At 69.4% G+C, this 55,752-nt stretch carries 51 protein-coding genes and 8 pseudogenes (1 of these 59 only partly in view); 27 read left to right on the top strand and 32 right to left on the bottom strand.

Annotated elements, in window-relative coordinates:
- On the top strand, nt 1-938 hold the 3' portion of the coding sequence (locus tag ACWGN5_RS26915; RefSeq protein WP_453519695.1) for a geranylgeranyl reductase family protein. 388 nt of this gene lie to the left of the window's left edge; only the last 938 of its 1,326 coding nucleotides appear in the window; its start codon lies beyond the left edge, outside the window; it ends in the stop codon at nt 936-938.
- A gap of 104 nt (nt 939-1,042) precedes the next feature.
- Here ACWGN5_RS26915 and ACWGN5_RS26910 read toward each other — a convergent pair whose 3' ends face one another.
- Nucleotides 1,043-1,663: a LysE/ArgO family amino acid transporter gene (locus tag ACWGN5_RS26910; protein WP_453519656.1), complete on the bottom strand. Its 621-nt coding sequence runs from the start codon at nt 1,661-1,663 to the stop codon at nt 1,043-1,045.
- 68 nt (nt 1,664-1,731) lie between these two features.
- Here ACWGN5_RS26910 and ACWGN5_RS26905 point away from each other — a divergent pair, with 68 nt between their 5' ends.
- Nucleotides 1,732-2,649, top strand: coding sequence for a LysR family transcriptional regulator ArgP (locus ACWGN5_RS26905; RefSeq protein WP_453519653.1), 918 nt, complete (start codon nt 1,732-1,734; stop codon nt 2,647-2,649).
- A 30-nt stretch (nt 2,650-2,679) separates the two neighbouring features.
- Entirely contained in the window at nt 2,680-3,147 is a 468-nt protein-coding gene (locus ACWGN5_RS26900; RefSeq protein WP_453519651.1) for a DUF5990 family protein, read from the top strand.
- 80 nt (nt 3,148-3,227) lie between these two features.
- On the opposite strand, the gene ACWGN5_RS26895 is transcribed toward ACWGN5_RS26900, so the two are convergent.
- Both ACWGN5_RS26895 and ACWGN5_RS26890 read right to left on the bottom strand, forming a co-directional pair.
- The gene (locus ACWGN5_RS26895; RefSeq protein WP_453519693.1) at nt 3,228-4,436 is read right to left on the bottom strand and encodes a sensor histidine kinase; all 1,209 of its coding nucleotides are present in this window, start codon (nt 4,434-4,436) and stop codon (nt 3,228-3,230) included.
- Between the two features lie 83 nt (nt 4,437-4,519).
- Complete coding sequence (locus tag ACWGN5_RS26890) at nt 4,520-5,179, bottom strand: response regulator transcription factor (RefSeq protein ID WP_453519649.1); 660 nt, start codon at nt 5,177-5,179, stop codon at nt 4,520-4,522.
- 89 nt (nt 5,180-5,268) lie between these two features.
- On the opposite strand from ACWGN5_RS26890, the gene ACWGN5_RS26885 reads away from it, so the two are divergent.
- Genes ACWGN5_RS26885 through ACWGN5_RS26870 form a run of 4 tightly spaced genes read left to right on the top strand, consistent with a single transcriptional unit; the run spans nt 5,269 to nt 8,967 of the window.
- Entirely contained in the window at nt 5,269-5,766 is a 498-nt protein-coding gene (locus tag ACWGN5_RS26885) for a hypothetical protein (RefSeq protein ID WP_453519646.1), read from the top strand.
- Entirely contained in the window at nt 5,763-6,902 is a 1,140-nt protein-coding gene (locus ACWGN5_RS26880) for a peptidoglycan-binding protein (protein WP_453519643.1), read from the top strand. The genes ACWGN5_RS26885 and ACWGN5_RS26880 overlap by 4 nt, the downstream gene beginning before the upstream one ends.
- The gene (locus ACWGN5_RS26875) at nt 6,902-7,726 is read left to right on the top strand and encodes an ABC transporter ATP-binding protein (RefSeq protein WP_453519640.1); all 825 of its coding nucleotides are present in this window, start codon (nt 6,902-6,904) and stop codon (nt 7,724-7,726) included. Before ACWGN5_RS26880 ends, ACWGN5_RS26875 begins: the two co-directional genes overlap by 1 nt.
- Nucleotides 7,726-8,967: an ABC transporter permease gene (locus tag ACWGN5_RS26870; RefSeq protein ID WP_453519637.1), complete on the top strand. Its 1,242-nt coding sequence runs from the start codon at nt 7,726-7,728 to the stop codon at nt 8,965-8,967. Before ACWGN5_RS26875 ends, ACWGN5_RS26870 begins: the two co-directional genes overlap by 1 nt.
- Before the next feature lie 237 nt (nt 8,968-9,204).
- On the opposite strand, the gene ACWGN5_RS26865 is transcribed toward ACWGN5_RS26870, so the two are convergent.
- Entirely contained in the window at nt 9,205-10,683 is a 1,479-nt protein-coding gene (locus tag ACWGN5_RS26865; RefSeq protein WP_453519635.1) for a phosphodiester glycosidase family protein, read from the bottom strand.
- A gap of 2 nt (nt 10,684-10,685) precedes the next feature.
- On the bottom strand, nt 10,686-11,453 hold the full coding sequence (locus ACWGN5_RS26860; RefSeq protein ID WP_453519633.1) for a peptidase inhibitor family I36 protein: 768 nt from the start codon (nt 11,451-11,453) through the stop codon (nt 10,686-10,688).
- Nucleotides 11,454-11,688: 235 nt separating this feature from the next.
- Here ACWGN5_RS26860 and ACWGN5_RS26855 point away from each other — a divergent pair, with 235 nt between their 5' ends.
- Nucleotides 11,689-13,263 (top strand): FAD-binding oxidoreductase, encoded by a 1,575-nt coding sequence (locus ACWGN5_RS26855; RefSeq protein ID WP_453519630.1) that lies wholly within the window; start codon nt 11,689-11,691, stop codon nt 13,261-13,263.
- 58 nt (nt 13,264-13,321) lie between these two features.
- Nucleotides 13,322-13,483: a hypothetical protein gene (locus ACWGN5_RS26850; RefSeq protein ID WP_453519627.1), complete on the top strand. Its 162-nt coding sequence runs from the start codon at nt 13,322-13,324 to the stop codon at nt 13,481-13,483.
- 93 nt (nt 13,484-13,576) lie between these two features.
- Here ACWGN5_RS26850 and ACWGN5_RS26845 read toward each other — a convergent pair whose 3' ends face one another.
- The gene (locus tag ACWGN5_RS26845) at nt 13,577-15,376 is read right to left on the bottom strand and encodes a DUF2599 domain-containing protein (protein ID WP_453519625.1); all 1,800 of its coding nucleotides are present in this window, start codon (nt 15,374-15,376) and stop codon (nt 13,577-13,579) included.
- 360 nt (nt 15,377-15,736) lie between these two features.
- Nucleotides 15,737-16,090: a hypothetical protein gene (locus ACWGN5_RS26840; RefSeq protein WP_453519690.1), complete on the bottom strand. Its 354-nt coding sequence runs from the start codon at nt 16,088-16,090 to the stop codon at nt 15,737-15,739.
- A gap of 44 nt (nt 16,091-16,134) precedes the next feature.
- On the opposite strand from ACWGN5_RS26840, the gene ACWGN5_RS26835 reads away from it, so the two are divergent.
- The 3 genes from ACWGN5_RS26835 to ACWGN5_RS26825 all read left to right on the top strand — a co-directional run bounded on the left by ACWGN5_RS26835 (nt 16,135) and on the right by ACWGN5_RS26825 (nt 18,707).
- On the top strand, nt 16,135-16,905 hold the full coding sequence (locus ACWGN5_RS26835) for a hypothetical protein (protein ID WP_453519623.1): 771 nt from the start codon (nt 16,135-16,137) through the stop codon (nt 16,903-16,905).
- 177 nt (nt 16,906-17,082) lie between these two features.
- A complete protein-coding gene (locus ACWGN5_RS26830; RefSeq protein WP_453519620.1) occupies nt 17,083-17,616 on the top strand; it encodes a hypothetical protein in 534 nt (177 codons plus the stop codon).
- Between the two features lie 389 nt (nt 17,617-18,005).
- Complete coding sequence (locus ACWGN5_RS26825) at nt 18,006-18,707, top strand: hypothetical protein (protein WP_453519617.1); 702 nt, start codon at nt 18,006-18,008, stop codon at nt 18,705-18,707.
- 619 nt (nt 18,708-19,326) lie between these two features.
- Here ACWGN5_RS26825 and ACWGN5_RS26820 read toward each other — a convergent pair.
- Together ACWGN5_RS26820 and ACWGN5_RS26815 are read right to left on the bottom strand one after the other, a co-directional pair.
- Nucleotides 19,327-19,548 (bottom strand): hypothetical protein, encoded by a 222-nt coding sequence (locus ACWGN5_RS26820; RefSeq protein WP_453519688.1) that lies wholly within the window; start codon nt 19,546-19,548, stop codon nt 19,327-19,329.
- A gap of 101 nt (nt 19,549-19,649) precedes the next feature.
- Nucleotides 19,650-20,576 carry a helix-turn-helix domain-containing protein gene (locus tag ACWGN5_RS26815; protein ID WP_453519616.1) on the bottom strand — a complete coding sequence of 309 codons (927 nt, stop codon included), beginning with the start codon at nt 20,574-20,576 and terminating at the stop codon, nt 19,650-19,652.
- 183 nt (nt 20,577-20,759) lie between these two features.
- On the opposite strand from ACWGN5_RS26815, the gene ACWGN5_RS26810 reads away from it, so the two are divergent.
- Complete coding sequence (locus tag ACWGN5_RS26810) at nt 20,760-21,665, top strand: alpha/beta hydrolase family protein (protein WP_453519613.1); 906 nt, start codon at nt 20,760-20,762, stop codon at nt 21,663-21,665.
- 229 nt (nt 21,666-21,894) lie between these two features.
- Nucleotides 21,895-22,340: pseudogene (locus tag ACWGN5_RS26805) on the top strand (integrase core domain-containing protein); the annotation flags it as partial.
- On the opposite strand, the gene ACWGN5_RS26800 reads toward ACWGN5_RS26805, so the two are convergent.
- On the bottom strand, nt 22,337-23,557 hold the full coding sequence (locus ACWGN5_RS26800) for a metallophosphoesterase (RefSeq protein WP_453519611.1): 1,221 nt from the start codon (nt 23,555-23,557) through the stop codon (nt 22,337-22,339). The pseudogene ACWGN5_RS26805 and the gene ACWGN5_RS26800 sit on opposite strands and share 4 nt — an antisense overlap.
- A gap of 720 nt (nt 23,558-24,277) precedes the next feature.
- Between ACWGN5_RS26800 and ACWGN5_RS26795 the strand changes: the two genes are divergently transcribed.
- Together ACWGN5_RS26795 and ACWGN5_RS26790 are read left to right on the top strand one after the other, a co-directional pair.
- Nucleotides 24,278-24,994 (top strand): leucine-rich repeat domain-containing protein, encoded by a 717-nt coding sequence (locus ACWGN5_RS26795; RefSeq protein WP_453519609.1) that lies wholly within the window; start codon nt 24,278-24,280, stop codon nt 24,992-24,994.
- 171 nt (nt 24,995-25,165) lie between these two features.
- Nucleotides 25,166-25,516, top strand: coding sequence for a hypothetical protein (locus ACWGN5_RS26790; RefSeq protein WP_453519606.1), 351 nt, complete (start codon nt 25,166-25,168; stop codon nt 25,514-25,516).
- A gap of 9 nt (nt 25,517-25,525) precedes the next feature.
- Here the strand turns inward: ACWGN5_RS26790 and ACWGN5_RS26785 are convergent, their stop codons facing one another.
- On the bottom strand, nt 25,526-25,777 hold the full coding sequence (locus tag ACWGN5_RS26785) for a transposase (protein ID WP_453519604.1): 252 nt from the start codon (nt 25,775-25,777) through the stop codon (nt 25,526-25,528).
- An 895-nt stretch (nt 25,778-26,672) separates the two neighbouring features.
- On the opposite strand from ACWGN5_RS26785, the gene ACWGN5_RS26780 reads away from it, so the two are divergent.
- The gene (locus ACWGN5_RS26780) at nt 26,673-27,152 is read left to right on the top strand and encodes a hypothetical protein (RefSeq protein WP_453519601.1); all 480 of its coding nucleotides are present in this window, start codon (nt 26,673-26,675) and stop codon (nt 27,150-27,152) included.
- Nucleotides 27,153-27,262: 110 nt separating this feature from the next.
- Here the strand turns inward: ACWGN5_RS26780 and ACWGN5_RS26775 are convergent, their stop codons facing one another.
- Nucleotides 27,263-28,009 carry an SMI1/KNR4 family protein gene (locus tag ACWGN5_RS26775; protein ID WP_453519598.1) on the bottom strand — a complete coding sequence of 249 codons (747 nt, stop codon included), beginning with the start codon at nt 28,007-28,009 and terminating at the stop codon, nt 27,263-27,265.
- 11 nt (nt 28,010-28,020) lie between these two features.
- Nucleotides 28,021-28,188 (bottom strand): annotated as a pseudogene (locus tag ACWGN5_RS26770) (IS5/IS1182 family transposase); the annotation flags it as partial.
- On the opposite strand from ACWGN5_RS26770, the gene ACWGN5_RS26765 reads away from it, so the two are divergent.
- Nucleotides 28,136-28,267, top strand: coding sequence for a hypothetical protein (locus ACWGN5_RS26765; protein ID WP_453519597.1), 132 nt, complete (start codon nt 28,136-28,138; stop codon nt 28,265-28,267). The pseudogene ACWGN5_RS26770 and the gene ACWGN5_RS26765 overlap by 53 nt on opposite strands.
- A 191-nt stretch (nt 28,268-28,458) precedes the next feature.
- Here the strand turns inward: ACWGN5_RS26765 and ACWGN5_RS26760 are convergent, their stop codons facing one another.
- A complete protein-coding gene (locus ACWGN5_RS26760; protein ID WP_453519594.1) occupies nt 28,459-29,133 on the bottom strand; it encodes a restriction endonuclease in 675 nt (224 codons plus the stop codon).
- A gap of 508 nt (nt 29,134-29,641) precedes the next feature.
- Between ACWGN5_RS26760 and ACWGN5_RS26755 the strand changes: the two are divergent.
- Nucleotides 29,642-30,316 (top strand): annotated as a pseudogene (locus tag ACWGN5_RS26755) (transposase); the annotation flags it as partial.
- A 139-nt stretch (nt 30,317-30,455) separates the two neighbouring features.
- Here the strand turns inward: ACWGN5_RS26755 and ACWGN5_RS26750 are convergent.
- Nucleotides 30,456-30,614 (bottom strand): hypothetical protein, encoded by a 159-nt coding sequence (locus tag ACWGN5_RS26750; protein ID WP_453519697.1) that lies wholly within the window; start codon nt 30,612-30,614, stop codon nt 30,456-30,458.
- A 976-nt stretch (nt 30,615-31,590) separates the two neighbouring features.
- Here ACWGN5_RS26750 and ACWGN5_RS26745 point away from each other — a divergent pair.
- A complete protein-coding gene (locus tag ACWGN5_RS26745) occupies nt 31,591-32,028 on the top strand; it encodes a hypothetical protein (RefSeq protein WP_453519591.1) in 438 nt (145 codons plus the stop codon).
- A 200-nt stretch (nt 32,029-32,228) separates the two neighbouring features.
- Here the strand turns inward: ACWGN5_RS26745 and ACWGN5_RS26740 are convergent.
- From ACWGN5_RS26740 to ACWGN5_RS26725, 4 genes and pseudogenes are all read right to left on the bottom strand, one after another.
- Nucleotides 32,229-32,327: pseudogene (locus ACWGN5_RS26740) on the bottom strand (cytidine deaminase); the annotation flags it as partial.
- A 114-nt stretch (nt 32,328-32,441) separates the two neighbouring features.
- Nucleotides 32,442-32,609, bottom strand: a complete 168-nt coding sequence (locus ACWGN5_RS26735; protein ID WP_453519588.1) for a hypothetical protein — start codon at nt 32,607-32,609, stop codon at nt 32,442-32,444.
- Nucleotides 32,610-33,076: 467 nt separating this feature from the next.
- Nucleotides 33,077-33,786 (bottom strand): annotated as a pseudogene (locus ACWGN5_RS26730) (IS630 family transposase); the annotation flags it as partial.
- 276 nt (nt 33,787-34,062) lie between these two features.
- Nucleotides 34,063-34,536 carry a hypothetical protein gene (locus ACWGN5_RS26725; RefSeq protein ID WP_453519586.1) on the bottom strand — a complete coding sequence of 158 codons (474 nt, stop codon included), beginning with the start codon at nt 34,534-34,536 and terminating at the stop codon, nt 34,063-34,065.
- Between the two features lie 581 nt (nt 34,537-35,117).
- Between ACWGN5_RS26725 and ACWGN5_RS26720 the strand changes: the two genes are divergently transcribed.
- Nucleotides 35,118-35,950, top strand: a protein-coding gene (locus ACWGN5_RS26720) for an IS5 family transposase (RefSeq protein WP_453519585.1) whose coding sequence is annotated in 2 segments (ribosomal slippage) — nt 35,118-35,507 and nt 35,510-35,950 — 831 coding nt in all. Because the reading frame shifts where the segments join, the coding sequence is not laid out codon by codon here.
- Nucleotides 35,951-35,992: 42 nt separating this feature from the next.
- Here the strand turns inward: ACWGN5_RS26720 and ACWGN5_RS26715 are convergent.
- Nucleotides 35,993-36,643 carry a class I SAM-dependent methyltransferase gene (locus ACWGN5_RS26715; protein WP_453519583.1) on the bottom strand — a complete coding sequence of 217 codons (651 nt, stop codon included), beginning with the start codon at nt 36,641-36,643 and terminating at the stop codon, nt 35,993-35,995.
- An 87-nt stretch (nt 36,644-36,730) separates the two neighbouring features.
- Between ACWGN5_RS26715 and ACWGN5_RS26710 the strand changes: the two genes are divergently transcribed.
- Nucleotides 36,731-37,051, top strand: a complete 321-nt coding sequence (locus ACWGN5_RS26710; protein ID WP_453519581.1) for a hypothetical protein — start codon at nt 36,731-36,733, stop codon at nt 37,049-37,051.
- Between the two features lie 499 nt (nt 37,052-37,550).
- Here the strand turns inward: ACWGN5_RS26710 and ACWGN5_RS26705 are convergent, their stop codons facing one another.
- The gene (locus tag ACWGN5_RS26705; RefSeq protein WP_453519579.1) at nt 37,551-37,964 is read right to left on the bottom strand and encodes a hypothetical protein; all 414 of its coding nucleotides are present in this window, start codon (nt 37,962-37,964) and stop codon (nt 37,551-37,553) included.
- A gap of 1,475 nt (nt 37,965-39,439) precedes the next feature.
- Here ACWGN5_RS26705 and ACWGN5_RS26700 point away from each other — a divergent pair.
- The 4 genes from ACWGN5_RS26700 to ACWGN5_RS26685 all read left to right on the top strand — a co-directional run bounded on the left by ACWGN5_RS26700 (nt 39,440) and on the right by ACWGN5_RS26685 (nt 42,165).
- Nucleotides 39,440-39,622 carry a hypothetical protein gene (locus ACWGN5_RS26700; RefSeq protein WP_453519578.1) on the top strand — a complete coding sequence of 61 codons (183 nt, stop codon included), beginning with the start codon at nt 39,440-39,442 and terminating at the stop codon, nt 39,620-39,622.
- 223 nt (nt 39,623-39,845) lie between these two features.
- Entirely contained in the window at nt 39,846-40,940 is a 1,095-nt protein-coding gene (locus tag ACWGN5_RS26695) for a baeRF3 domain-containing protein (RefSeq protein ID WP_453519576.1), read from the top strand.
- Nucleotides 40,941-40,987: 47 nt separating this feature from the next.
- On the top strand, nt 40,988-41,644 hold the full coding sequence (locus ACWGN5_RS26690) for an FxLYD domain-containing protein (RefSeq protein ID WP_453519574.1): 657 nt from the start codon (nt 40,988-40,990) through the stop codon (nt 41,642-41,644).
- Between the two features lie 14 nt (nt 41,645-41,658).
- Nucleotides 41,659-42,165: a DUF1269 domain-containing protein gene (locus ACWGN5_RS26685; protein WP_453519572.1), complete on the top strand. Its 507-nt coding sequence runs from the start codon at nt 41,659-41,661 to the stop codon at nt 42,163-42,165.
- Nucleotides 42,166-42,276: 111 nt separating this feature from the next.
- Here the strand turns inward: ACWGN5_RS26685 and ACWGN5_RS26680 are convergent, their stop codons facing one another.
- The 4 genes from ACWGN5_RS26680 to ACWGN5_RS26665 form a co-directional block, all read right to left on the bottom strand.
- Complete coding sequence (locus ACWGN5_RS26680) at nt 42,277-43,542, bottom strand: arginine deiminase (protein ID WP_453519570.1); 1,266 nt, start codon at nt 43,540-43,542, stop codon at nt 42,277-42,279.
- 92 nt (nt 43,543-43,634) lie between these two features.
- Nucleotides 43,635-45,095, bottom strand: coding sequence for a basic amino acid/polyamine antiporter (locus ACWGN5_RS26675; protein WP_453519568.1), 1,461 nt, complete (start codon nt 45,093-45,095; stop codon nt 43,635-43,637).
- 886 nt (nt 45,096-45,981) lie between these two features.
- Nucleotides 45,982-46,191 (bottom strand): hypothetical protein, encoded by a 210-nt coding sequence (locus ACWGN5_RS26670; RefSeq protein ID WP_453519566.1) that lies wholly within the window; start codon nt 46,189-46,191, stop codon nt 45,982-45,984.
- Nucleotides 46,192-47,034: 843 nt separating this feature from the next.
- The gene (locus ACWGN5_RS26665; protein ID WP_453519564.1) at nt 47,035-47,328 is read right to left on the bottom strand and encodes a DUF2188 domain-containing protein; all 294 of its coding nucleotides are present in this window, start codon (nt 47,326-47,328) and stop codon (nt 47,035-47,037) included.
- A 130-nt stretch (nt 47,329-47,458) separates the two neighbouring features.
- On the opposite strand from ACWGN5_RS26665, the pseudogene ACWGN5_RS26660 reads away from it, so the two are divergent.
- A pseudogene (locus ACWGN5_RS26660) lies at nt 47,459-47,650 on the top strand (IS110 family transposase); the annotation flags it as partial.
- A gap of 277 nt (nt 47,651-47,927) precedes the next feature.
- On the opposite strand, the gene ACWGN5_RS26655 reads toward ACWGN5_RS26660, so the two are convergent.
- The 7 genes and pseudogenes from ACWGN5_RS26655 to ACWGN5_RS26625 form a co-directional block, all read right to left on the bottom strand.
- On the bottom strand, nt 47,928-48,752 hold the full coding sequence (locus ACWGN5_RS26655; protein WP_453519686.1) for a hypothetical protein: 825 nt from the start codon (nt 48,750-48,752) through the stop codon (nt 47,928-47,930).
- A gap of 563 nt (nt 48,753-49,315) precedes the next feature.
- On the bottom strand, nt 49,316-50,530 hold the full coding sequence (locus ACWGN5_RS26650; protein WP_453519685.1) for a PP2C family protein-serine/threonine phosphatase: 1,215 nt from the start codon (nt 50,528-50,530) through the stop codon (nt 49,316-49,318).
- Between the two features lie 66 nt (nt 50,531-50,596).
- Nucleotides 50,597-50,956: pseudogene (locus tag ACWGN5_RS26645) on the bottom strand (STAS domain-containing protein); the annotation flags it as partial.
- 90 nt (nt 50,957-51,046) lie between these two features.
- Complete coding sequence (locus ACWGN5_RS26640) at nt 51,047-51,409, bottom strand: helix-turn-helix transcriptional regulator (RefSeq protein ID WP_453519562.1); 363 nt, start codon at nt 51,407-51,409, stop codon at nt 51,047-51,049.
- 255 nt (nt 51,410-51,664) lie between these two features.
- A pseudogene (locus tag ACWGN5_RS26635) lies at nt 51,665-52,450 on the bottom strand (IS5 family transposase).
- 43 nt (nt 52,451-52,493) lie between these two features.
- The gene (locus tag ACWGN5_RS26630; RefSeq protein ID WP_453519561.1) at nt 52,494-54,293 is read right to left on the bottom strand and encodes a serine/threonine-protein kinase; all 1,800 of its coding nucleotides are present in this window, start codon (nt 54,291-54,293) and stop codon (nt 52,494-52,496) included.
- 274 nt (nt 54,294-54,567) lie between these two features.
- Nucleotides 54,568-54,945, bottom strand: coding sequence for a hypothetical protein (locus tag ACWGN5_RS26625; protein WP_453519558.1), 378 nt, complete (start codon nt 54,943-54,945; stop codon nt 54,568-54,570).
- Nucleotides 54,946-55,752: the final 807 nt, after the last annotated feature.

The raw sequence follows: 55,752 nt of genomic DNA, 5'->3' as shown, positions 1-55,752 counted from the left end.
CGCACGCGAGCGCCACCGGAGCGCGCCTGCGCACCCACGTCAAAGTGACGGGCCCGCTGACCGACCGGGCGGGGCAGGTCATCGGCGTGTCGGCCTCCCACGGGCCCGGCGTGGAACCGGTCCGGTACCTGGCGCCCCTGGTGGTCGCGGCCGACGGAGCCTCGGCGCGTACGGCTCTCGGCCTCGGGCTCGAACGGGACGCCAAGCGGCCCGTCGCGGCGGCTGCCCGCAGGTACTACCGCAGTACGGCCCGGACCCACGACCCCTACCTGGAGCTCTGGGCCGACCTGCGCTGTCCCCGCACCGGACTCGACCTGCCCGGATACGGATGGGTGTTCCCCCTGGGGGACGGTCGCGTCAACGTGGGTCTCGGCGCGCTGCCCCAACAGCGCCGGCGCCGGCCCGTGGACCTGCGGGCGGCGCTGGAACACTGGCTGCCCCGGCTGCCCGAGGAGTGGGACCTGCACGAAGGGAGCGCCGATTCCCCGCTGCGCAGCGCGCCGCTGCCGATGGGACTGAACCGGCGCCCGCAGTACCACCGAGGCCTGCTTCTCGTGGGCGACAGCGCGGGCATGGTCAGCCCGTGGAGCGGCGAGGGCATCGCCCAGGCGATGGAGACCGCCGAGGTGGCGGCGGAGATCATCGCCCTGGCAATGGCCAGACCGGCCGGACCACGCCGGGAACACGCGCTGCACCAGTACCCGGCCGAGATCCAGCGCCGGTGGGCGCGCTACTACCGGCTGGGAAACCTCGCGGGCGACCTGCTCTTCTCCCGCTTCGGCTACCGCCCCCTCCTGCACCCCCGGGTGATGGCCTCACCGCACCTGCTGAGAGTCCTGGCCCGCCTGCTGACCCATGTGAGCGACGAGCCCGCACAGGACACGATCGACACCGTCCTCCACACCCTCCTACGCCTCGTCCCGGCACCACGCCGGTAGTGCCCGTACCAGGGTCCGCCCGCCCTTCATGCCAGGATCCGCCGGCCCCGTCGTGCCGTCCGCAGGACCGGCCGTCAGTCGTCGGCCGGTCCTGCGGCTGAGGGCTACGCCCCCGCGACCAGCATCGCCCCCATCGCCAGCATGGTCACCGCGACCAGGCCGTCCAGCACTCGCCAGGCCTTCGGGCGGGAGAGGACGCCCGACAGGATGCGGGCGCCGAAGCCCAGGGCGAAGAACCAGCCCAGGCTGGCCAGGGCCGCGCCGATACCGAAGGCCCAGCGCAGGTCGCCCCGGTCGGAGGCGAGCGAGCCCACCAGGAGAACGGTGTCCAGGTACACGTGAGGGTTCAGCCACGTCATGGCCAAGCACGTCAGAACCGCCCGCCGGGCGGAACCCGCGGCAGGGCCACCGGCGGAGAGCGAGGCCGCCGGATCCGGGCGCAGCACCCTCCGGGCGGCCAGGAACCCGTAGCAGAGCAGGAACGCCCCGCCCGCCAGACCGACCGCGGTCAGCATCGCCGGCCAGGCCGTGACCACCGCGCCCACCCCGGCGACTCCGAGCGCGATCAGCACCGCGTCGGAGACGGCACAGATGGCTACGACGGCGAGGACGGCGTGGCGACGGACGCCCTGGCGCAGGACGAAGGCGTTCTGGGCCCCGATGGCCACGATGAGCGAGAGGCCCGTACCGAAACCGGCGAGTACGGCGGCGATGGTGCTGTTCATGCGTCGACCGTACGAATCGGCGAGGAATGAGTACAGCTAAGGATTCTTACGTACCCTTAGTGCTACTTATGGATGAGCTTCCCCTGGATCAGGTCAGAACCCTGCTCGCCGTCGTCGACGAAGGCACCTTCGACGCCGCGGCCGCCGCCCTGCACGTGACCCCCTCCGCCGTCAGCCAACGCGTCAAGGCCCTGGAACAGCGCACCGGGCGGGTCCTGCTGCTGCGCACCAAGCCCGTACGGGCCACCGAGTCAGGCGAAGTCGTGGTCAGGTTCGCCCGCCAGCTGGCGCGGCTGGAGCGGGACGCCCGCTCAGAACTGGGGCTGGCGGCAGAGCAGGGCCCCGCGCGGGTTCCGGTCGCGGTCAACGCCGACTCCCTCGCGACCTGGTTCCTGCCCGCCCTCACCCGTGTGCCGCAGGACCCACCCGTCTGCTTCGAGCTCTACCGGGAGGACGAGTCCCACACCACCGCCCTGCTGCGCGAGGGACAGGTGATGGCGGCCGTCACCTCCTCGCCCGACCCGGTGGCCGGGTGCTCGGTACGTCTGCTGGGACTGGCCCGCTACCTGGCCGTGGCGACTCCGGAATTCGCGGCCCGGCACCTGACCGGAGCCCTGGCCCACGACCTGTGCGAGGCGCCCACCGTGGTGTTCGACCGACGGGACGAACTCCAGGACACCTTCGTACGGGCGCTGACCCGCGGCCGGTCCGGGGCCGGGCAGATCCGGCACATGGTGCCGGCCTCGGACGGGTTCCGGGACGCGGTGGCCGCGGGCCTCGGCTGGGGCCTGGTGCCCGAACCACAGGCCGCGCCCCTCTTGCAGGCCGGGATACTGGTGGAGCTCGCCCCGGGCCGACCCATGGACGTCCCGCTGTACTGGCAGCAGTGGAAGCTGGACTCGCCCGCCCTGTCCGCCGTCGCCGAGGCGGTCGCGGCGGTCGCCGCCGAGGCACTGCTGCCCGGCCGGCCGGCCGGAAGACCATGAGATCGCGGGGAGTTCCGGGATCCTTGTGGAATGCGCATCCGTATCGACGCCGTCGAGCTGCCCGGCCTCACCTGTCCGTCCGGTGATTCCTCCGCCACGGCCTACCGGAACGTCCATGTGGCGGTCCAACGCCGGGACCGCCCGGCCGAACTCCTGGACCCGCAGCCCGGAGGCGCGGCGCGCGCGACCTGGACGCTGGAGTGCACCGCCGACGCCTCGCCGGACGGCGGGACGGACGTGAAAGGCCCCTACATCCAGGGACGTCCCGGCAACCGATTCATCTATCTGTCGTGGGGCGCGGTGGACGAGGAGGGTTCCTTCACCATGTTCCGACGGGCGAAGCTGATGCTCGACGCCGTCCCCGCCCACGCACTGAAGTCCGCCGTCAGCGGCGGGCTTCTCGTCGGACGTCTGGGCCTCACCGACGCCTGCGGCGAACCCCTGTGCGCCCGAGTCGTGCCGCCCCGCGTCACGTGGACGGCCGAACCCCGGGACTGAGACACCACACGACACGACGACACGGGACTAAGCCAACGCGACAGCCCGGCGCCCTCCTGCGCCCCCGTCTCCGGCACCCGTCACGGTGCCGCCGCCCGGAACACCACACGAACCGTCAGGCCGCCTCCCTCCGGGTTGGCCGATGCCGTCGCCTCGGCCCCGTGCGCCCGGGCGACCGCGTCGACGATCGACAGGCCGAGGCCCGCGCCCTCCCCGGGCGCGTGGGTGCGTTCGTTGAGCCGGCGGAAGGGCTCGAAGAGCAGAGGAACGGTGGCGGACGGCACGACCGGCCCGGTGTTGGTCACCTCGATGCCGATGTCCGGCCCGGTGCGCACGTCGACCCGACCGTCGGGGACGTTGTGCCGCACCGCGTTCGCGACCAGATTGTGCAGGAGGCGCTCCAGGAGTACGGGATCCCCGTCGACGGTCAGCGGCGCGGTCCGTACGGTGACGCGCACCCCACGTTCCGCCGCTTCGTCGTCGAGCGCCGCCACCACCTGCCGGGCGAGCTCGTCCACGGGGACCCGGCGACGTTCCTTGAGCCCCTGTTCGGAGGCCGCGAGGAGCAGGAGCCCCTCGATGATCTGCTCGCTGGTGTCCGCGACCTCGATCAGCTTCGACCGCATGCGCGCCACCCGCTCGGGGGAAGGATCTCCGCCGAGTCCGATCTCGGCGGCCGCCCGCTGCACGGCCAACGGCGTGCGCAGCTCGTGCGCGGCGTTCGCGGCGAACCGCTGTTGGGCGGAGACGAGCCGCTCCATGCGGCCGAGCATGCCGTCGAAGGTGTCGGCCAGCCGCTTGAGCTCGCCGGGCGGGGCGTCGAGGGCGATCCTCTCGTGCAGGTTCTCACCGGAGAGGCGGCGGGCGGTCTCGGTGATGACGGCGATCGGCCGGAGCACCCGGCCCGCCGTCCACCACGCGAGCGCGAGCGACAGAACCGCGTAGCAGACGAAGACGGTCACCGACACGGTGAGGAGACGGTCGAGGGCCGCGGACTCGGCCGCGTCACTCAGCGTCCGCGTGATCGCCAGTGCCTCGCCCGGGACGACGGTGCCCGTGCTCGGTGCGGGGCTCGCGGGCGCCGCGCTGGGCATTCCGGAGGGGAAGGAGGACGGCAGGCGTTCCAGCCGCTGCGCCGGCACGGCCGTGGTGACGGCCATGCTGATCGACGAGTACAGGCCCTCCTCCACGAGCACGTACACGACTCCGGTGAGAAGCGCCCCGGCCAGCACGAGCAGTCCGGTGTAGAGGGCCGTGAGCCGGGCCCGTTCGCTGCGGAACAGCAGCATGCGGCCCGGCGGTGCGCCGAGGCCGGTCGTCCGCGGCCCGTGAGGGCCCGGGCGCAGCGACGCGCGGAGCTTCCGTACGCCGTTCACGACGCGATCCGGTAGCCCGCGCCCGGGACCGTCTCCACCACCGGCGGTTCGCCGAGCTTGGCCCGCAGTTTGCTGAGCGTCACGCGGACCGCGTTCGTGCGGTAGCTGGTGTGCTCCTCCCAGACCTGCTCGATCAGGTCCTCGCCGCTGACCACGGCTCCCTCGGCGCGCAGCAGCGCCTCCAGTACGCCGAACTCCTTGGGCGACAGGTGCAGGTGCCGGCCGTCGCGGCTGGCCTGCCGACGTGCCGTGTCCAGGACGATCCCGCGCTGTTCGAGGACGGGCGGCAGCGCGGGCCTGGCGCGCCGGCCCAGGGCCAGTACCCGGGCGAGGAGTTCGTCGTACGCGAAGGGCTTGGTCAGGTAGTCGTCGGCGCCCAGACCGAGGCCCTCGACCCGCTCGCGTACGGTCCCGGCCGCCGTCAGCATGAGGACCCGGGTCATGAGCCGCTGCTCGACCACCCGGCGGCACACGTCGTCGCCGTGGATCCCGGGCAGGTCACGGTCCAGGACGAGCACGTCGTACTCTCCGAGCTGCAGTTTCCGCAGGGCCTCCAGGCCGTCGGCCGCGACATCCACGGCGAGCGCGGCCCGGCGCAGCCCCTCGGCGATCATCTCCGCGAGGAACGCCTCGTCCTCCACCACCAGTACGCGCATGACCCCTGTCTATCCGAAGGGGACCTTTCGCCGATGTAAACGGAACCGTTGAGAGAAGCGAAACATCCCTCCGCGGCAGCCTCGGCGGCATGACGATTCGACGGATCATCCGCACGGCCGCCGCCCCCTCGCTGGCCGCCGCACTCGCCCTGTTCGCCACCGCCTGCTCGGGTACGGCTCCGGCCGGAAAGGATGACGGGAGCGTGAACGAGGAGGGCAAGAAGGCCGACCAGGCCTTCGAACACCGCAAGTGCCTGCGCGAACAGGGACTCGACGTGCCCGAGCCCAAGCCGGGCGAGAGCGGCGTCGGCCTCACCATCGGCGGCGACAACATGTCGAAGGAGAAGATGGAGAAGGCGTTCAAGGCGTGCGCGAGCAAGGCGGGCGGCTCCGGCTTCGGCAAGGAGCCGACGCAGGCCGACAAGGACAAGGCACTCGCCTACGCGAAGTGCATGCGCGAGAACGGCTTCAACATGCCCGACCCGAAGTTCGACGGCGGAGCGCAGCAGGCCATGCCGATACCGCAGGGCGCGCAGAAGGAGAAGTTCGACAAGGCCGCCAAGGCGTGCGAAGGCGCGGCCCGATGAGCGGCGGAGCCACCGACCCCCACGCGGGCGAGCGGCGGCCGCTGGGACGGCGCCGACTCGGACTGGCCCTCCTCACGGTCGTCGCCATCGCGGGCGGCGGCGTCGCCGTCACCGCTCTGGCCTCCCCGGAGAAGCCCTCGCCCGACCGCACCGACCCCAAGGGCCTGCCGCCCGCCACGGCGCCCGTCACCCGGGGCGACCTCGCCGACAGCTCCCAGCAGGACGGCATGCTCGGTCACCTCGGGGAACGCAAGATCAACGCGGGCGGCCCGGGCGGCACCCTCACCTGGCTCGCCCCACCCGGCTCCGTCGTGAAGCGGGACGAGCGGCTGTACGAGGTCGACGGCGAGGCCGTACGGCTGATGTACGGGGACGAGCCCATGTACCGGACCCTGAAGACCGGCGACAAGGGCAAGGACGTACGACAGCTGGAGGAGAACCTCGCCGCCCTCGGGTACACCGGCTTCGACGTCGACGAGGAGTTCACCGCCAAGACCGCGGCGGCGGTCAAGCGCTGGCAGAAGTCCCATGACCTCAAGCAGAGCGGCACCCTCGGCCCGGACCGGATGGCCTTCGCGGGCAGCGCGGTACGGGTCAAGGAAGCAGGCTCCGGTACGGGCTCGGGCGGCGGCGACCGGATCGCCCCCGGCGACCGCGTCACCCCCGGCGCCCCGGTGCTCACGGTCACCGGCTCCGAACGGGTCGTCAGCTTCAAGGTCCCCGCCTCGGAGGCCGGAACGGCGAAGACCGGGACCCGGGTCCAGGTCACCCTGCCGGACGGAACCCGCCTGCCCGGGAGGGTGTCCGCCGTCGGCAAGACCGCGACGGCGGGGGACGACCCGCAGGACAAGACCCCGAAGATCGACATCACGGTCTCCTTCGACGACCCGGCCAAGGCCACGGGAGTCGACCAGTCCCCGGTCACGGTCGAGCTCACCGGCGACACCCGCCGGGACGTCCTCTCCGTACCCGTCAACGCCCTGCTCGCCCTTCCCGACGGCGGGTTCGGCGTCCAGGTCGTCGAGAACGGCGCGGCGAGGGACGTCAGGGTCGAGCTCGGCATGTTCGCACAGGGCAGGGTCGAGATCAGCGGCGAGGGACTGCGCGAAGGCATGAAGGTGGGGGTGCCGGCCTGATGAACGACACCGCGCGCCCCGTAGAAGCCCCAGGCCCGACGCCGGGCCGCACCTGGACACCGGACCCCAACTCAGCCCCGCCCCCGACCCCACCCGCGATCGTCGGCCCGGTCCACGGCGGCCCCGCCCCCACTCGGGTCCCGGTCGTCGAGCTCAGCGGTGTCGTCAAGGAGTACGCCGGAGGCGTCCGCGCGCTCGACGGCGTCGACCTCACCATCGGCGGGGGAGAACTCGTCGGCATCGTCGGCCCCTCAGGCTCGGGCAAGTCGACGCTGCTCCACATCGTCGGCACACTCGACCGGCCGACCGCGGGCACCGTGGCGATCGCGGGTCACCAGGTCGCATCCCTCACGGACCGTCGGCTCTCCGCCCTGCGTGCCCGCCACATCGGCTTCGTCTTCCAGGCCTTTCATCTGGCCCCGGGCGTCACCGCCGTGGACAACGTCGCCGAGGGGCTGCTCTACTCCGGCCTGCCCCGGGCCCGCCGCCGCAAGCTGGCCGCCGAGGCGCTGGCCCGCGTCGGTCTCGCCGACCGTGCGAGGCACCGGCCGCACGAGCTGTCCGGCGGTCAGAAACAGCGCGTCGCCATCGCCCGCGCCGTCGTCGGGCAGCCCGACCTGCTGCTCGCCGACGAACCGACGGGCGCTCTGGACACGGCCTCGGGCGAGGCGGTCATGGAACTGCTGCACGCCCTGAACCAGGAGGGCGCAACGATCGCGGTGATCACCCACGACACGGAGATCGCGCAGCGCCTGCCGAGGACGGTCCGGATCCGCGACGGCAAGGTCGTCGCGGACTCGGCCCGGGGAAAGGTCGTGGTCTGATGCCCGGCAGGCGCAAGCGGACGACATCCCCGGCGACCGAACGGCCAACGGTCCCGCTCACAGCGCGCCGGCTCAGCCCGCGCGACGTCCTGCACGTCGGCTCGGCCGGGCTGCGGAGCCGGCCCGTACGGGTGGTGCTGTCGGCGCTCGGGATCGCCATCGGCATCGCGACGATGATCGCCGTGGTGGGCATCTCGGCCTCCAGCCAGGCGCAGTTGCTCCAGCGGCTCGACGCACTCGGCACGAACATGCTGGTGGCCACACCCGGAGAGGGGATGTTCAGCGGACAGGAGGTGAAGCTGCCGAAGGACGCCGTCGGCATGGTCGGCCGCATCGAGGGCGTGGAGAACGTCGGCGCGAGCGGAGACCTCAAGCACTCGGTGCGCCGCTCGGAGAAGATCCCGGAGGAGGAGACCGGCGGCATCGCGGTGAAGGCGGCGACGGAGGGACTGCTCGACGTGCTGCGCGGCACGACGGCGTCCGGGACCTGGCTGAACGCGGCCAACGGCCGTTACCCCTCCGTGGTGCTCGGGCACGTCGCCGCGGAGCGGCTGGGCATCGATCGGCCGGGCAGGCAGGTCTGGATCGACGACCGGTATTTCACGGTCGTGGGCATCCTCGACCCCCTGCCGCTCGCACCCGAGATCGAGCGCTCGGCGCTGGTCGGCTGGGAGAGCGCCCAGCGGGTCCTCGGCTTCGACGGACATCCGACCGCGGTGTACGAGCGCTCCACGGACGCCACCGTCCGCGAGGTCCAGCGGCTCCTGGCTCCGACGATCGACCCGCAGAACCCGCAGAACGTGGCGGTGAGCGACCCGTCCGAGGTGCTGAAGGCGAAGGCGGCGACAGAGGGTGCCTTCTCCACGCTCCTGCTAGGCCTCGGTGGGATCGCCCTGCTGGTGGGCGGTGTCGGGGTGGCCAACACCATGATCATCTCGGTACTGGAACGGCGCCACGAGATCGGTCTGCGCCGCTCGCTCGGCGCGACGCGAGGCCAGATCAGGATCCAGTTCGTGACGGAGTCCCTGATGCTGTCGGGCCTCGGCGGCATCGCGGGCGTGGCCCTGGGGGCGGCGGCGACGGCCGTGTACGCGTCCACCGGGGGACTGCCCTGGGTGGTCCCGCCCTGGGCGGCCGGGGCGGGCTTCGTCGCGACCCTCGCGATCGGCTCGGTGGCTGGCCTCTACCCGGCGGTCCGCGCCGCCCGCCAATCACCGACCCTGGCCCTGGCGGCGGCGTGACGCCGGGCCCCGCGGCAGCCCGCCGAATCCGAACGGGCCGGCGGGCCGCGGGGCCACTGCGCCGGCCGCGCGGCCTCCGCGCCGGCCTCGACGAGCGGGCCCGTCTCCTCGCTGACCGGACTGCGCGGGACTTGGTGACAAGGTCGGCGCCCCGGCCGACGGCGACAGCCGGCGAAGACCGCGTGGTCGCTCCGGGCGGTGGGCCCGGAGCAACCGCCAGGCGGCAGGCGGCAGGCGTCAGTTGCCGCCGACCGGCAGGCCGTGGCCGCCGCGTCCCGCGTACACGGCGTCGTAGACGGGCCGTTCGATGCCGCCCGTGTCCGAGAGGACGTTCTTCACCTGCCCGTCGACGACGAACGTCGTGGATCCGCCGCCGTCCAGGTTGAGCGCGTCGACGGCGCCGAGGTCCTCCATGATCTTCGCGAGGTCGTAGATCGGAACACCGCGGCGCAGGCCCTCGTCCCGGGCGGTGACGGTGACCAGCAGGGTGCGTCCGTAGCCGTCCGCGCCGATGGCGGTGCGCGGGTCGTTCGCGACATTGTCGGTCGGCTCGGCCACGACCCTGCCGTGCCGCATCAGATCGTGGGTGCCGTTGACGACGTCGATCGACGGGTACGCGGGGTCGAGCGGCAGGTCGACGTCGTCGGCCGGGTCCTCCACGACCCCCAGGTCCGTGGCGCGCTGCGTGTACGTGAGCTTCGCGCCCACCATGGCGTGGTCCCTGAGCCACTGTGCGCCGCCCCCGGCCTGGGCGTCGTCACCGATGCCCTGGAGCACCATGCCCCCCGGAGGGACGTCCATTCCGCCGCGCGGGGACTTCACCGCCGTGACACGGCCCGACGCGTCGACGGCGACCTCGACACCGTCGGCGTCGTCCGCCGCCACGAAGGGAGTGTGCCGCGGCTCCGGCGTCTTCTGCCCGTAGGCAGAGGTGAAGACGACGATCTCGCTGTAGTCCTGGTAGTAGGGGCCGCTCTTGATGACATGGCCGTACTGGTCGAGCCGTTGGACGTCGCCGTTCGCGTCGGTCGTGTACGGGAGGGACCTGTCACCGGCCTCCTGCGGGCAGAACACGATCCAGCCCGGGTACCGGTTGACGGCGTCGACCACGCGCGTGGCGTCGTCGGCGGTGTCGGCGGTGCTCCGGTCGGAGGTGATGCCCAACGTCGTCGTGATCTTGGTGAAGTGCGGCCGACCGTGCTGGAGGACCACGGAGTTCTGCCCCTTCAGGCAGGCGGCGCCCTGCACGACGTCCTCCTGGACCGAGGTCACCATCGGAACCGACCGCTCCTCCAAGATGCCCTTGCCGGTCGCGTCGTCCTCGTCCTTGGCGGGGACGGAGTAGCCGCCGTTCACACCGACGTACGGCGCGTCCTTCGCGCTGGTGCCGACGGTGGCCAGCATCGCGGTGGTGGGCTCCTTCACGCCCGCCCCGGCGCCCACCGTGCTGCCCAGGGATATCGCCCCCAGGTCCGGGTCGATGACGGCCACACGGACGACGATCTCGGAGGAGTCGCTGGAGTACGTGGTCCGCGTGATGCCGTCCGCGACCGTGAGGTGATGGGACGTCAGGGTGTCCAGGGCCGACTGCACGTCGTTGGTGGCGGGGTCGGCGACCGCCGCGCTCTGGGTCAGGGCCAGGGTCGCCAGGGCGACGGGCACGGCCGCGACGCGGCGCATGCGTGAGCGGCCGGTGGAGTTCGTGGCGGGGTTCACGGTCAGCACTTTCCTTCCGCGTCGGCGAGCTTGTGGGAGCTGACGGACGACTGGTAGTCGGTGGGCAGGGTCGTCTCCTCGCCGGGCAGGACGACGAACGCCCGGTACGCGACGCCGCCTGCCTGCCAGGTTCCGGAGTATCCGGGATCCCGGTAGAAGCAGACGGCCTTGTGCGAGCGGTTCGCGACGGACACCAGCTTGTCGTCCCAGGTCACGCCGTAGTCCCTGTTGCCCAGGACCCCGTCGGGAAGGACTTCGGTCTGGCTCGTCACGCCCCCGACGCCGCGCCCGCTGGGGCCCTGGAAGATGCACACCCGGCCGGCATCGCAGCGGTCGAAGCCCGTGCGGCAGAGCGACTTCGACGGGGCGAACTTGTGCGAGGCGACCGTCACCTTCGGCAGCCCGTCGGCGCCCTTGGCCAGGTCGCCTCCGGTGTGCCCGGGCAGCACGGCCTGGATGTCGGTCCCGCCGTACGCGGGGTCGTCGTAGAGGCACGTCCAGGAGGCGGTGTTGTTACGGAACGACAGGAAGGTCCGGCCCTTGAGGCTCTCGACCGTGCCGTAGTCGAGCACGGGCCCGTCCTGCGGCGCGAGCGAGACCATCTCGCCCTCGCCGCCGGCCTGCGTGTAGAGGCAGAACGTCTTCGCCGGACAGTCGGTGTACGCGGCCTCCGCCGGTCCGGCCTGCGACCACACCAGGCTGACGGCCAGGAGAACGGAAGCCAGCCCCGCGAGGGTCAGCCGGCCGAGTGAACTCTTGATTAAGCGCATGGTCGTGAACTCTAGAGAGCGCCACGGACATCACGGCACCCCGGAACAGAAGAGGGCACACACCGCGAGCGCCAACACGCGGGGCAGCCCGGGCGCGTCCGGCACGATCCGGCGTCCGAACAGACCGGGGGAGCGCGGATGGACGCCCGAAGGGCAAATGCCCACCACGCGGAACCATCACCACTCATTCGCCCTCTGCTTAAGCGACAGCAGAGCATCGTGAACGGAGGCCGTCATGAACCGGCGCACACTGCTCGCGGCGGGCACCGGCTTCGCGGCGACCGCCGCCTGGACGATGAGCTGGGGCGCTTCTGCCCCCGCCGCCGGCGGGCAGCGACCCCTCGGCCCCGCATCCGCGGCAACCGGCACGCGCGCGGCCGCGCCCAGCGTCGCCGACTGGTCCGCGCTGGGCAGGGGCCTCCAGGGCGGTCTGATACGTCCGGGCGATGCCGACTACGCCACCGCCCGCCAGCTGTACAACACCCGCTTCGACGGTCTGCGCCCCGCCGCCGTCGCGTACGTGGCCAACACCGCGGACATCGCCGAGTGTCTGGCCTTCGCACGACGCCACGGCACCCCCGTCGCCATCCGCAACGGCGGTCACTCCTACGCCGGTTGGTCCAGTGGCAACGGACGTCTGGTCGTCGACGTCTCTGCGCTGAAGTCCATCAGCACCGGCTCCGGCAGTGCCGTCATCGGGGCCGGCGCCAAGCTCATCGACGTCTACACCCAGCTCGGCGCACGAGGCGTCACCGTCCCCGGCGGCTCATGCCCCACGGTCGGCATCTCCGGCCTGACGCTCGGGGGCGGCCACGGTGTGGTCTCGCGCGCCTACGGGCTCACCTCCGACAACCTCACCGGCGCCCGCATCGTCACCGCCGACGGCAGGACCCTCGACGTCTCCAAGGACCGGGAGACGGACCTGTTCTGGGCACTGCGCGGCGCGGGGAACGGAAACTTCGGCGTCGTCACCGAACTCCGCTTCCGCACCCACCGAGCCGCCGACGGCGTCACCGCGCACATGACCTGGCCCTGGTCCAAGGCCGCCGCCGCACTCCGCTCCTGGCAGGAGTGGGGACCGACCCAGCCGGACGAGATCTGGTCGGCGCTGCATCTGTCCGCCGTCGCAGGCCGGACTCCCACCGTGTCCATCAGCTGCTTCTCACTGGGCACGTACGGCGCGCTGCAGAACGCCGTCGACCGGCTCGCGGACCGACCCGGCGGCCCAGGCTCCGCCTCCCGCATCACCATGCGGCGTCGCGGCTACCTCGACACCATGCGGATGTACGCGGGCTGTGTGACGAAGTCCACCAACCAGTGTCATCTGCCCGGCAGAACCCCCGGTCGGCAGCCCGCCGGTGAACTCCAGCGAGAGACGTACGCGGCGCGCTCGGACTTCTACGACCGCTCGCTGACCACCGCCGGCATCCGAGCCCTGCTCGACCAGGTCGAACGCTACGGGCGCAGCAACAGCGGCGGCGCCGTGTCCGTCGCGCTCACCGCCCTGGGCGGGGCCGTCAACCGTGTCTCTCCGCAGGCAACGGCCTTCGTACACCGGAACTCGCGCTTCCTGGCGCAGTACACCGCCTCCTGGCCCGCCGGACATACCGGAGCCCCGGCGACGACCTGGCTGAACGGCACGCACACCGCGATGCGCCGGTACGCCTCGGGCGCGGCGTACCAGAACTACACGGACGCAAGCCTCAGCAACTGGCGCTCCGCGTACTACGGCTCGGCCGCTCACCGCCTGGCCGAACTGAAGAGGCGCTACGACCCGAACAGACTCTTCGACTTCCCACAGGCTCTGTGAGCCGAGCGACGGAAGGGCGTCGTCCACCGCGCGGGAGATCTCGGTGCGCCATACCGGCGTGGCCGGAAACCCCCTGCAGGAGGCGAGGACCTACGTCATGGCCGTCCGGGACGGAGCCGAGCCGCCGCTGGAGCTGCTGAACCTCACGCGGGAAGAGGAGGTCTGTCCGCCTCTGCCGATCCAAACGCTGGCCGGTCCGGATCGGCAGCAGACCGCCTGAGGGCGACGGTGGTCGTCCAGTCGACCAGACCGCCGGCGAAGCCCCGGCACGCCCGGATCGGGGCCGCTCGCAGGGGCGAGCGGCCCCGGTGCTTCAGGTCAGGTCGAGGCCGAGCCCAGGGAGCAGGTCGGTGAGGAGGCCGGGGACGAGCGGCAGATTCGGCAGTCCTGGCACCCAGCCCGGGTCGATCACCGTGGTTCCGAGGGTGAGGGGCTTCGGGGCGGCGTCGTCCACGTCCCAGCTCGCGCCGGGCGTACTGTCGTACGACGTCTTCTCGGGCGGGACATCGCCGGCCGAGAGCGGCCACACCACGCCGCGGACCTTCCCGTTCCAGACGTAGCCAAGGAAGCCGTGATCAGCGGAGCGACCCTTCACCGCGGCCTTCCCGTCCGGGGTGATCACCAGCCAGTCCAGGCGGGTGGACACCAGCTTGGTCCGCCCCTGACCGGTCGGCACGTCGAGGACGACCGCGCCGACCGGCTTGGTCGAGCCCGCGGTCGGGTACTTCGCGGCGGCCGTCACCTTGGCTCCGTCCCCAAGCCGGCCGGAGGCGATCAGCGCCCCGGCGCGCGGGTCGTACACGACGACCATGGACTGCCCACGGTCGGTGCCGTTGTCGTCGTCGGTGACCGTGACCTCGATCGTGTCCATTCCGGCCTTGTCGAAGGCGTGCCGAGCCGAACAGCCGCCGTCCGTGGCCGGGAAGCGGTCCACCGTGCCGTCGTCCCAGGTGACCCGGCAGCTGTGGGTGTCGTTGCTGCCGGGATCGGTGAACGGGGCAGTCAGCCGTACGGTGTCGCCGACGCGGTGCACCTCCCAGTCCTTCGGACCGGCCAGAGAGAGGCGCGGCGCCACGTTGCGCACCGTGACGGTGGCACTGTCGGCGGCGGGTCGGTTGACCTTGTCGTCGGCGGTGAGGGTGACCCGGTACGTGCCGTCGTCGGTGCAGCGCAGCGTGGTCCGCACGCTGTTCGGGTTCGCAAGGGTGCAGGTGGCGCCCTTGTCGACGCCGCTGACGGGACGGTAGGTCCACTTCGCGGCAGCCTTGCCGCGGTCGTCCCAGATCTCGCCGTCGAGGGTGACGGCGGAGCCCTCGTCGACGGTGACGTCGGGACCGGCGTTCACGACCGGAGCCAGGTCCTCCGGCTCGTCCTCGCCTCCGTCCGCCGGCGGACGGTAGTAGTAGCCGCCGTCGCTGTCGCCCCAGTTGCAGTGGTGGTCGGCGATGCCGCCGACCACCTGACCCCAGGAGATGTTGTCCCGCCACGCCTCCAGATCCCAGGTCGGCCCGCCCTTTCCGGTGCCGGCGAACGCCGCATGGCACCACAACTGCTTGTAGAGCGACTCGCGTTGGCCTTCGGAGATGTCGGCGGGCAGCGGCGTACGCTCCTGCAGCTCCTTCCAGTACGTCTCCGTCTCCGCGGTGCCGGCGGAACGCGTGTCGGCCGTCGGGACCAGGCTCGCCGTGAACGTCTGGTCGGACAGGTCGTCGTCCGCCTTCGGCTCCCGGTACACGCTGGTGTGATGGAAGTGCTCGGGATTCGCCTGGTAGGAGTACGAACCCATCCAGTCGTCCGTGTCCCGCTCGGTCCGGCTCACGACCTTGCCGCTCGCATCCTTCAGGTACGCGTACCACCGCATGGGCGTGGGCACCTTGGGTGCCTCGCCGGTGCTGAAGGACTGGTAGCCGAAGCCGAAGAACGTACACGGGGCCTCCGGCAGGTCCTTCGTACGCCAGAGGAGATCGCCCTCCGAGATCCACGCGACACCGGGGCGAAGCCCGTCCCCGCACTTGTCCAGGACCTGGAAGCCGTTCACACCGGGGCCGGGTGCCCCGTTGCGGTGGTAGTAGTGCAGCCCTGAGTTGAACTGCACGAGCAGCTCGCCGCGCACTCCTGTACGCGACGTCTCCGCGTGCGCCGGTCCGCCGGCACCCAGTAAGGACGCCGCCGCAAGAGCCGCCGTCGCTCCGACGACAGCTGTCCAACGGCGCAGAACCCGTCTCACTGACATGCGCCCTCCCGGGCGCTCGCGTCATGTCCCATGCGTCCAGCCCAGCACAGCCGGGATACCCGCTCCGACAACTCCCATGGAATTCACGGAAGTTACCCGGAAGCCCCTCTTCAGCGGAACATCCCCTCAGCAGCGACGCCGCACCGCCCCCGCCCCCCGCAGCAGGCCACCACGGGTGATCCGTCGATGACTGCCGTGGATAGGGGCCCGGTCGGCCGGATCTGGTGAAGTGCGGGTATCTCAGCGGTGCGGCCGACGGTGAGTTGGGCGAGGGGTCTCTGCCGCCGCGTCGGGCTCGATCACGGCCTCGGACTCGACCCGGCTCTTCAGTGTGGCTACGACCCGCTCGACTTCCGCCCGTGACGTACCCACGGCCAGGGCCGAGGCGTAGTTGTCGACGCTGGCGTGCGCGTGCCGGAGGCGATCCCCGGGCTTCGCGTCGACTTCGAACCCGGTGATGCCCGGGATGCGGCACTCGGTGGGGAGGGCGAGCAGCGTGCCGGGCCGGGGCGGGAAGAGGGGAGGCCGCCGATCCTCCGCGGCCCTTCGGGCAGGTCGGGATGCCCGGTTGACGGCCCCGCCCCTGCTCGGGATCGCTACTCTTTCTCCACGCCAAGCTCACACCCAGGGGGGCCATCGTGCGTCACCGCCTTCTCGCGGCCGTCGCCATACTCGTCACCGCCACCGCGTGCGCCGTCCCATCCGGGAAGAAGGCCGACGCGAAGCCTTCGGCCACGGCCATGCAGGAGCTACCCACCCCCAGCTCCAGCCCGACGCCGACCAGCGCTGCACCCACGCCCGAGGCGACACCTTCCCCGAAGCCGGTGACGCCTGAGCTCACCGCGGTGTCCATCGACGACTGGCGCTACGGGTATGCGTGGCGGGGATTCTCCACGGACGTCAACGGCGACGGCGGGCAGTACGACAAGCCCGGCGAAGTGCACGTCACGCTGACCGTGCAGATGACCGCCACCGATGACCGCCGCCCGGAGATCCCTTCTCCGAACAGTCTGTGGGTGGGGCACAACTACGGCTTCAACTTCTTCGTCAAACCCTCGAAGTTCCCCGACTGCCAGCCCCTTGAAGGCGTCGGTCTGTGCGAGCTGACCTCTGGCCCCTTCTACGCCGGCTGCGAGGAGCTCCAGAATGACAGCGACGGAGGCAACTTCGCTCCGCACGGCTCGCTCATCATGAGCTGCCGCATCGACGGCGCATTCCCCGAGAGTGTGAAGGCGAGCGACTTCAAAGTCGGCGTCCGCTATGACGAGTGCTGCGACACGAACGCGGAACACCGGGTGTGGTTGCCGTTCCAGAGCCTGCCCCTGCCGCCCCGCGCGACCGATGAGCCTCAGGAAGAGACGGCAGAGCCGCAGCCTGGACAAACGCCGCCGCCCATCCGCTACCTGTGACTCCTGAGGTGGCGCGGGCAGCCGATAAGCCCCCTCGCTGACGAGCATCTCTTCGGCAACCTGGTGGAGGCCTGTTGCGATAACGAGCCCTGTGCATCGCGCCCGTTGCTGATCGGCCAGATCAAGGCCCGAACCTGCACGAGTCGGCATCCGAGGCCGGACGCTACGGTAGCGGCCATGGACCCTGAGAAGGCATTCGCGGGCGAAGTGCTCTACCCCGAGGCTCAGCCCTGGGAGGTGGTGTTTGACGCTTTGTGGGTGTCTCACAGCGAGTTCTGGCTGGTCGCTGGCGACGGACCGGGTGCCGACATCGTGACGGCCATCCCCGAAGGGGACGCCGTAAAGGGCAACGGCGAAGCAGTCGGCATCCCCACGCAGGGTTCCGCGGGCCGTATCGCCGTGGCCCTGTCGGCCTGGGAGGAGCCCGCACCGGACGGACGAGGTGTCCTGCTGGGCACGTCCCGGATCTCGGCTCCTGGCAGGGAGCTTGCCTTGGCCAATGTGGAGGGTAGGGAGCCCGGTCCCGTCCTCGTGCTCCCGGATGAGGGCGAGCACGACGTGAAGGTTTGGCGGCTTGCGCCAGGCACCGCCGGTGATCCCGAGCGCTATGACGTCCGAGTGTGGCGGTGCCCCCCCGTGGTTGAGCGGGACACAGCCGGAGCGTCTCGGTTGAGCTACAGCCCGTGCGTCAGCATGGGCGTAACGGCGTGATCAGGACCGGTTCTGGGACGGGTCCAGGTACTCCACCGAGAAGCTCCTCCCCGCTGCCGGGTCCTCCCAGGTTGAGCCGAAGGGGTACTCGCCACAGTCCAGGCCGGTGGGGGCCTGAGGGCCTGATGGGTACGCAGGCGTTGTTCTTGGCCAAGATGTTCTTCTGCCGCTGGGCGGCGGTGGCACCCCAGGCTTCGTAGAGGCGGGTCAGCGGGCGGTCCACTGTGCCGCCAGGGACGTACTTGTCGGCGATGGAGGGGGTGATGGCGCTGGGGTTGGGGGAGACCGGGGCGTCGCGATAGGCCACGTGCTGCATGGAGCCGCCACACAGGACCAGCTCGCGAGGCCATCACTTGTGATCGTGGAGGCTCGCGTAACCAGCGCGCTTCGTGGGAGGTGCGCGAGTCGGCGCTCGCCTGCGGGGCACTTGGCTCGCGGGTAGGCCCTTCGAAACCGCCTACGACGAAGGACTCGACACCGACGGCTTCCGCGAGATCCCCGGTGCAGCCAACGCCATCGAAAGGCTGCGCTCCACCGACCGCCACGGCGTCCTCACGACCGGCTTCTCACCCAGCACCCCCGAACGCGTCCTCCACGCGCTCGGCTGGCACGACCTGATCACCCCGGCCCTCTCACCTGCCGACGCCGGTCGCGGACGCCTCGCCCCCGACATGCTGCTCACCGCCCTCCTGCGCACCGTCACGGAATCGGTCCACCACCTGGCCGCGGCCGGCGACACCACCAGCGATCTGCTCCCCGCCCACCACGCGGGCGCCCGCATCACCGCAGCCGTCCGCACCGGCTCCCACACCGACACAGCCTTCGCCACCATCCCGCACACCCACATCCTGGACTGCGTCACCGACCTACCGGCCCCGCTCAACACCATCGACGCGCCAGCCAGGTTCCCTTCGACGAAGGCTCCCGTCGCGGTGTGGGATGGCGTCGCCGGGCGGAGGCTGGGAGTAGAGGTCGCAGACTGGACGAAGGTCAGAGTCCGTCGCCTTCCTGAGGGGGTGCGGCCGGGTCTATGCCTGATTGGAAAGCCCTGGTTCTCATGGTTCCGTCAGGGGGTTCGTGCAGGGTTGTGAACGCCACCGCCTGTGGTCGGCCGACGGAACAGCGCCCTCCCCAAAGGGGGAACGCAGCGGCAGAACACCAGGGCGAAACGCTGTGGCAGAGCCTCGTCGCCCGCCTGGTGGAGGTGGTGCAGGAGGTGAGGGCCTGGGCCGCTCGCGGGGCGGTCACCACCAAGCTCCACCTGAGCGCAGACGGCCGCTGCCGCCCGCTTTCCCTGATCGTCACCCGGGACAGCGAGCGGACTGCACGCTGTTCCAGCCGGTGCTGGAGAAGATTCGCGTCCCGCGGATCGGACCGGGCAGGCCGCGCAGGAAGCCTGACGGCCACGCGGCGGACGAGGCTTACCGCAACGGCCCGTGCCGCGAGTACGTGCGGCGCCGGGCCATCCGGCACACGATTCCGGAGAGGACCGACAGCCAGACCGCGCCCGACTGTGCAAAGGGTCACGCGGCGGACGGCCACCCGGCTTCGACGAAGAGCGGTACAGGAAGCGCAACACCGTCGAACGGGCGATCGACCGGCTCAAGCATGCCCGAGCAGTGGCCACCCGCTACGACCAGCGCGGCGACGTCTTCCTTGGGACCGCGACTGCCCCGGCCCTCGCTATCTGGCTTCGTTCGTGGGCCAGACTCAGTCCTCATCCTCAGGGAGGTGGAAGTAGACGGTCCCCGACCGCCAGGGGCCGTGCTCGGTCATCTCCGACGTGATGACCACGTCCTGGATCTCGGCTGGGCCCAACGCCTCGATGGAATCGGCCAGCCGCCGCAAGAGCGCCGGAACACTGTCGCAGCCGGGGCCAGCAGGGTTGGCCTGCGAGAAGTGGTGCAGGGTCCAATGCGTCGGCTTATCCATCACGGACCGATGGTAAGACCCGCCATCGGCCGGTCAGCGAACGATGGCAGGGCGAGGCGACTCATCCGGAACAGACGGCACGATGATAGGCCGGACAATTCCTAGTCGTCGGCGCGGGGGGCGTCTCGCCCGACACCCGGCCGCCGGCCCTTGCCCACCCCACCGGGGGAACGCTCGGCTGGCTCGGGGACGTGGTCGGCGGTCCAGCCGGCCAGGATGCGCAGCGCGTTTTCGGAGTCGCTGCCCGGCTCGGCGCTGTAGGCGAACAGGATGAGGCCGTCGGCGGGCAGGTCGAGGGATTCGTAGGCGAGGTGAAGAGTGCCGACCACGGGGTGGTGGATGACTTTGGCGCCCTGGTGGGACTGGCGGACGTCGTGGCCGGCCCAGCGCGTACGGAAATCGTCACTGCGGGTGGACAGCTCACCAATGAGGTCGGTGAGGTCCTTGTCATAGGGGTCGCGGCCGGCCTGGGCGTGCAGGAGAGCGACCAGGTTGTCGGCGGCACTTTCCCAGTCGCCCCAGAACTGGCGGGAGCGGGGGTCCAGGAATACGAACCGGCCATGGTTGGGGGTGGCGCCCCCTGCAGCTTCGATCATGGGGGCATACAGGGCGCGGCCGAGGGCGTTGGCGGCCAGGACATCGCCACAGCCATTCAGGACGAACGCCGGGCAGGCCATGGAGTCCAGGAGACGCTGCACGTTCGGCCGCACCGTGGCGGCGGCCGGGCGGCGTCGGCGTCGACGTCCTGGACCGGCGGCGCGGGCAAGATCCTCCAGATGGGTGCGGTCGTCCTCGCTCAGCCGCAGCGCCCGAGCGAGGGCGTCAAGGACCTGGCCCGACACTCCGGACAGGTCACCGCGCTCCAGCCGCGAGTAGTACTCGACGCTGACCCCGGCGAGCTGCGCGACCTCGGCGCGCCGCAGTCCCGGCACCCGACGGGGGCCATGGGCGGGCAGCCCCACCTGCTGCGGGCTGATCCTGGCGCGGCGGGAGGTCAGAAACTCCCGGGTCTCGGCTGCATTGTCCACGGTTTCCAGACTAGGGCGATATGCCGGAGCCATCCCGGACGGAGGGGTGCCCTGCCAGTACACCTTTCACCAGTGGCTTCTCCCCAGCCCAAAAGTTACGTTCGTATAGCCGAAGGAAATCTCAGCAGATCTCACCACGAAACAGAAACAGAAACAGAAGCAGAAAGAGAAAGCGATACTGTCATGGCGGATATTTCGGAGATGGTCAAGGGTCTGGCGAAGGGCCTCAGCAGCCCGGTCCGTGCGCCGATTCTGCACACGCCGGACGAGTACGGGATGGCGTACGAGGACGTCACGTTCCCGTCCCTGGACGGCACCCCGTTGGAAGCGTGGTGGATCCCCTGCCCAGGCTCGGACAAGCTGATCATCGCCAACCACCCGATGCCCATGAACCGCTACGGCTTCCCCTCGCACCTGCCCCCGTGGCAGTTCGTCCCCGGCAACGACATCGAGGTCAACTACATGCGGGAGTACCAGCACCTGCATGAGGCCGGCTACAACGTGCTGACCTACGACGCACGCAACCACGGCCAGAGCGGCGATGCCAACGGCTTCATCTTCACCTGGGGCCAGTTCGAGTCCCGCGACGTGGCCGGTTCGCTGCGGTACGCCAGATCCCGCCCCGACGCGGCCACCATGAAGGTGGGCCTGCTCAGCCGCTGCATGGGGGCCAACGCCACGTTCATGGCGATGCCCCGGCATCCGGAGCTCTTCGCGGACGTGCACGCTCTGGTCGCCATCCAGCCGATCTCGATGCGCGCGATGGTCGAGCGCAACCTTGAGGCGATGGGGATCGCGGACCAGTTCGAGGCCGTGGACCGGGAGGTCGAACTGAACCTCAGCTTCACCATCGACGAGGTGTCGCCGATCGAGTACGCCAAGAACTGCCAGGTGCCCACCTTCATCACCCAGGTGCATGACGACGGACTGACCAAGCCCTCCGACGTGCAGGCGATCTTCGACGCCGTCCCCGCGTGCGACAAAAAGCTGTTCTGGATCGAGGGCAGCACCCGGCGTTGGGACGGCTACAACTACTTCTCCGAGCACCCCGAGCAGCTGGTCGAGTGGTTCGACAAGCACATGAACTGAACCCGTGGCACCCTCGGGCCGCCTGAACGGCCCGAGGGCGACGCACCACGTCGCACGTCTCCACCGCCGCTACAGCAGCGGCTTGGCCGAGGTCGGCACGGCGCCGACCCCACACATCACCGCAGAGGTCTTCTTGTCCCACCCCGACGCCAGGCGATTTCGGGACTGCCCACCTAGACCGTCCACCGAGTCCTGACCCGGCACAACCTGAACCATCTGCGTTGGCTGCTACAGCTTCGTCCACACGGCCGTCGACGACCGTTCCCGGCGCGCCTCCAGCGAGGTCCCGACCGGCGAACGCCAGGAGACCGCCGCGGCTTTCCGGGGTCGCGCCAACGCCTTCTTCGCCGCGTACGGCATCAACGTCGAGCGAGTCCTCACCGACAACGGCTCCCTGCTACAGGTCCACGCTGTTCGGCAGACCTTGAGCGACGCCGACATCATCCACAAACGCACCCGACCCTACCGCCGCAACCGAACGGCAAGGTGGAACGCCTGAACCGCACCCTGCTCGACGTATGGGCCCACGTACGCCCGTACTTCAGCAAGTCTGAACACGCCGTCGCCTTGGCGGACTTCACCCACACCACCTACAACCATCACCGGCGGCATACCGCTCTCGGCGGTCGGCCGCCGATCAGTCGAGTCAACAACCCTGCGGGTCAATACACCTAGGCAGCGACGGGGTGCTGGGGAGAGCGGAGGACGAGCAGGGTGATCTCGCTGGGGGCGAAGATGCGGAAGGGCGGGCCCCAGAAGCCGGTGCCGCGGCTGGTGTAGAGCTGGGTGCGGGCGCCGTGGTGGGTGAGGCCGGCGACGGTGGGCTGGTCGAGGCGCACCAGGTAGTGGAAGGGCCAGATCTGACCGCCGTGGGTGTGGCCGGAGAGCTGGAGGTCGATGCCGTGGGCCGCGGCCCGGTCGATGAACTTGGGCTGGTGGGCGAGGAGGAGGACGGGCAGGTCGGGATCGGCGCCGTGGAGGGCTCCGGTGAGGTGGGCGCGGTGCCCCGCCAGTCCGGAGGACTCGGCCGTGACGTCGTCCACGCCCGCGACCACGAGAGTGTCACCCCCACGCTCGAGCAGGAGATGGCGGTTGCGCAGCGGCTCCCAGCCCAGCTTGTCCATCAGGTCGACCCAGCCCTGGGCCTCGCTGTAGTACTCGTGGTTGCCGGTGACGTACACGCGGGCCCGGGTCGCCTGCACGGTGCCCAGAGGTGCGGCCTGGGCGAGGCGGCGTTCGGCGGTGCCGTCCGCGATGTCTCCGGTGTGGCAGACCAGATCGGCCTCCAGGCTGTTCACGGTCTCGCAGACGCGTGCCGACCAGCGGGCGCGGTCGAGCGGGCCGTAGTGGGTGTCGGTGATCAGAGCGACCCGGGTGCCGTCCAGCCCGGCTCCCAGGCGCGGGAGCCGTACATCGACTTGGCGTACGCGTGGCACGCGCCGGGCTTCGGCATACCCCCACCCGAGCAGTACGGCGGTCAGGCCGAGGACCGCCCAGGTGACGATGCGCGCGCGGTCCTGGCCGTCACCGACACCGGCCACGGTCAGTGCGAGCCGCAACAGGACGCCGAACAGCACCGACCACGTGAACAGGACCCAGATGCTGCCCAGCAGGGTGTCGCCCACGATCGCGGCCCAGTCCTGCTGACGTCGTCCGTGGCCGCGGACCATGGTGAGCGGCATGGCGACAAGTCCGAGGGCGAACAGCAAGGTGCCGGTCACCGCAATGGGCAGCGGCCAGTGCTGGCCGGTGTGCAGGAGGACCCAGCACGGCACAGACCACAGAAGCACGGGTGCGATCAAGGGGATGTACCGCATCAGGCGCTGCAGCCGGCTCCGTGGCGCCGTCGGTGCCTGCTCGGCGGCAGATCGGGTGTGACTGGGGTCGGTCATAAGTCCCTCCTGAGGTTGTGTCCGGCGGACGGATCGTACGAGCAGCGCACCGGGGCGGCTGCGGCGGCCCGGTCGTCGCACCGGCCATCAGCCCGCGCCCTCGACACGAGGTCCACCCGCGGCGAGGACCGCTGTGGCAGGAGATCGTGCCGCCCGGCCATAAGGGCAGCTGCGAGCGTGTTCGTGCCCATCAGCACGAGAAGTGCTCCTCGCCGCGGCCGTACGCCCCGGCGGCCTTGCCCGTGCCGCCGGCCGCCAGGCCGCCCTCACCCCGGGCGGATTCTCCGCCGCCCCGACAGTCTGACCGAGTGCGAGCAGCTCCACCTCAAGGACCGTCCAGACGCACTGTCCCGAACTCGACGCGCTCATTCGGCGCGCCCTGTCCTTCGCAACCATGCTCCCCGAGCGCAGGGGCGAACGGCTCTCGGCTGGATCGACGCCGTCAGGCAGGACAACCTATCCAACCTCCGTACCCTCTCCGCAGGTTTCGACCGCGATCGAGAGGCCGTCATCGCCGGCCCTGCCCTGCCCTGCCCTGCCCTGCCCTGGAACTCGGCGTCGTCGTAGGCCATGGCAACCGGATCAAGATGTTCAAGCTCCAGATGTTCGACCGCGCGGCCTTCCGGCTCCTCCGGAAGCGGGTTCTTCTCGCCTGACGGCGACCACACCGGCCGTAGGCTGCGGGCAGCAAGTCCGGCCGAGTCTTGGAGGCATGCCGAAGTGACGGCGACACTGAGTCTGTGGAAACAGAACCTTGGCGCCGTGCCGGAGTCGCTATGGCAGCGGACCGAACTGCAGGTGCTGATCCTCGCGGACAATGCGCTGACACGGATCTCACCCCGGATTGCACGACTACGGCAGTTGCACACACTGGACCTGGGCCACAACAAGCTCGCCTCGGTCCCGGACGAGCTGACTGAACTGCCGCTCACCAAGTACCTGTACCTGCACGACAACGAGCTGAAAGAGCTTCCCCGATCGCTCGGCCGGCTCACCGCCCTCCGATACCTCAATGTCGGGGGCAACCACCTCACCAGCCTCCCGGACACCATCGGTGACATGATCGGACTGGTGGAACTCCGAGCCGAGCACAATCGACTCACCGCACTCCCCGAATCGATCGGCCGACTCCATCAGCTCCGCGAGCTATGGCTGCGGGGCAACGCACTCACGCGCCTACCAGAATCCGTCAGCGACCTGTCCGAACTGCGCCACCTTGACCTACGAGAGAACGCCCTGCTGGACGTCCCGGATGCCTTGGCGGGACTCTCACGGCTCCGCCATCTCGACCTGCGGAGCAACAGACTCCGCACTCTGCCGAACTGGCTGTCCGAGCTCCCCTCACTCGAGAAACTGGACCTCCGTTGGAACAACGTCGAGCCTGCGCCACGCCTGCTCGACCTCCTTGCGCAACGGGGATGCATTGTCTGGACGTAGGGAGCGTCTTTGGGGCGGTACGCACTCAGAGCCACCGCTCCCTGTGGAGGCTCACGGATGGTGATGTCAGTGGTGCTCAGCGACGATCTGTCCTGAAGGACTTCAGCTTGCCGCGCAAGGCCGGCACCAAACCGTGCCGCGGCGGTTGATCCTCCACGCAGACTCGGCACCATGAACTCGACGATGTTGGATAGCGGCATAGTGAGACGCAAGAAGGAGAAGAAGAAGCGGCCCGCCTGGGGCATCCCGAAGGGGATCTTCCTGTTTGCGACGCCGGAGGGATGGCGCACCAGCGTCGTCACCGAAAGCGGAAATCTCTGCGGACGGCTGGACGTGCCGCTCAACACCGACCCGCGAGACGCGCGGGTTGCGGCGGCGCTGATGGTGACGGAACTCGCGCGCGACTTTCACGACACGGACGTGAAGGTGAGCTGGGATCCGCCCCAGGAGCCCTGGTCATGGACCGCCCAGGTCACCCTCGCCGCCGAAAACGAACCACTTTCGCCGGATACTGAAGGCTGAACAGCAAGCTCAGGAGTCGAGCAGGACGCGCTTGCGGAGGAGTTCGAAGCCGGCTCGACCGAACATCTGGCGCTTGGGCATCTTGATCCGGTTGACACGGCCTTCGACGACTCCTGAGTTCCACGGCTGCGAGAGTCCGGCAGTGACGGCGTCGAGGTCGCGTTCCATGTGCCGGGCGAATCGCTGCAGGCAGGGCGGGGCGGCGGCGGTTGCCGCTTCGATCCATGCCGGCAGTTGGTGGCCTTGCAGCTGGGTCAGCATGTGGGCGAAGGAGCGCACATGCTCCGCGAGTACGTCCAGTTCGGGGCGCTTGGCCAGGCCAGCACGGCCTTGAGCTGGAGCCGGTCGCCCTCGGCCGGGGCGTCCGGGTGGGTGAGGACCCAGCGGGTGACGGCGCGGGCGGACGGCGGCCGGGGGCCGACCGGCTGGGGCTGGCCGCGTAGGTTTCGGCTGACGTAGGCGCGGACGTTGCCGTAGCCGTCCAGGTACCCCTGTTGTTTGATCTCCTCCCACAGTTTCGAGGCGTTGGTGCAACCTCTCTGCCATCGCTGGTCGAGGTAGGGCTTGCAGGCGTCGAGCTTGGTGGGACGGCAGCAAGCGGAGGTCTCTCGGCCTGCGCTGTCAACGGTCGTGGAATCGACCCGAGAAACGGCCGCGGTCCGGACATGCGGCGCCGCCCGCACGGGCTCTCGCCACCACCTCGCCGTGCCGAACACGGCCGTAACCGACTCGACCTCCACCTCGCAGGTCCCCCCGAACACCAGCGAGTCCCAGAAGGGCGCGTCGATCTGCAGTTGCCTGCCGGAAGACGGCGGCGCTTACGACGATCCCGGGGCTGTAGCGGAAGCGGCGCGGTCGAGGGCCGGCTCAAGGTCGAGGGCTTTGTCGTCGCGCGTGTCGAGGGTGAGTTGGTGGACCGCTGTCTCGGCAGGCTGCGGCCGTTCCGCTCGGAGGGAGAGCGTGCGGAGGCGGGCGCGCTGGAGGCCCAGGCTTGTAGGGAGTTCGCAGCTGGTGGATGCGAGGGCGGGGTTTGGCAACGGAAGCGGCGAAGGCCGACTGGGTACGAACGGATGAGTGGCGTGCCCCGCCCTCCCACGCCGTCAGCACCGCCGTAGCGTTGTCCGCAAACGATCAGGGGGATTCAGTGACGAGGTCCTTGCACTTCAGCTGGGAACTGAGCGGCTCCGGGTGGGCGACGTGCAGGATCTGGGACGGCTCAACGAAGCACCGGGACGCCGTCAGCTACTGCACAAACGCGCTCGCCGACTTGTTGAAAGGCGTGACGGGCCTCTACGGCCTCCATGGTATCCAGCGGTTCTCGTTCGACCTCGAACCGGCAGAGGCACGGTGGATCCTTCGTCGCCGAAACAGCGACGTGCACATCACGATCCGCCGCTTCCCGGACATGTCGACGAGCTTCGACGCACCGGACGGGAAGGGCACCGTCGTGTGGACGTCCACACGTCCTCGCACCTCGCTCGCACATGCGGTCCTGATGGCCGCCGAGAAGGTGCGGCGAACTCACGGCGAGGACGGCGACCTCCAGAAGTGGCACCTGTACGCCTTCCCCACCACCGAACTGGAAACACTTCGTCACCTGCACCTGGCCGCGGATGGCTGCGCTCTCCAGCACTGAACCAACGGCGCCCTCACGGCGCAACTAAGAGTTGTGCCAGAACGCTTCTTACTGGTCATTTCAGAATGGCGAGGTCGCTGAGCGGAGCCGAATGCAGCTCTGTGTATCAGTTACGGAAGGCTGAGTGCTTCGGCCCAGACGTTGCTGCCGTTGGCCCAGGTCCACAACCATTGCCGCAGTGACGCGGTCGCGTGACGCAGGCCGTCATGGGGGTCCTCGCCCCTGCTTGGCACCCAGCCGTCTGCGTCATAGAGCAGCACAGGGTTGCCGACTGCGAGCAAGGACAGATGCCACCGCATCGTGCAACCGCCCGACGCCAGGTACAGCCATGACCCGGGCAGCCCTGCCGCACGGTCGCGTTCGTGCCTGGTGACCGAACAGGGCCAGTCGATCAGGTCTCCCGGCGCACGCCGACCGTCGGTGAGCGATGCCAGACCGCTGTTGGGCCCGAAGCCGCCGTCGCCGACCTCGGTGTAGATCCTCCGAAGGAGTGTCGGCAGCGGACGTCCGATGATGTCCTCGGCGGCTTCGACTTCAGGTGGCGTGGCCGGCGGAAACAACGGTCCGCGCGGAGCGTCAGCGAAGTAGGCCGCCACCTCCTCGGCTTGCGACTTGAGCAAGATCATTCCATTACTGCTGGAGGCGACAGTCTGGTTCCGAATGTGCTCCAGATGCTCCGGGCCGAAGCGTTCCTCGATCCACGTACGTGGGATCGGCGCTGTGTCGAACCGCCGGCCCGGGTCCCACGCGCGGGTACGCAGCACGTCGATCAGCGCGTCGTCCCCCTCGGCGGCACCGGGTTTGGTGTGAAGTCTTTGACGGGACGACTCGGAGTCGCCGTACACAGGGGACGTCATGCGCCGGGATCCTACTGCTGGGGGCAGACAGCCTTTCGAAGGTCTCGCAAACAGATGATCGTGCAGGCGGGCTTGTGCAGGCCGTGCTGAAGGTCGGCGCGTCGCTCGTAGCTGGTGCGGAGTCGTTTGAACTGGTGCAGCCAGGCGAAGGTGCCCTCGACCACCCACCACACCTTGCCCGACCATCCGACGCCTTCTCCTCGCGACCTGCAGCCCTACCTGCGCGGCTGGAGCGCCGACGAGCCCAAGCGCCGCTGACGCGGAGCCACCTCCTCGACGGGGTGGAGCAGCCGGTGCGCGACACGACACACCTCCATCCCGCCTTCGGCCGTGCGTAGACCCGGGCTCTGCATCGTGGCTGTTGGCCGGGGACGAGGGGGAGTCCTTGCTGCCCTGCTGCAGCCGAGAAGCCTCGGAGCCAGCGGGCTTCTTGTACGCAATCCGGTCAGTCAGACGGAGGGGCGACGTGGCGGTGGCACTGCCTGCAGTAGTTCCCATAGGGGGCGTGAGCCGCTTGCCCACTCGCCCAGCAGGGTGCGGTCGACCAGGTGCAGCCGCTGGGAGCGGGCGAAGTCGATCGCCGGCTTGGAGAATCTGCCGTTGGTGACGAGCACGACGACATCGCCCTTGTGTACGGGCCGTCCGGTGCCATTGAGGACCTGCAGGTCCGGGGTGCCCACCGCGGCTCCGGACGGACCGGCCCGCCGGTGCTTGCACTGGATCACCCAGCGCCGCCCGTAAGGGTCGGTGGCCTTCACGTCTGCGCCGTTGTCTCCGGCGCCGCCGACCTGGACAGCGTTCGCGCACCCGTCGCGCCGCATCAGGTCCCGTACCGCGTGCTCGAACTGCCGGTGATGCAGCGCGTCCAGCTGCGTCAGCGCGTACCGCAGGCCTTGGGAACGTACCCGCTCCCACCGCGTGGCCTGCTGCCGAGCGACCATCCAGGCCGCCGCTGCTCCGCCGACGAGCAGCACAAGGACGACCGGGACCCACGGATGGGCGCGCACGAAGTCCACCACCGCCGCGACCACAGCCCCCGCGATGACCAGGCCGCCGAGGACGAGGAGGAGCTGCTCGGTGCTGTCGGCCCTTCGCGACCGCCGCCGGGCCGGACGCCGGCTCACCGCCCCGCTCCGTTCCGGTCCCACTTGATCGGGTACGACACCGTCGGCACCGGTCGCGGCGCGGTCTCTCTCCACCGCGGCCAGCGAATCGGATAGGACACAGCCGGGGCCGGGGCCGGGGCCGGGGCCGGGGCCGGGGCCCGGCGGGGCGTCGACTCTTCCCAACCTGGCCACTTGATCGGGTACGTCACTGCCGACGAGGATCCCGGCGCCGGTAACCGCCCCGTACCCGCTCCGCTGCCCGTCGACGTGCCGGAGCCGCCGAAGATGAACACAGCCGCCACGATCCCGATGGCCAGCGCAGTCTGCTGACTGGTCCCGGCGGGCGCCCTCCAGTGCGCCCGCACCACAGTCCCGTCCTGCTTGGTGTACCCCTTGACGAACGGCAAGGCCGAAGCCCCCTCCCTTGGTCGATCGCGCGCTTCCCGCGCAACCGACCAATGTAGAGGCCACTACTGACAGCAGGTCATCTGTCAGCCACCCATCGTGATCTGCGGCCAGTGTGCGAATGAAGGCAGGGCCTCCTGGTCAGCTCGGGATTGTCGAAGCCCGATGCCCAGGAGGCCCTGTGCTGCTGTCTTGCGCTGTCTTGCGCTGTCTTGCCGGTGGAGTCCAACTCGGTGGGCCGGTCGTGTGGTTGCCTCGCTCACCGGTTCGGGAATGCTGGCGACTGTTCGTGTCGCGAGCCCTTCTACTCCTCCGACTTTACGGACGTGGCGTGGACGGTCGTGCGAGACGCGAGGCCAGTGCCGGCGTGGCTGGAGGGCCTGGCGGGCAGTCGGAGGGCTACTGCCACCGACAGATGCTGGACGCCGTGTGCGCTACTTGGTCACGGTGGATCAGCTGGCGGGCGATGCCGGCGCACTACCCCGCCTGCAACCGCGTCTACGCCTTCGCGAAGCGCTGGCGAGTGAAGGGCTTGCTCGCCGAGCTGCACGACGGGCTGCCCGGTCTGCTCCGCGAGGACGCAGGCCAGGACCCGGAGCCGACCGCCGCCATCGTCGACTCCCAGTCGGTCAAGGCGGACGCGACGGTGTCCTCCTCAAGCCGCGGCTACGACGCGGGCAAGAAGAGCCACGGGCGCAAGCGGTACGTCGTGGTCGACTGCCTCGGCCTGGTGCTGGCCGTGATGGTCACCGCCGCCAACGCGACGGACCGGCAAGCGGTCATTCCGCTGCCGGCACAGCTGCGGGCGCGCTTCCATCGCATCGCTTTGGTAGGGGCGGACGGCGGCTACGCGGGCCGCCGGCCGCCCATGCGAACAGGCGGCTACGCGGGCCGCCTGTTCGCAAATGGGCAACCCATAAGCTGCACCTCACCCTTCAGATCGTCAAACGCTCAGACGACGTCACGGGGTTCGTGGTGCTGCCGAGGCGCTGGATGGTGGAGCGCACGCTTGGCTGGCTGCTGCGTTCGCGCCGCGTCGTGCGTGACGACGAGACCCTGCCCGCCGTCCACGAGTAGATGGTGCTGTGGTCCATGCCCCGACTCATGACCGCAGACTGGCCCGTCGGCGAGCGTGAACCGGCCCGGGGCCGGCTCAACCGTCCAGCCCCGGCCGGTCAACCGCTTCATCCTCGACCGCACACCCTCGACGCTGGCCGGGCACGGCTCCGAGCCGAACACGGCGGCGATCTCCTGGCACGGCACCACCCCGTCTCCACCCAACCGGCGTTCCGCCAGTACGGCCAAGAACCGCTGGCAGTCCACCGCGAGCACGGCCTCCGAAAGCCCGGGCCGCCACACCGGCACGATCGAACCCGCACGCGCGGCGCGCGGCGCGGCCACCGGGGCAGGCGCCTCGGGGCCTGGCTCCGGCTCCGGCCTGGAGGGCTGCTCGATCGTGACCGGATCACCCCGGCCAGCCTCCAGGGGTCGGGGCGCGGCCAGGACCTCGCCCACACGCTGGCGGGCGATCAGTCACTCCTGCCAGTCCGTCTCCGCCTCGGCGAGCTCGGTCAGCACCCGGTCCGCCTCCTCCCGCAGCCCTTCCACGCGCGCTCACGCGCGGCCAACTCCCGTTCCTCCAGCAGACCCGCAACCGACGACACCCGGCACCTCCACCCACTAGACAACCCGACGGCCCGAGCCTGCCGCGATGAGACTCACCCGGCATCGCCCGCGTAACCCCCTCCGGTGACGCTTATGCGCCGGGATACCTCGCACCACCGATCGGCTGATCGAGCCGGACGGCTCATGGCCAGGCTCGCACACCGGGGATCGGCGACGGCGTCCTTGGCCGGCCGGGCCGGTGTCGCCGAGCCCGCGCACGAGTACGGCGACGGCTCCTGCCCCCGCAAGCAGCACTCTTGCCGTCGACGCTGGCCGCCGGTAGCGGCGAGCAGTCATGGAAGGCGGAAGGGCACGCCGGATTAGGCAAGTTGAGGTGTGGTCAGGCATGATCGGATTCGACCTAGAGCATGCAATTTCGGCCAAAATATTTACCCTGGGGGATCCTTGCGTTTCAAGAGCAGTCTCGTCGCCAGCGCGGCTCTGGCCGCCGTCGTCACTCCGCTCCTCGCCAGCCCCGCGGCCGCGGCGTCAGGCACCGAGCAGACGGTCTCGACCAACTCGTACTACGGGCGGATGGTCATCGGCTGGCGGATCAACCCCTACCGTCTCGACCCGATCCAGATCACCGCCCAGGACCGCGCGACCGACGGCTACGTCGTCGGCATCCGCCTCATCACCAACGGCGAAGCCGGCCACAAGGTCTGGAAGATGCGCACCGTGCCGAGCGGCCAGACGAGCGCCTCCTGGAGCACGTACTTGGAGGCCGGCTGGATCGACAACGCCTACTTCGAGGTCTGCAAGATCGGCGCCAGCAGCGGCGCGATCGCGAGCTGCGAGGCCTCAGGCGTGATGAACAACCCGTTCGACGACTCCTCCATGTAGGACGCACGAAGAAGGGGTGTCACCCGCAGGTGGGTGGCACCCCTTTCGTCTGTCTCAGACCATCGGCCCGGGACCGGTCAGTCCGTCTTCAAGGAGACGATCGGGTACTCCTTCCCCGCTTCGTCGCACGGCTGGTGCCGCATCAGGCATCGTTTGCCCTGATGTCGGCTGGCGGTGTCGGCGTCAGCTGAATAGCGCGGTTACCCGACGTCGAGCTGGTGGTCGGCCCAGATGTAGCTTGCGGGCAGCAGGTCGGTGCTGAGGACGGTTCGGATGCGATCGCCTTCGCCGACGATGACTGAGGAGGCAGCCAAGGTCGGCTGATCCCTACCACTACCTACCTCGACGGCCCGCCGCCCACCCGGCGGCGGGCCGTCCTCGCCGAACCCAGTCGTTCCGCCCGGCAGGCTCACTCAATCCACCGTCCGTGAAGCGGCCGCTTCGATGCCTGATGCCCGCAGCTTCCGCGCCAGGAGCTCCATCTCGGGCAGGGTCCCCGAGTATTGCCCGGTCAAGACCTGCTCCAGCACGGCTCGGATGCCGTCCAGGCCGATGCCGAGTTCCGCCCGCAGCACCCGCATGATGGCGGCGTTCCTCGTGGGCGGGGCTACCCGCAACCTTGCCCGTCCATGCTCGGAGAGCAGTCGGCCACGCAGTTCCTCTGGCAGGTCACCGCCACACACAGCCAGGGCGAACCCGCAGGCCGTGCACGTCGACTCAACATCCCACCGCAATGCTTCGCCCACCAGCGCCTGAACACCGCACCACTCCGCCTCGGCACCGCACCCCTGGCACACAGCGGAGTGCCTGATGGACTCAACCAAGATCGACTTTTCCATAATCCCACCCCCCAAGAGGAGAGGTTAGACGGCAGGCGGCGAACGTCTTTCCGGGGCGCCAACATGTCCCCCTGACACCCGAGCCAGCGGTCCAGGCCACGCTGCCCATGCGCTGACGCTATCTCTCGTGAACATTCCGAGGCCCAGTGATCACCAACTGACGCCCAAACCGGCAGACAAACGCTGCTGCTGAACGTGAACAAAGCCAGCGTGGTCAGGTGCGGGGAGAAGTTGTCGAGCACGATCGCCCTACGGACCTCGGGCGGGTAGAGGCTACGCAGGTAGCGGCAGAACTCCAGGAACCTCGTGTGGCTCTTCCTCGGCTTGATCTGGCCGTAGAGCCTGTCCTTGGCCAGGTCCAATGCGGCGAACAGGTGCCGGACTCCGCCGTAGCGGTTGCAGGTCGCCCGCCTTCTGAGGCGTGGTTCACGGTCGGTGTCTTTGTGCTTGCCCCACTGCCGGCCCGGGTGGGGCATCAGATTGAGCGGCCCGAACTCATCTATGCCAAAGATGACTTCGCACTCGCTCTCCTCGGGTATGACCTCGCCGTCGGCGATCGCGCAGAGATGTTCGCCCCCCCGGTCTTCTTGGCTGCGTAGCCGGGGTCGCGGGAGGTCTTCCAGGTGTTCAGGCGTCGAATCGAGACGCCTATCTCGCGGAGCAGGATGCGCAGGCCCTCGTGGCAGATGTCGTCAACGACCCCCACCGTGACCAGAAAGTTATGGATCACATCCCGGACCCGGTCCGCGCTGGTGAACGTCGCTTCGGCGATCTTCGGCACTGGGATGCCCTGGGAGGTCAGCAAGGCCATCTGGGCACGCCGCCAGGTCACCACCGGCCCGGTTCCCCGGCGCGTGATGCGAAGCAGCCGTCTGCCTTCGGCATCGTCGATCCCGCGCACACGTACTCGTTCTGCCACCCGGACAAAGTGACGGCCACGCGCCGCCCGGCACAGCACCGCGACGCAGTTCGGCGAGGGTCCGCCAGCCAGTTCCGAGTAGTCGTGTGGGGGTTTGTGGGCCCGTGTGGCCTCGGTCGGCGTTGGAGCGGCCTCCTGAGTGCAGTCAGCCGCCGAGCCTTGTCTCGGGCAGGACGGCGCCCCGGATCTACCGCGCACGGGTCGATCCACTCAACCTGTTCGGGAACTGTCCTTCCTTGGGGCGTTTTTGGTGCAGGGTGCGCCGGTCGCAGGCGGTCAGAGTTTCAGCAGGCGGGGCCGCCATGCCCACCCGGCGCCGAGAACCGCCTCACGGAGGACGTTGCTCATGTCCCGGGTGTCGAACGTCTTGACCTTACGGCGGCGACCGTCGGGACCCCGCTCGTACGTCCAGTCCACCGAGAACCCGGCCCCGCGTCCGTACTCATGCGACCCCGACAGCCGGCCCCGGGTACGCGACCGCTGCTCCTGGAGGGCCCGCACCTCGCGCCGGTGAGGGTCCAGCCGCATGCGGATGCTCAGATGCAGGTCCACGTCCTCGCCGAAGGAGCGGTGCTGGATCCGCCAGTCCGCTATCAGGTCGGCCTTCTCCGAAGGGCTGGCGAGGCGCACCCTGTAGGGCGACTCCGGACCGTTCACGGCGAGGATGACATCGCGGACCGCGGCCGCGGTGAGCGGTGTCACGCCGCCTGCCGGGCGCCTGATGCCGTTCAGTCGTTCGAAGAAACCCATGAGGTCAGCCTACGGCGGTCAGTCCGGGGCCAGAGGGAGTGCGCCTCCCCTTCGAAGTACCGCGCATGACCAGATTTCCGGCCGGACGGGGCGCGTGCTCCCGTTCCGTAGTGTCCGCTCTCGGTGATGAGCGCGGTGCCCTGGGCGAGCTCGTCCGAGCCCCGGCCGGTGACGTCGAAGAGCAGGCCGTCCAGCGGACCGCCCACCCGTTTTTCCGTGGCCGGTTGGGTGCGCGTCGCACGACGCGATCGTCGAAGCTGTGGCAGACCGATCCAGTGCCTGTCGTCGACAATGCAGGCTCCGCGGCCGACGGTCCTTGCAGGCAAATGACTCGTGTGGGTGCGGGGAGGGATCTTCGCCCCAAGGATTCGTCCTTAGGGCGCCCTCAGGAGAGCTCGACCAGGACCGTTCGCGATCCGCGCGAGAAGATGATCATGAGATGTGCCTTCCATGGCCGGTTTCCGGCGAACGTGCCCTGCCCGTCGGCGTGGTCGCATTGCTGCAGGTCTGCGCCGTCCGACCGCGGCGCCCTCTAGGGCGCGTTTCAAAAGTGGATCAAGGTCATGCAATGATCACGTTCCGTGGCTCGGGGTGATCTGACAGACGTTCAGTGGGCGGTGCTGGAGCCGCTGCTGCCGCAAGGCATCAAGCCTGGTCGGCCGCCGGTGCACACCAAGCGGCAGCTGATCAAGGGGATACGGTTCCGGACCCGTACAGGCATACCGTGGCGGGATCTGCCAGGGCGGAACGGGCCGTGGGAGACGGTGTACGGGCTGTTCCGTCGCTGGCAGCGCGACGGCACGTGGCACCGGATCTTCGAGCAGCTCCAGGCCCAGGCCGATGCGAAAGGGCTGATCACCTGGGACATCTCGGTCGACTCGACGATCGCCCGCGCTCACCAGCACGCGGCCGGTGCCCGCAAAAGGGGGATCTGCAGGTCGAGCTGCCCGGCGGCGTCTTCGCCGAGCCCGGGGACCACGGGCTCGGACGTTCCCGCGGCGGACTGACCACCAAGATCCATCTGGCGGTCGAGCAGGCCCAGAAGCCGATGTCGCTCGTGATCACGGCCGGGCAGCGCGGTGACTCCCCGCAGTTCCAGGTCGTCCTGGGCCGCATCCGCGTGCCCCGGCTCGGCCCGGGACGGCCGCGCACCCGGCCGGACAAGGTCCGCGCGGACAAGGCGTACGGCTCCCGCGCGAACCGCGCCTACCTGCGCCGACGCGATATCCGCTGCACGATCCCGGAGAAGCGTGATCAGATCGCCAACCGCAAGAACCGCGGCTCCCGCGGGGGCCGGCCACTGAAGTTCGACAACGATGACTACAAGGAATGCCACGCGGTGGAGTGCGGGATCAACCGCCTGAAGCGGCACCGTGCGGTGGCGACGAGGTACGACAAGCTCTCTGTCCGATAAGAGGCGACCGTGCTGATCGCGGCCATCAATGAGTGGCTGTGATCATTTCCGCTTGCGGCCCAGCAATTGCACTGCCTGCGACCGATGGCCGTTCATCGTGGCGACCTCAATCCGGTGCTCGTCCACCAGGTCGAAGCTCGAAAGCAGAGCGCGCAGCTCTGCGATGTCGTGATGCCGGCACACCGCACCGTCGTCAGTGGCGAAGTCCCCGTACGGTGTGCCATGTTGCTGGGCGTGGGTGACGTAGCGGTTGTGGTTTCGTTCGTCGTCCTGCAAGACCATGTCGCTGACGTAGAGCAGCCCGCCGGGCGCCAGGACGCGGCTCAGCTCGGCGACCAGTGCCCGCTGAGCATCATCGTCGGGGACGCACGTCAGCACCGCGAACAGCAGGACGACATCGAAGCTCTCCGACGCGTAGGTCAGGTCCGGCGGGGACTCCAGGACGTTGAAGCGCAGGTCAGGCCGCAACTGGCGGCCCCGCTCGATCAGCGCGGGAGACAAGTCCACACCGGAGAGATCAGAGAAGCCGTGCTCGCTCAACTTGGCCATGACACGGCCGTATCCACAGCCGTAGTCCAGGACCCGAGCGTTCCGGCTCACCCCCGCCAGCCAGCTGAGATTCACCGGATGCGTGAACGTCTTCGTTGCGCCGACGCTGTCCCAGTACGCGACCTGACTACCAAGATCCCTCATGCAGGTGCAGCATACGGCCCTCACCGACTCCGCAAGTCACCGCTTGATCCACTTCTGAAACGTGCCCTAGGTTCCTTCCTGAACGACGTGATCGCCGTCGCAGCAGGCTACGGTCGCAACCTGGCCGTACGGGCCGACGGCACCGTGGTGGCCTGGGGCCTGAACGCCGCCGGCCAGCAGGGTGACGTCACGAGCGACAAAGAACGGCTCACGCCCGCGCAGGTCTGCGCGCCCGACCCGTCCAACTGCGCCGCAAACCCCCTCACCGGGGTCACCGCCATTGCCGCCGGAGGTAGCCACAGCCTGGCGCTGCAATCCAACTCCCGTGCTCTTGGGTGGAGTTACAACACTTCGGACAAGGAGGCGACGGCACACGAATCCCGAGAAGCACACCCGTCGGCCTACTGAGCCGTGTGACTGACATCGCCGCGGGCGATCTCCACAGCCTGGCCGTACTGTGCGACTGCACTGCCCGAAGTTGGGGGGCAACATCTTCGGCCAGCTGGGCGACCGCCGATCTGGCCCTCGCGCTCAGCGGCGTCCCGGACAGCGTGGTCAGCGGAGCCAATCTGACCTATGCGGTCACCGCGACCAACCACGGGCCGACCGATGCCGAGAACGTCCAGTCAGCAACACTGCCCCCGACGCGCGCTTCGTCAGCGCCAGCTCCGGACAGGGCACCTGCAAGGTGCCGGTGGGCTCCCGGACACGGTGAACTGCACGCGGGGATCCCCCTCGAGGGCGGCGCGCGGACCACGGCCCGACGCCGTGCCACACCTGGGGAACGACACATCGTCGATCACCCACACCTCAGGCCGGATCCCATGCTTCGTCGCGCACCTCAACCCAGGTCGATCGGCACGTCGGGTGACAGGTATCGAGCTTCGGCTCAGTCGTGACCGAGTGCTCAGTTGGCGGATGAGCGCCCCGGCTGACGAGTTGGTGCGCCGGATGCCAGCCACCGCCAGCGTCGCCGCTCCGTGGCGAGGGTGGCGGCGGCCAGCAGGGTCACGGGGCCCGCCGCCCACGCGGGCCAGGCCAGCCACGAGGAGGCCACGGCTGCGGCGAGCTGGAGAAGCACCAGAAGGATCGTGACCCAGCCCGGTACTGCGATGATCACGTTCGCCTTGTCACCCGGGGTGGAGAAGCACGTGGGAAGGCCGATCAGGAGCACCACGGACAGGGCGGCGAGCAGCCATGAGTGGACGGCCAGCGCCCAGGGCGTAGCCACCCAGGCGACGAGTTCCACCACGAAGCGCAGAACGGACGGGGTACGGTCGTCCGGTCGTGCCGAAATCGTTTCCCCAGCAGCGTCGCTCACCTGCGGACGATCTCACGGCCCGCGCCCAACAGCCAAGAGCCGGAGCGCCGTTGTCTGCCCCACGGATTTCCTCCCGTGTCCCGTACGGCCATGGGCGGACAGGCCACCGCGAGAGCCGTTCACCGCAATCGCCAACCGAAGCTGGTGGAACAGTCGGAGGGGACGTTCTCGCCGTCGGACGTCTGCATGTGGTGACGGGCCAGTGGTCGGGCTCTCCGTCGTCGATCCGCCAGCAGTACAGGTTCTCGTGCTCGGTGTTTGCCCAGACAAGCAGGCCGTCCTCCTCTGAGTCGGTCCACGGTTCTGGTTCAGATGGAGGTACGCGTCGAAGGCGCCCTCCCACGCTCGCAGGCAGGGTTCGTACCTGCCGCGGGGTGACCGCCGGCATCGGCACGATGTCGCCTTGCGTATCCCGGTGCGGTCCCTGCTGCCGATCCACTGCCTCGCATGGACCCAGGCCGTTACCGTCTTGCCCCCGCCTTCGAGAAGCTCTGGAAGACCTGCGCCATGCACCTCGCTGACGCCTGGGTCCGTGATGCCCTCCAGGACCAGGGTCCGTGGTGCCCTGTGGAGGGAAGCCGGCTTCTCGACCAGCACATGGGGGTCGATGTCCTGCGAGAGGTACAGAAGAATCGGCCGAAGTCCACTGTCCGGGGACAGTGGTTCGCCTGGTCGAGTGCAAGGCCCGTCCGTGAGGAGGTACTCCTACGAAGGGCGATCGGCTGGATCCCACCACGCGGACGAGCTCACCCGAAATCACGCCACCTCGGAGACCACCAGGGGTGCACCGAAGGGTTCCGTCTCCATGGCACAGCAGCCTGACGGCACAGTGGGCGGCGACGGACCGGGCTCTCATCGCCGTCCCACCACTCGTGGCACGGCGCTTCGGGAACTGCGGGCAGTCGAGTGAGTGGTCCCGTCAGAGGGGCTTCACATCTCACGCAAACCTGTTGGCTCTGTGCCGGGAGGGGAGACGCACTACCCGGCAGGTTGGGGTGGCAGCGGGCGCGCCGGGTGTGCGGGTGTGAACGGGGCGGCGGTGGTCGGCCGCCGCCTGCGCGGGGATGGTCCGGAGACGAGCATCTCTTCGCATCGGCGCCGGTACTGTTCCCAGCAACCGCGGGGACGGCTGTGTGCGGCGGTCCGGTCTGCATGTCAGTAGGGGGAGTCGGGCAGAGCCGCGGGTTCCAGCTGCTCTCGCTGCCGCCGGTTTACGCGCCCGGGCGGGCGGGCGTTCGGTGCGCGATCTGGGGCGTGATGCCACGGCCATGAGCCATCGCCGCTGATGCCTGGCTGCGGTATGTGCAGGCGTCTCGCCGTACGCCGCCATGGGCCGGCCCTGGGCGGTCGCCGACTCGCGAATGGGTCTCTTTCGGGCAATGATGGCGAATTGTGGACCGGGCTTCGGTGCGCTGAGACCCCGTGTGCCCCAGCTCGCGCCGGCAGCCGGTTGCGGGACTCTCTGGAGGGTGTGGATGTCCGAGCTCACCGTCGTCGGATGCGACGATCACGCCGCGGCCGGAAAGGCCTGCTGCACGATGACGCATGCGCTGCAGCGCGACCGCGTCGTGGGTGTGAACGGGTTCGCGGTCGTCTCGGTCGACGCCCTTGTCGGCCCTGCGCCGACGACAGGGGCGTCATCTCGTCCTTGTCGCTGAGGAAAGGCTTCCATCACGCCGCCACGCCGCCATGAAGTCATGAGGTCGTGAAGTCATGGTCCGTGATGTTCGAGGTCATCGGCACGACCGCCGCAGAGCCGGCGTCAGCAGCTCGCCCACCTGCACTCGGACCCGGTCGCCGACGGTGACGTGGCAAGCCCGGCAGCGGAGCACCGGCCCTTTGCACCGCCAGGGTCCTTCCTGCCCATCGAAAGGTGTGTTCATGTACCCCGAGCTCAGTCCTGAAGCGCTTGCCAAGCTGCGCCGGCCTCGTCCGTACCCCGCGGTGTCGCTCGTGATGCCGACCCACCGTCGCGCGCCGGACAACGCTCAGGATCCCGTACGGCTGCGCAACCTCCTGGCCAGGGCCGAGAAGGACCTCGAGAGCGACCCCGGCGTGACGCGTGAGCGGCGTGCGGACGTGCTGAGCCAGCTGGAGCGGGCGGTCGCCGAGGTCGACCTCGTCCACGCGGAGGACGGCCTGGTGATCTACGTGGCGCCGGGCGAGCACCACGTGTGGACGGTGGCGCGGACGGTCCCGGAGCGGGTGGTCATCGCCGACACCTTCCTCACACGCAATCTCGTCGCCGCCCGCTCCGCCGAGCGTCCCTACTGGGCCCTGACGGTGGCGGCGGACCGGATCTCGCTGTGGAACGGCTCACCCGAGCGGGCCGTCGAGCACACGGGTGACGGATTCCCGCTGACGCGGAGCCTGGACGACCCGGACGCCGAACGCAAGGAACGCATCGGGGACCTGCCGAGCACCTTCCGCGACGAGGACACGCGCACCTTCTTCCGGCATGCGCACGAGGCGTTGCGGACCGTCCTCGCCTCCGAGAACCGACAGCTGTACGTGATCGGCGAGCCGCCGGCGGTCGCTCTCCTCGAAGAGACGGGATCGCTGCCGCAGGGCATGGACACCCTCCATCAGGGCGGTCTCGGACACGGGCCCGAGGAAGCCGTGCGTAAGGCCGTGGCGCCGCTGCTCGCCGCCCACGAGGAGGCGGTGACGGCCACCGTGCTGGCCGAGCTGGATGCGGCACGGGGGCGACGTGAGTACGCCGGCGGTCTCGACGAGGTGCACGAGGCCGCGAAGGAAGGCCGGATCCGTCTGCTCGGCGTCGAGGAGCACTACCGGACCGTCGTACGCGACTACGGCGATCATCTCGAACCCGCGGACCCGTCGGACCTCGACTCCCGCGACGACATCGTGGACGAGATCGTCGAACAGGCGCTGGAGACGGGCGCCGAGGTGCGGTTCGTCCACGACGACGCCCTGGCGGACGTGCATCGCATCGCCGCGGCGCTGCGCTACTGATGGCGAAGCACGGTCATCGCTCACGACCGCACGGCATGGGAGGCACCGTGAACACCTCATCGCCCCGCGGGAGCCGGCCGGCCCGCGCCCGGCCGGTCCGATCCCGGGCGGCCGGCGCCGCTGTCGCCGTCGTCGCGACCGCGCTCGCAGCGGCAGGCCTCGTGTCCTGCGACTCGGGCGGGGACGACGCCGGGAGACCCGCGTTCAGCGAACGTCCCACGGCGCCCGACACCGCCTCGTTCTCCGGCGAGCACCCCTCCTCCGTCGCCTCGGCGGCGGAGTCGCGGATCGCCTCCGCGCAGGCCTCGGCATCGTCCGCGGCGGCTTCGGCCTCCGCCCGGGAGGCGTCGCGCCAGGCGTCGATCGGCACCGAGGTCGAACGATCCCGGCAGGCGGCGGAGGACGCCCTGAAGGGCGTCGAGGGCAGGGGGAACGCCCTGAACGAGGTTGGCATGACCGGCAAGCCCCGGGCCGACACGAACGGCCGGCTCACCGTCGTCGTCACCATCACCAACAAGACGAGCGCGAAGGCCTCCTACGCCGCCCGGGTCGACTTCCTCGACCCGTCGGGAAAGGTCGTCGAGACCCAGTTCGTCGGTGCCGAGGACCTCGCGCCCGGCGAGCGGAAGCAGCCCCTGGTCATCAGCAGGCAGCCCCCGGAGCCGGTGCTCACGCCGCGCCTCACCCAAGCACAGAGGTACTGAGAGAGGAACCCCGTATGTCCGAGCTCATCGTCATCGGCTACGACGATCACAAGGTGGCGACCAAGGCCTTCAAAGAGGTCCAGAAGCTCCGCGACGACCATGTCGTCGACCTGAACGGTCTCGCTGTCGTCAGGGTCGACGAGGACGGCGAGACCCATGTGGACACCCCCGCCAAGAAAGAGGAGATCGCCCTCTCCGCCACGGCCGGCGCGCTGTGGGGCATGGTCTTCGGCATCCTGATCCTCACCCCGGCCATCGGGGTGGTGGGCGCGGCGCTCGGAGGTCTCATCGGCAAGCTGAACCAGATGGGTGTCGACAACGGGTTCCGGAAGAAGGTGAGTGACCTTCTCGAGCCCGGCTCGGCAGCCGTCGTGATCATGGCCTCCAAGATCACCGAGGACCGGTTCGCCGCCGCTATGGAGCCCCTCGGCGGAACGGTCCTCAAGACCTCCCTCCCGCAGGAGAGCGAGCGGGAGCTCGCCGAGCAGCTCGCCGGTCCCGATCCCGAGACGACGGGCTGACTCCAGGGCTGAGCCGTCCTGGGGAACGCAGTCGAGCCCACGGGGCTGCCGACTCCCTCACAAGGGTGTCGGCAGCCCCGTGGGCGCCTGTCCAGACGCGCGTGGGGCGGTTCAGAAGTCGACCGCGTCGCGGATCAGCGGGCAGGTCATGCAATGGCCGCCGCCCCGGCCGCGGCCGAGTTCGGCGCCGACGATGGTGATGACCTCAACCCCCGCCTTGCGCAGCAGGGTGTTGGTCTGGGTGTTGCGGTCGTACGTGAAGACGACACCGGGTTCGAGTGCCACGGCGTTGTTGCCGCTGTCCCACTGCTGGCGTTCGGAGGCGTAGACGTCGCCGCCGGTCTCGATCACCTGGAGCTCGGGCAGACCGAGGCCCTTGGCGACGACGTCGACGAACGGGGTGGTGCCCTCGTCGGTGATCTCGACGCCCGGCGCCTTGTCGGTCGGCCGCAGCGAGAAGGTGTGGACGGCGTCCATGATCGTCGGGTAGAGCGTGACGATGTCGCGGTCGGCGAAGGTGAACACGGTGTCGAGGTGCATGGCCGCGCGCAGCTTCGGCATGCCGGCCACGATCACATGCTCGGCGGCGCCGTTCCTGAACAGAGCGGCGGCGACCTGGGTGATGGCCTGGCGTGAGGTGCGCTCGCTCATGCCCATGAGGACGACTCCGTTGCCGACCGGCATGATGTCACCGCCCTCGAAGGTGGCCTGGCCCCAGTCCTGTTCGGGGTCGCCCCACCAGACGTTCGAACCCTTGAAGTCGGGGTGGAAGGCGTAGACGGCCTTCATGAGAAGCGTCTCGCCGTGACGGGCGGGCCAGTACAGCGGGTTCAGGGTGACGCCGCCGTACAGCCAGCAGGTGGTGTCGCGGGTGTAGAGCGTGTTCGGCAGGGGCGGCATGAGGTACTCGCGTGCCCCGATTCCCTCCCTCGCGAGGGACACGTACCCGGAGCGGAAATCATCGGGCAGGTCGGCCGTGGACAGTCCGCCGATGAGGAACTCCGCAAGCTCGCGCGGGGCGAGGGAGTCGAGGAACGCGCGAGTGTCGTCGACCAGCCCGAGGCCGACCTCGTTGGGCACGATCTTCCGGTCGAGGAGCCAGGCCTTCGCCTCGGGGATCGCCATGGTCTCGGCGAGCAGCTGGTGCAGTTCGACGACGTCGACACCGCGCTGCGTGAGCTTGTTGACGAAGTCGGCGTGGTCGCGCTGGGCGTTCTCCACCCACATGACGTCGTCGAAGAGCAGGTCGTCGGAGTTGGTCGGGGTCAGCCTCCGGTGCGCGAGGCCGGGGGCGCAGACCAGGACCTTGCGCAGCCGTCCGACCTCGGAGTGGACGCCGAGCGCGGACGGGACGGAGCCGGTCTGGGTGCTATTCATGGTCAGCCTTTCCGAGGGAAGTCGGATACGTGTCCGGCCGGATACGCGTCTGGCTGGATACGTGTCCGGCCGGATACGTGTCCCCGACAGGTTCAGAGCTCGATCCAGCCGGCGGCGAGGGCGATGACACCGATGACGGCCCCGACGACGGAGACCGCGCAGATGACGGCTTCGGCCGGGGAGAACAGGCGCCGGTTCTGCTCCCGCCTGGCCTTGACGAACAGGAAGGTGGCGGGGGCGTAGAGGATGAAGGAGACGAGGACGAACTTGAGCCCGGCCGCGTACAGCAGGAACGCCGTGTAGAGGGTCGCGACGACGGCGACGACCAGCTCGCGCCGGGTGCCGCCCCCGACCGCCCGCTCCGCCTGCGGCCGCAGCGCGATCTTCACGGCGAAGGCGGCGGCCAGGAGGAACGGGATGAGACTCAGGGCGCTCGTCAGGTCCAGGGCGAAGTTGAACGCGTCGTCGGAGAAGGCCGTGACGACCAGGACGACCTGGCTCAGGGACGTCGTCAGGAGCAGGGCGGGGACCGGAACGTCGTCACCGCTGGAGCGCCCGAGGAAGCGGGGCATGTCCTTGTCCTTGGCCGCGACGAACAGCACTTCCGCGGCCATCAGTGTCCAGGCGAGATAGGCGCCGAGCACGGAGACGATCAGGCCGACGCTGACGAAGACCTTGCCCCAGGTACCGACGGCGGCCTCCAGAACGCCCGCCATGGAGGGCTGCCGCAGCTCGGCGATCTCGCTCATCGGCATGATGCCGTACGACACGATGGTCACCGAGGCGAAGATCGCGAAGACGCTGAGGAAGCCCAGGATCGTGGCCCGTCCGACGTCCTCCCGGCGCTTGGCATGCCGCGAGTAGACGCTCGCGCCCTCGACGCCGAGGAAGACGAAGACGGTGGCCAGCATCGTGCCGCTGACCTGGTTGAACAGCGATCCCGCGTAGTCGGCGCCTCCGAAGTTGTCCGCGAAGACGGACGGCTCGAAGGAGAAGAGCGCCAGGATGATGAAGACGATGATGGGAACGATCTTGGCGACGGTGACGATCCGGTTGATCGCAGCCGCCTCCTTCACCCCCCGGCGGATGAGGAGGAAGAAGCACCAGAGCCCGACGGAGGACAGGACGATCGCAAGGGCGGTGTCGCCGTCGCCGAGTGCCGGGGCGATGGCACCGATCGTCGACATGATCAGGACCCAGTAGGTCACGTTGCCGACGCAGGCGCTGGCCCAGTAGCCGAAGGCGGAGAAGAAGCCGAGGTACTCGCCGAAGCCGGCCTTGGCGTACGCGTAGACGCCGGCGTCCAGGTCCGGGCGCCGGACCGCGAGCGTCTGGAAGACGAAGGCGAGCATCAGCATGCCGACGCCGGCGACCGCCCAGGCGATCAGCGCCCCCGCGACGCCCGTCTCCTGGGCGAACCGCCGAGGCAGGGAGAAGACGCCGGCTCCGACCATGGAGCCGACGACCATGGCGGTGAGCGTCAGCAGCGTCAGCTTGGCCGCGGGCGGCGACCCGTCGGAAGGGGCCTCGGTACTGGTTTCCGGTTGGGTCATGGCGTACCTCGTAGACGGGAGCGTTCCGTTGTGGCAGTGGCCACCGGCCGGCCGCAGCCTGAGGGCACGCGCAGCGCAGACCGGGTCGGCCCGCCTTGCTCCTCGGTCTCCACCGGTGCCCCCTGCGCGAGGAAGTGACAGACGACCATGCTCGACCGCCCACTGAAAGGGGAATCTAGCCCCCGATGGGATATTTTGTCCTGATTTGCCAACCCTTTCACTCTGGAAGATCGCTCCAGTGGCGAAGGCGAGACGGTCAACGCAGCCTGGCCCCGCGGCTGACCCCGGTCCAGCTGCCCTCAGATGGTGCTGGGCGGACGCCCTTCGGCGCGCCGGGGCGGTGACGCCGGAGTGCTCCCACCGAGCACCACGGTGACCGGGTCCGTGGTATCCCGGCACCGCAGTGCGTTGTGGCGGGTGTTCGTGCTGGCGGGGGCCCAGGCCACGTACATCTCCACGGCGATGAGGCTGAGGGTGGCCGGGAGACGATGGCCGGTCGGAGGGAGCCGGCCGGTGACGGTGGAGAGGTTCGCGTCGACGGCGCCCGCGGCGACCAGTCTTCAGGGCTGAAGCACCTGTAAGAGATCGGCTGCGATGGTGGGGGCGTTGTCGATCGAGGCGGTGGAGGCGGGGCGGGGCGGTCGAGGGGGTCGGGGGCGCCGTACAGCACCGATGTCACACCGATGGCGGGTTGAGGTCGTGAGGTGCGGGGGCCGGTCGTGCGTCAGGAGCATCACGAGGTTGACGACCACGACCGGTCGACGACCCTCTCAAAAGGCCGGCTCGACCTGGAGGAACACGGCGCTCGGGCCTTCGATGGCCCTCACTGGAACGACCGTGACGCCGTGGCAGGCGGTGAGGATGTGGCGACCCGCTGCGCAGGTCACTACCCCTTGGCCACCACCGGGCCGGCTGTGACCTGTGGACCGTGGGGGAGCAGGGGTGCGAGGTTGTCCCTGACGAAGGCGGCCGCCTGCTTGATCGATTCCTCGGCCCCGGCTTGGTCGTCGAAGACGCTGGTGGAGACCATCACTCCGTCTCCGGCGTCCACCCAGTAGTAGGCGACGAAACCGGGGACTCTGCGAAGGATGGGCACGAATCCCTCGTCCACTCGGCGTCCTGCCTCGGCAGAGTCGGTCACTCCTTCGTAACGCCGGATTACCGCGTACATGGGCGATCTCCTCATGGATTTCAGGGGTGCCTGGCGCGAAACGACATACCCCGGCCGGGCGTCTTCTCCACCGGAGGACGCTCAGAGTGACCTGGATAGACGCACCGGCGAGTACGGCGACCGGCACCTGCCCGGACTGCAGCAGTGGGGTAGGGGACGTCATGCTCGGTCGCCGACGGTGAGGATGGTGGGGGCGGCCTCAGTGAGCCGGGCGGAGCGCGGGACACGGGCGGCTGGTTGATCCACCAGCGGATCAGAGCGCACAGCGTGGCCGGCCCCCAGGCGCGGTCGAACCGGTGGCTGCGGCCGAGGGATATCGGTGCGACGGCGGGGATGATCGCGCGCTCGTCGATGCCGTGGGTACTGTCCCTGGGGTGGCTCAGATCTGCCGGGTCTGTGGGGTGAGGGTCTGAGGGATTTCCGGTCCGACGGCGGGTTCGAACGACCGCACTGCGAGTCGCCCGCCCTCGAAGAGGTAGCCCCGCTGCTCGGTCCTGAGCCGTGAACGTGGGAGCCGGCGAACTGCCGCTGTCGGTGGTCCGACAGCTGTGAGGACACCGGCAGCCAGAATGATCCCCTGGGGCAGAGAAGTGCCTGCCGGGAGGCTGAGAAACACCTGCGCGGCACTGCAGCCCGCCGGGGCCTCGATCGAAGCATGCAAGGGCACCTGATGCAGTCGAGGAGGCCTGGGTGACTGCAGCGCCACCCGGCCCACATCGGAACCGACACCCCGCCCTGCTATCGGCGTGCCGCTCGGCGTCATTGCACTCAGAAGACGCCTCCGCGCTGTCCTGCCCTTCTGCCACGCCCGTCAGGGGACGCCGGGATGTCGCCGTAGGTGTACGCGGTGCGGATGTGCCCGTCGCGGGCGTGGACGACAACCTGTGCGGGGGTGTGCTCCTTGGCGCGCCGGCGGGCGGAGGCGATCGCCTCCTGCTGAGTGCGGTGCGGCTCGTGGAGCAGCCGGCGTCCCTCTCTGGCCTCGACCTGCCACTTTACGCCTGCTGCCGCCGCCCGCTCGCCGGACGGTTCGACGTGGTACACGGTCCGTTTCGCTGCCATGATCCTGCTCCTCGCCTACGCCGTATGTGAGGACGGCCTGGCCGATTGTGAAGGGGGTCGAGCTGTTGGAGAGCGCCGGGGCTGTGACATCTGACTTCATCCGGGCGGGTGAAGCCTTCCCGTGGATCGGTGGGCGTGGGCAGTCCCTGGTGCCAAGGCCCACTACCGGCGCCGCCGTGACCAGGGCGACTGGCACGCGTCAGCCCAGCGGAACCGGTTCAACCGCATGATCGGCCAGCTCTATCACTGCCTCCGCCACGGCCACCGCTTCGATGCAGCCGTGGCCTTTACACCAGCGTCTGCCCTGGCGGTGGCCGCCTAGCCGCTTCTTTACTGCTCCCGTCAAGCCGAACGAGCCGTCTTCGCGGACCGTGAAGGAGGCACAGCCGTCATGCTCGAAGCGCACCTGCCCATCGAACGTCGACGCGGCGTGGGTGCGGGCCCCCCAGTCACCACCCAGCCGGCCGCTCAGCGCGACCCAGAACCGGCACCCACCGCACTGCTCGTCAAACCACTCATCCCGATAATCGGGACCTCCGGTCGACCTGTTCAGCAGCCGCAGCCAACGCTCGTGAACCTCGCCGTTGTGGCCAAGGTCATCACCCGCCCACGGTCCACCAGACACCATCCGCCCCCGCCCGCGCTCTCGAACAGATCGACAGGCTACACACGGACTGTGCAAGGAACTTGGCTTCCTGAGCGCCTGAGGTGGCAACCGCTCCATTGGGCTTTTCGCCCAGCGCAAACCTGATCGACGAGAGCCGACTTTCGAAAGGCTCTGCTACAGACGCATGGGGCGGCGCGGCTTCGTATGTCCGAAGACGTGCCCAACCTCGTTCCCGTGCTGCACGCCCTCCGGGACGAACGGGACCTATCCCAGCCTGCTCTGTTGATCTCCCCACCTGAACGACGGACCCCGGCGGCGCCGGCATTCTCAATTTTCGGAGGGAGGTGGAGGGTCGAGGGCTTCGAAGGTGCCGGAGATGCCGGAGATGCCCGGGCTGCGGTCCCGCCGAGGTATCCACCGGGGCGTAGACACAGGTGCCGTTGATCCCGGGAGGGCACTGCACGGCGGCTGCTGCGAGCTGGTTGCGAGGCCTCGGCAGTGACGGCAGTGCCGTCCAGGCATTGGTGGCCGGGTTGTACGAGTCCACGTTGGCCAAGATGTCCGCCCTGTTACCGCCCGCGACGTAAACACACGTCCCGCTCTGGCCAGGTGGGCAGGTCGTGGCCGCCACGCCGGCATTGGCCCGGGGAGTAGGAATCGATGCCACCGGACTCCGGGCATTGGTGGCCGGATTGTATGACTCCGCTGCGCCGCTGAAGCCATTGCTGTACCCGCCCACGGCGTACACGCAGATGCCTGTCTGCCCCGGCGGACAGCCCCCGGCCGCGGCGCCGAGAGAATGCCTGGGCACGGTCATCGACCGCACCGTGCTCCAGGAGTTGTTTGCAGGGTTGTACGACTCCACGGTGCCGAACTGAGAGGTGAAGGCGTCGCCCCCACGGCGTAGACGCAGGTGCCGGTCTGGCTTGGCGGGCAGGGCGCGACGGCCGAACCCAGGCCCCGACGCGCCGTGGGCATGGACGGCAGTGCGGTCCAGTTCGTGCCGTTGTCGGCGGCCGCGGGGCAACATCGCGGCCAGGAGCCCCGCAAGGGCCAGGGCCCCCGCCAGGGCCAGCCGTCTCTGCAGCCTCCTGCGGGAAGCGCACCGGCACCTCGGGCGCCGGGTCACTTCAGTCGCTGACCAAGGTCGAGCTGTACGAGAAGGCCACCAAGGCCGGCGTCAGAGGGCGCTCCAGTACGACCCAGGAACCAGCTCGCCGACGCCGTCGCCAAGTCCCGATAAGGCCGTCGCAGCCGGCCCTGGCGTGTCGTCCGCGCGCGATCCGGACCGGGGCCCAGCTGGTCGACTGCCCGCACCGGCGCCCCCACGGCGCGCTGGGACCGCTCGTGCTCAGCCGCGATCGCCCGGCGCCCGGTGTTCTACGCATCGGCGGGGGCGGACCGTTCATCTGCTGTGTTCGAGGGGCCCGGCCCGTGCCAGTCCAGGCACAGGACGGTGGCGTCGTCCTTCGGCGGGTGGCCGCCGTAGGCGTCGGCGTCGGCGCCGACCAGGGTGCGCACGACCTCGCGGGGGTGTTCGGCTTCGGTCGTGCGCAGGAGAGCGGGCAGGTCCACCACTTCGGCGTCGCGTTCCTGCATGCCGTCGGTGTGAAGGAGGAGGCGGTCACCAGGGCGCAGGTCGAGGTCTTGGACTTGGTAAGGCACTTGCGAGGGGATCCCGAACGGCAGGTTCACGGCCAGGGCCAGTTCGGTGACCGTACCGTCGCGCAGGAGGTAGGGCCGCGGGTGGCCTGCGTTGACGAGCTGGGAGCGGGTGCCGTCCAGCGCGATGCGCAGCAGCTGTCCGGTGGCGAGGCTGTGCTGGCCGTGGTCGACGAGGGCCTGGTGGATCTGGCGGGCCTGTTCCGCGAGACCGGCGCCGGCGCGGCGGGCGCCGCGGGAGGCGTTGACGAGAAGGGTGGCCATGAGTGAGGCGCTGACGTCATGGCCCATGGCGTCGATGATCGACAGGTGCAGGGTCCGGGCGTCCAGGCTGTAGTCGTAGGTGTCGCCCGCGATGTCGTAGGCCGGGACCAGGGCGCCGGCCAGGGTGAGCTCGGGGGCCTCGCAGCAGGAAGCGGAGGGCAGGAGCTGGCGCTGGATCTCTGCGGACAGGCTGACCGGCCCGGTGCGGTTGCCCCAGTGGTAAAGGTCGGTGAAGCGGCGGTCGGTGACGATGATGTACGCGAGCGCATGCGCGGCTTCCTGAACCTGAGTGCGTATCTCTGGTGTGGTGGCCCGGGTGAGGAAGAGCTCCAGGACGCCGATGGTGTCACCGCGGTTGGTGACCGGGGCCAGCACCCGATGGCCGTCCTGGCCGTCTGCGGTCACGATGAGCTCCTGGCTGCGCAGCACGTCGTCGTAGATGCTGCTGCCCGCGAGGGGGACTTGTTCGGCAGGCGGTTGCCCGGGCTCGGCGGCCGTGTCGTGGACGCGCAGGAGGCGTCGGCCGGCGATGTCCACGAACAGGAACGATACGAATCGCGCGTCGAACCGGTCGCGGAGATTGCGTGCCACGACATCGAGGGAGCGCACGGGTGCGGCGTTCTCGGCTGCTGCCAGCACGTTGCTCAGCCCGGTCCGTTCACCTGCCACAGCAGCCTCCCCGAGTACAGGCTTCCCTCCCCGCCGGGGAGGAGTGGACGGGGCGCGGATGGTCAGCACACGCTCAACCCCGCTCATGCGTAGCAGGCGGGCGACCGGGTGGCTGAGGGCGGTCAGCACGAGGGATTTGCCGGCCGCCAGGGCCAGCCGGTCCAGGTCCAGGAGGATGTGCAGTCCGGTGGTGTCGCAGAAGGTGACGGCGGACAGGTCCAGGTCGAGGCCGTCGCGGCTGGAGCTCAGAGCTGAGATGAGGTCCCTGCGCAGTCCGTCACCGTCGTCGATGTCGATCTCGCCGCGCACGCGGGCCAGCGCCCGATGCGGCTCGGGCTCGAAGAGCACACTGACCACGGAACGGCGGATGGTGCCGCTGATGTGGTCCGCCGCGACGAAGGGCAGCGGGTCGGGAAGAGAGGTCATGGGCTTTTCCCTTCACACCCCGATACGGCGGGCAGAAGGCCTGACGGGAGGTGGCGGCATGCTGGGCCCTGGCCCGCGCCGGGCCGGGGGTCAGCCGGGAGATGCGTGCTCACGGTAGTCACCGTCCGCAGGAGGGTGGCCGGTCGCTCCGGCCCGTGGGCCGAGGTCGACCAGCAGGTGCAGGAGGTCCGCGACCTCGTGGCGCCCCTCGGCCGGATGGCGGAAGAGGGTCCCTGGTGCGACCTCGTAGTGGTTGCGGCGGCCGTGGCGTACCCGGGTGAGGTACCCAGCGTTCTCCAGATCGCGGACGATGGCTCCGGCCGCCCGTTCCGTGAGCCCGCAGCTGTCGGCCAGGTCACGCTGCCGGATCTCCGGATCGCGAAGGATCATGGCGAGGATCCGGGCGTGGTTGGTGACGAACGTCCAGCTGGTCCGAGGCTCGACCTGCTCCATGCCCGAAATTATACGATTTGCGATTCCGGTTTCGCCAGACCGGAACCCAGAATCCTCCAATGCACCTCTACCGGGCGCCGCGGCCCTTGGCGCACGCCCTCAGCGGGCCGGACCCGGACGGATCTCGGACTATGGCTGCGCTAGAGCCGTTGCAGGACCTGGAGCTCAGACTGGTTCCTGTTGCGGCGAGCAGCCTTCGTTGCGGGTTCTCCAGAACTGCATGCTGTGCATCGACGGGTCCGAGACTCGCCTCCGCTACTGACGCGGTGGTTGGCGCGCCTGCAGGAGCCGCCGTGGACAGATGAGGCTGCAAGCCAGTTCGAGCAGTCCGCGATGGAGGGTCGGGGCGTTGTTCGTACCGGGTGCGGAGCCGTCTGAACCGGTGCAGCCCGGCGAAGGTGCGCTCTACCACCCAGCGCACCTTGCCCACCGGAGCCGTGGGCGACGCCGCATCGCGCGATCAACGGCTTGATGCCGCGCTTCCACAGCAGGCGGCGGTATTTGCCGAAGTCGTGGCCCCGGTCGGCATACAGACGCCGTGGCTTGCGGCGGGGACATCCCCGCCGACCCCGAAAATCGGCGGGACCGTGTCGAGCAGCGGCAGAAGCCGGGTGACGTCGTGCCGATTGCCGCCGGTGGGCGTGACGGCGAGCGGGCTTCCGTGGCGGTCGACAATCAGGTGATGCTCGGAGCCGTGGCGGGCGCGGTCGACGGGTGAGGGGCCGACATGGTCCCCCTTTGAGTGCCCGGCCGTGCGACCCGCCCACACGGAGCAGTCGTCCAGGTCCAGCAGATCGGCGCGACGCAGCTCGGTCGGCAGGGCTGCCTGCACGCCCGGCCACACGCCGGCCTCCGTCCGGTCGCGCAGCCGACGCCAGGCCGTCGCCCCGGAACAGCCACGGTCTCTGCCGGGACGTCTTACCCGGCGACACCAGTCCGCGACACGTACATGACGCCGACGAGCGCCGCCCGCTCGGGAACACGTAACCGCCTGGGACAGCGGCGGCGGCGCGGGGGAGCGGGCGGCAGCAGCGGGGCCACCCGCTCTCACAGGTCGTCCGTGCGGCTGTCAGTCGGAGCCGGGTCAGTCATTTGCTTCGTTGGGCATGACTTTGGTGACTTTGCCAGTGGGGTCGGTTTCGATGCGGCCGCTCTGGTTGTAGGTGTTCGAGACGTAGATCGACATGTGCTTCGGGTCGCCGAAGGTCGGGTCGTCGCCTGTGACGAGCAGGTACCGCGTCGAGATGTCTTTGACGTTCAGTTCTTTGTCTGCTCGTTTCAGCAGGGCGGGGAGGGCGTCCCAGTTGAACTCGTCCATGCTGAAGGGGCTGTCCATGGGGCCGACGCTGCCGCTGATGATTCCTTTTTCGGGGCCGGTTTCGGGGCGGTAGGTCCAGCTGTCGTAGCGGCTCTTGCTGCCCTTGACCATGACCTGGGCGGAGACGTATTCCGGGTAGACGGTGAGGTCGCATACCTGGTTTGTGCCCGTGGCCTCTTTCAGCGCCTTGAGCGCCGTGCGGATGCCATCCGGGGTCAGCAGGTTGCGCACGGCCGGCTTCCCCTTGTCGTCGCCCGTGTTCGCAGGAACGTCTGCGGAGTTGGAGGCGCTGGGTGCGGGAGCGCGGGAGCCGGACGTGGTCGGGCCGGAGGGCTGGGCGCCCTGGTCCTTGGAGCCCCCGAGGCCGGGGATGAGAGTCCACGCGAGGAGCCCCGCCAGCACCGTCGCGGCCACGGTGGAGCCGACGGCGATGCCGCGGGCACGGCGCCGGGCCTGTTCGGCGTGCCCTGGCTCGTGCGACCCGTGCGGAGTGATTGGCGGCACGCGGTCCCACGGGGTTGGGCCCGGCGTGGGGTGGGGGGTGGGGCCGGCCGGATAGGACGTCGGCCTGACGGACGGGTGGGACGTCCCCTCGTGTGGCCACGGTGTCGCCGGGCCGAAGCCGGTCGCGGGCGGGGTCGTCGGCGCAGGTGCGGCGGCCGTCGCCGGCGGGAGGAGGTGGTAGGAGGTGGACGTGGCGACGTCCGGGACTGTGCCGGGGGGCGTGCCTTCGGCGGCTGCGGCGAGGAGTGCGTCCAGAGCGGCGGCGTCCGGCCGCGCCGTGGGGTCCTTGACGAGGACGGCGGACAGTGTTGTTGCGAGCGCCCCGGCCCGGCGCGGCGGGGGCAGGGGCTCGCTGAGGACTGCTGCCAGTGTGGCCAGCGTGGATCCCCTGCGCAGCGGGTGCGCGCCTTCCACGGCGACGTACAGCAGCATCGCGAGTGACCACAGGTCGGAGGCGGGGCCGCCCTCGTCGCCGGAGATGCGCTCAGGTGCCATGTAGTCGGGGGTTCCGATGATGGAGCCGGTGGCGGTCAGTGCGGTCGATTCCCGGATGGCGGCGATGCCGAAGTCGGTGAGCACAGGACGGCCGTCGGGCCGCAGCAGCACGTTGGCCGGCTTCACGTCCCGGTGCTGGATGCCGGCGTCGTGCGCGGCCCGCAGTGCGGTGAGCAGTTCGCGTCCGAGTCTGGCCGCGGCGACGGGTTCCATGGGCCCGATCGCCAACTGGTCCGCGAGCGAGCCGCCGGTCACCAGTTCCATGACGAGCCAGGGGTAGGTGTTTTCGCCGCCGTCCACGATGTGGTGGATGGTCACGACACCAGGGTGCTGGACCCGAGCGAGCGCCTGTGCCTCGCGCAACACGCGGTCGCGCAGGATGCGAGCCGCCTGCGGGTCGTACTCGGCGAGCCCCGGGTCGGGTGGGCGCACCTCTTTGAGGGCTACGGCCCGGTCGAGCACGATGTCCCTCGCACGCCACACCGTGCCCATCCCGCCGCCGCCGAGCCGCGTCTGGAGCTCGAAGCGGCCATCGATCACCCGTCTGCCGGGCTCCGAGTCGTTCATGGGCGGGAGCCTACGGGGCGTCGGCGACACGCTGCAGAGCGGGTGGCGGATCGTGCCCCCGGTTCTCTCCTTGACGGCCCTTGACGAGGGGCCGGTCACCGGGGCGTGTTGGTCGCGCTCTTACGGGTGTGATCCGCATTGGCTTTGACCAGCGGCGACAAGTCCCGGCGAGTTCTCATAGTGTCCCGCCAGGAGGCAACGGTACCCGTCGGGGGCATATGGGGTACGTGACTTGTTGCTCCCACCTTGTATACGGGTGGTCCGACGGGGCGTGTCACCAGATGAGGACACCGCCGCCGATGCTCTGTGCGCGTTCAGCAGCTGTTTCGATGTTCTGCAGACGCTGCGAAATCTGCCTTACGTACTCCGCATGCGATTTGGACGGATCGGTGCTCGGTGCTACGGATTCGAGGTTGTTCCGGGTTACGGCGCATTCGGCCAGGAGACCGGCCACATGGTCTGGGAAGACAGTCAGGTCCTCATTCGCCAGGACGGGAAAGAAGCTCGCGCCGAGTGAGCGGACGGCCTCGGATCCCCAAACAGAGGTACGCCAGCTTTCGAAGCCCGCGAGATCCGAACAACCCGCAGGAACATCCAGCACGTCGATCTGCCCGTTGCTACCGACGACGAACACGTCTACAGAAAGGCTCATGACCGCAGTCCATCACGACTGCGGAACGGCGGTCTATCAGGTACCACTTCCGGACAGGCGAGGGTGTCGGGTCTATCGGTTTCGGCGAATGCGGTTCGGGTGATTGTGTGTGGGGGATAGCGCTGCAGGCTGCTCCCTGCTCGCGCAGGGACGGTCCCGTGGCCTGCGCACCGTCGGCCAGGTTGACGGCCTGTTCCCTGCACCGGCGGGGATGGGCACGTGCTTATTGACGGCCTGGCCGTCACCGGGCTCTGCTCTCCGCTCGCGTGGGTGGCTTCGTTCACATGAAGTGGTTCTGGCTCAACTTCCATGAAATGGCCACACAGAGTAACGAATTGGCTTGGCCTGGGCTCTAGGTACAGTCGGAGCGCCCCGTGAGATCGTGCTCGCACAGGAGTCCTCCTTGGTCCAACCTGACCGTTTCGCCCTTCTCATAGTCAAGCCGATGGAGCGGCCCAGCACCTCACTGAGCTTCTTTCATCCTCTGCTGGAGGGTGAAACGGGCTGGCCGACGGGTGTGGTGAGGAGGCAGGGCACCTCGTCGTCGGCATACAGGTTCCACTCATCACACCGGCGCCCGGAGGAGCCCACTGCAGCCAATTTTGTGCGCACAGAGAACACTTGGAAGGCGCTACCAGACAAGCATCGTTTGTACGGACCCGTAACTTCTACGCGCAAGGGGCCTGTCTGCAACTGACGGTTCCGCGCACTGTATCAAGGGAGTGAGTCATGAGTTCTCAGGTGAAGGCATTCGGGTTCGGCATGCCGTGGGAGTCGTTGTACGGGTACAGTCAGGCCACTCAGGTC

This window comes from Streptomyces sp. NPDC055815, from assembly GCF_053616475.1.
The sequence above is the reverse complement of the archived record's forward strand: the minus strand, read 5'-3'. Positions and strand labels throughout refer to the sequence as shown.

What these genes read in the sequence shown, in the direction of transcription:
- ACWGN5_RS26680 (WP_453519570.1), bottom strand. Translation starts at nt 43,542, where the DNA reads ATGAATAGCACCCAGACCGGCTCCGTCCCGTCCGCGCTCGGCGTCCAC.
- ACWGN5_RS26750 (WP_453519697.1), bottom strand. Translation starts at nt 30,614, where the DNA reads ATGGACCACAGCACCATCTACTCGTGGACGGCGGGCAGGGTCTCGTCG.
- ACWGN5_RS26715 (WP_453519583.1), bottom strand. Translation starts at nt 36,643, where the DNA reads ATGAGGGATCTTGGTAGTCAGGTCGCGTACTGGGACAGCGTCGGCGCA.
- ACWGN5_RS26725 (WP_453519586.1), bottom strand. Translation starts at nt 34,536, where the DNA reads ATGGGTTTCTTCGAACGACTGAACGGCATCAGGCGCCCGGCAGGCGGC.
- ACWGN5_RS26820 (WP_453519688.1), bottom strand. Translation starts at nt 19,548, where the DNA reads ATGGATAAGCCGACGCATTGGACCCTGCACCACTTCTCGCAGGCCAAC.
- ACWGN5_RS26775 (WP_453519598.1), bottom strand. Translation starts at nt 28,009, where the DNA reads ATGACGTCCCCTGTGTACGGCGACTCCGAGTCGTCCCGTCAAAGACTT.
- ACWGN5_RS26640 (WP_453519562.1), bottom strand. Translation starts at nt 51,409, where the DNA reads ATGGAGCAGGTCGAGCCTCGGACCAGCTGGACGTTCGTCACCAACCAC.
- ACWGN5_RS26860 (WP_453519633.1), bottom strand. Translation starts at nt 11,453, where the DNA reads ATGCGCTTAATCAAGAGTTCACTCGGCCGGCTGACCCTCGCGGGGCTG.
- ACWGN5_RS26890 (WP_453519649.1), bottom strand. Translation starts at nt 5,179, where the DNA reads ATGCGCGTACTGGTGGTGGAGGACGAGGCGTTCCTCGCGGAGATGATC.
- ACWGN5_RS26880 (WP_453519643.1), top strand. Translation starts at nt 5,763, where the DNA reads ATGAGCGGCGGAGCCACCGACCCCCACGCGGGCGAGCGGCGGCCGCTG.
- ACWGN5_RS26790 (WP_453519606.1), top strand. Translation starts at nt 25,166, where the DNA reads ATGAACTCGACGATGTTGGATAGCGGCATAGTGAGACGCAAGAAGGAG.
- ACWGN5_RS26885 (WP_453519646.1), top strand. Translation starts at nt 5,269, where the DNA reads ATGACGATTCGACGGATCATCCGCACGGCCGCCGCCCCCTCGCTGGCC.
- ACWGN5_RS26655 (WP_453519686.1), bottom strand. Translation starts at nt 48,752, where the DNA reads ATGACCGTGCCCAGGCATTCTCTCGGCGCCGCGGCCGGGGGCTGTCCG.
- ACWGN5_RS26735 (WP_453519588.1), bottom strand. Translation starts at nt 32,609, where the DNA reads ATGCGGGTGCTGCGGGCGGAACTCGGCATCGGCCTGGACGGCATCCGA.
- ACWGN5_RS26685 (WP_453519572.1), top strand. Translation starts at nt 41,659, where the DNA reads ATGTCCGAGCTCATCGTCATCGGCTACGACGATCACAAGGTGGCGACC.
- ACWGN5_RS26810 (WP_453519613.1), top strand. Translation starts at nt 20,760, where the DNA reads ATGGCGGATATTTCGGAGATGGTCAAGGGTCTGGCGAAGGGCCTCAGC.
- ACWGN5_RS26830 (WP_453519620.1), top strand. Translation starts at nt 17,083, where the DNA reads ATGGACCCTGAGAAGGCATTCGCGGGCGAAGTGCTCTACCCCGAGGCT.
- ACWGN5_RS26910 (WP_453519656.1), bottom strand. Translation starts at nt 1,663, where the DNA reads ATGAACAGCACCATCGCCGCCGTACTCGCCGGTTTCGGTACGGGCCTC.
- ACWGN5_RS26675 (WP_453519568.1), bottom strand. Translation starts at nt 45,095, where the DNA reads ATGACCCAACCGGAAACCAGTACCGAGGCCCCTTCCGACGGGTCGCCG.
- ACWGN5_RS26905 (WP_453519653.1), top strand. Translation starts at nt 1,732, where the DNA reads ATGGATGAGCTTCCCCTGGATCAGGTCAGAACCCTGCTCGCCGTCGTC.
- ACWGN5_RS26875 (WP_453519640.1), top strand. Translation starts at nt 6,902, where the DNA reads ATGAACGACACCGCGCGCCCCGTAGAAGCCCCAGGCCCGACGCCGGGC.
- ACWGN5_RS26625 (WP_453519558.1), bottom strand. Translation starts at nt 54,945, where the DNA reads ATGAGCCTTTCTGTAGACGTGTTCGTCGTCGGTAGCAACGGGCAGATC.
- ACWGN5_RS26700 (WP_453519578.1), top strand. Translation starts at nt 39,440, where the DNA reads ATGTCCGAGCTCACCGTCGTCGGATGCGACGATCACGCCGCGGCCGGA.
- ACWGN5_RS26695 (WP_453519576.1), top strand. Translation starts at nt 39,846, where the DNA reads ATGTACCCCGAGCTCAGTCCTGAAGCGCTTGCCAAGCTGCGCCGGCCT.
- ACWGN5_RS26870 (WP_453519637.1), top strand. Translation starts at nt 7,726, where the DNA reads ATGCCCGGCAGGCGCAAGCGGACGACATCCCCGGCGACCGAACGGCCA.
- ACWGN5_RS26665 (WP_453519564.1), bottom strand. Translation starts at nt 47,328, where the DNA reads ATGGCAGCGAAACGGACCGTGTACCACGTCGAACCGTCCGGCGAGCGG.
- ACWGN5_RS26900 (WP_453519651.1), top strand. Translation starts at nt 2,680, where the DNA reads ATGCGCATCCGTATCGACGCCGTCGAGCTGCCCGGCCTCACCTGTCCG.
- ACWGN5_RS26800 (WP_453519611.1), bottom strand. Translation starts at nt 23,557, where the DNA reads ATGACCGACCCCAGTCACACCCGATCTGCCGCCGAGCAGGCACCGACG.
- ACWGN5_RS26855 (WP_453519630.1), top strand. Translation starts at nt 11,689, where the DNA reads ATGAACCGGCGCACACTGCTCGCGGCGGGCACCGGCTTCGCGGCGACC.
- ACWGN5_RS26895 (WP_453519693.1), bottom strand. Translation starts at nt 4,436, where the DNA reads ATGCTGCTGTTCCGCAGCGAACGGGCCCGGCTCACGGCCCTCTACACC.
- ACWGN5_RS26630 (WP_453519561.1), bottom strand. Translation starts at nt 54,293, where the DNA reads ATGAACGACTCGGAGCCCGGCAGACGGGTGATCGATGGCCGCTTCGAG.
- ACWGN5_RS26785 (WP_453519604.1), bottom strand. Translation starts at nt 25,777, where the DNA reads ATGCTGACCCAGCTGCAAGGCCACCAACTGCCGGCATGGATCGAAGCG.